The 56,546-nt window shown below is 68.9% G+C and carries 52 protein-coding genes (2 of these 52 running past the window's edge); 10 read left to right on the top strand and 42 right to left on the bottom strand.

Annotation, left to right across the window (positions count from 1 at the left end; translation table 11 throughout):
• From tssK to VGU03_RS05515, 16 genes are all read right to left on the bottom strand, one after another.
• A protein-coding gene (gene tssK / locus VGU03_RS05590) for a type VI secretion system baseplate subunit TssK (protein WP_327479228.1) crosses the window boundary here: on the bottom strand, positions 1-1,313 show its 5' portion. 25 nt of this gene lie to the left of the window's left edge; the window shows 1,313 of its 1,338 coding nt (coding positions 1-1,313); its start codon is at positions 1,311-1,313; its stop codon lies off the left edge, out of view.
• A 289-nt stretch (positions 1,314-1,602) separates the two neighbouring features.
• Complete coding sequence (tagH, locus tag VGU03_RS05585) at positions 1,603-2,910, bottom strand: type VI secretion system-associated FHA domain protein TagH (RefSeq protein WP_414655933.1); 1,308 nt, start codon at positions 2,908-2,910, stop codon at positions 1,603-1,605.
• A 14-nt stretch (positions 2,911-2,924) separates the two neighbouring features.
• Positions 2,925-3,461 (bottom strand): DUF6931 family protein, encoded by a 537-nt coding sequence (locus VGU03_RS05580; protein ID WP_327479224.1) that lies wholly within the window; start codon positions 3,459-3,461, stop codon positions 2,925-2,927.
• 10 nt (positions 3,462-3,471) lie between these two features.
• A complete protein-coding gene (locus tag VGU03_RS05575) occupies positions 3,472-5,496 on the bottom strand; it encodes a type VI secretion system Vgr family protein (RefSeq protein ID WP_327479222.1) in 2,025 nt (674 codons plus the stop codon).
• Positions 5,497-5,659: 163 nt separating this feature from the next.
• On the bottom strand, positions 5,660-7,048 hold the full coding sequence (locus VGU03_RS05570; RefSeq protein WP_414655932.1) for a tetratricopeptide repeat protein: 1,389 nt from the start codon (positions 7,046-7,048) through the stop codon (positions 5,660-5,662).
• 5 nt (positions 7,049-7,053) lie between these two features.
• Complete coding sequence (locus VGU03_RS05565) at positions 7,054-7,341, bottom strand: PAAR domain-containing protein (protein WP_327479220.1); 288 nt, start codon at positions 7,339-7,341, stop codon at positions 7,054-7,056.
• Between the two features lie 341 nt (positions 7,342-7,682).
• Positions 7,683-8,732: a hypothetical protein gene (locus VGU03_RS05560; protein ID WP_327479218.1), complete on the bottom strand. Its 1,050-nt coding sequence runs from the start codon at positions 8,730-8,732 to the stop codon at positions 7,683-7,685.
• Between the two features lie 182 nt (positions 8,733-8,914).
• Positions 8,915-11,650 carry a type VI secretion system ATPase TssH gene (tssH, locus tag VGU03_RS05555; RefSeq protein ID WP_327479216.1) on the bottom strand — a complete coding sequence of 912 codons (2,736 nt, stop codon included), beginning with the start codon at positions 11,648-11,650 and terminating at the stop codon, positions 8,915-8,917.
• A gap of 70 nt (positions 11,651-11,720) precedes the next feature.
• Entirely contained in the window at positions 11,721-12,743 is a 1,023-nt protein-coding gene (gene tssG, locus VGU03_RS05550; protein WP_327479214.1) for a type VI secretion system baseplate subunit TssG, read from the bottom strand.
• Entirely contained in the window at positions 12,707-14,590 is a 1,884-nt protein-coding gene (gene tssF / locus VGU03_RS05545) for a type VI secretion system baseplate subunit TssF (RefSeq protein WP_327479212.1), read from the bottom strand. Before tssF ends, tssG begins: the two co-directional genes overlap by 37 nt.
• A gap of 3 nt (positions 14,591-14,593) precedes the next feature.
• Entirely contained in the window at positions 14,594-15,097 is a 504-nt protein-coding gene (gene tssE, locus VGU03_RS05540) for a type VI secretion system baseplate subunit TssE (protein ID WP_327479210.1), read from the bottom strand.
• Between the two features lie 9 nt (positions 15,098-15,106).
• The gene (locus tag VGU03_RS05535) at positions 15,107-15,904 is read right to left on the bottom strand and encodes a type VI secretion system accessory protein TagJ (protein ID WP_327479208.1); all 798 of its coding nucleotides are present in this window, start codon (positions 15,902-15,904) and stop codon (positions 15,107-15,109) included.
• A 62-nt stretch (positions 15,905-15,966) separates the two neighbouring features.
• Entirely contained in the window at positions 15,967-16,470 is a 504-nt protein-coding gene (locus VGU03_RS05530) for an Hcp family type VI secretion system effector (RefSeq protein ID WP_091333117.1), read from the bottom strand.
• Positions 16,471-16,633: 163 nt separating this feature from the next.
• A complete protein-coding gene (gene tssC, locus VGU03_RS05525; RefSeq protein ID WP_327479205.1) occupies positions 16,634-18,127 on the bottom strand; it encodes a type VI secretion system contractile sheath large subunit in 1,494 nt (497 codons plus the stop codon).
• A gap of 6 nt (positions 18,128-18,133) precedes the next feature.
• A complete protein-coding gene (tssB, locus tag VGU03_RS05520) occupies positions 18,134-18,640 on the bottom strand; it encodes a type VI secretion system contractile sheath small subunit (RefSeq protein WP_327479203.1) in 507 nt (168 codons plus the stop codon).
• 304 nt (positions 18,641-18,944) lie between these two features.
• Positions 18,945-19,505: an ECF-type sigma factor gene (locus tag VGU03_RS05515; protein WP_327479202.1), complete on the bottom strand. Its 561-nt coding sequence runs from the start codon at positions 19,503-19,505 to the stop codon at positions 18,945-18,947.
• A gap of 130 nt (positions 19,506-19,635) precedes the next feature.
• Here VGU03_RS05515 and VGU03_RS05510 point away from each other — a divergent pair, with 130 nt between their 5' ends.
• The 4 genes from VGU03_RS05510 to VGU03_RS05495 all read left to right on the top strand — a co-directional run bounded on the left by VGU03_RS05510 (position 19,636) and on the right by VGU03_RS05495 (position 23,233).
• Entirely contained in the window at positions 19,636-20,670 is a 1,035-nt protein-coding gene (locus tag VGU03_RS05510) for an amidohydrolase family protein (RefSeq protein WP_327479201.1), read from the top strand.
• Positions 20,667-21,179, top strand: coding sequence for a hypothetical protein (locus VGU03_RS05505; RefSeq protein WP_327479200.1), 513 nt, complete (start codon positions 20,667-20,669; stop codon positions 21,177-21,179). The genes VGU03_RS05510 and VGU03_RS05505 overlap by 4 nt, the downstream gene beginning before the upstream one ends.
• 11 nt (positions 21,180-21,190) lie before the next feature.
• On the top strand, positions 21,191-22,465 hold the full coding sequence (kynU, locus tag VGU03_RS05500; protein WP_327479199.1) for a kynureninase: 1,275 nt from the start codon (positions 21,191-21,193) through the stop codon (positions 22,463-22,465).
• 267 nt (positions 22,466-22,732) lie between these two features.
• On the top strand, positions 22,733-23,233 hold the full coding sequence (locus VGU03_RS05495; RefSeq protein WP_327479198.1) for a pyridoxamine 5'-phosphate oxidase family protein: 501 nt from the start codon (positions 22,733-22,735) through the stop codon (positions 23,231-23,233).
• Between the two features lie 6 nt (positions 23,234-23,239).
• Here VGU03_RS05495 and VGU03_RS05490 read toward each other — a convergent pair whose 3' ends face one another.
• The 9 genes from VGU03_RS05490 to VGU03_RS05450 form a co-directional block, all read right to left on the bottom strand.
• Positions 23,240-25,759, bottom strand: a complete 2,520-nt coding sequence (locus VGU03_RS05490) for a PAS domain S-box protein (RefSeq protein WP_327479197.1) — start codon at positions 25,757-25,759, stop codon at positions 23,240-23,242.
• A 156-nt stretch (positions 25,760-25,915) separates the two neighbouring features.
• Positions 25,916-27,211: an argininosuccinate lyase gene (gene argH / locus VGU03_RS05485; RefSeq protein WP_327479196.1), complete on the bottom strand. Its 1,296-nt coding sequence runs from the start codon at positions 27,209-27,211 to the stop codon at positions 25,916-25,918.
• Positions 27,208-28,179, bottom strand: a complete 972-nt coding sequence (gene argC / locus VGU03_RS05480; protein WP_327479194.1) for an N-acetyl-gamma-glutamyl-phosphate reductase — start codon at positions 28,177-28,179, stop codon at positions 27,208-27,210. The genes argH and argC overlap by 4 nt, the downstream gene beginning before the upstream one ends.
• A gap of 110 nt (positions 28,180-28,289) precedes the next feature.
• On the bottom strand, positions 28,290-29,591 hold the full coding sequence (locus VGU03_RS05475; protein WP_414655941.1) for an acetylglutamate kinase: 1,302 nt from the start codon (positions 29,589-29,591) through the stop codon (positions 28,290-28,292).
• Positions 29,592-29,628: 37 nt separating this feature from the next.
• On the bottom strand, positions 29,629-30,729 hold the full coding sequence (locus VGU03_RS05470) for an acetylornithine deacetylase (RefSeq protein WP_327479190.1): 1,101 nt from the start codon (positions 30,727-30,729) through the stop codon (positions 29,629-29,631).
• Positions 30,726-31,166 carry a GNAT family N-acetyltransferase gene (locus tag VGU03_RS05465; RefSeq protein WP_327479188.1) on the bottom strand — a complete coding sequence of 147 codons (441 nt, stop codon included), beginning with the start codon at positions 31,164-31,166 and terminating at the stop codon, positions 30,726-30,728. Before VGU03_RS05465 ends, VGU03_RS05470 begins: the two co-directional genes overlap by 4 nt.
• Before the next feature lie 4 nt (positions 31,167-31,170).
• On the bottom strand, positions 31,171-32,403 hold the full coding sequence (locus tag VGU03_RS05460) for an argininosuccinate synthase (RefSeq protein ID WP_327479187.1): 1,233 nt from the start codon (positions 32,401-32,403) through the stop codon (positions 31,171-31,173).
• A gap of 51 nt (positions 32,404-32,454) precedes the next feature.
• The gene (locus VGU03_RS05455; protein WP_327479186.1) at positions 32,455-33,489 is read right to left on the bottom strand and encodes an N-acetylornithine carbamoyltransferase; all 1,035 of its coding nucleotides are present in this window, start codon (positions 33,487-33,489) and stop codon (positions 32,455-32,457) included.
• A gap of 373 nt (positions 33,490-33,862) precedes the next feature.
• Positions 33,863-34,399, bottom strand: a complete 537-nt coding sequence (locus VGU03_RS05450) for a glycine zipper 2TM domain-containing protein (protein WP_327479185.1) — start codon at positions 34,397-34,399, stop codon at positions 33,863-33,865.
• 227 nt (positions 34,400-34,626) lie between these two features.
• Here VGU03_RS05450 and cysS point away from each other — a divergent pair, with 227 nt between their 5' ends.
• On the top strand, positions 34,627-35,994 hold the full coding sequence (cysS, locus tag VGU03_RS05445; protein WP_327479183.1) for a cysteine--tRNA ligase: 1,368 nt from the start codon (positions 34,627-34,629) through the stop codon (positions 35,992-35,994).
• A 55-nt stretch (positions 35,995-36,049) separates the two neighbouring features.
• Positions 36,050-36,478 (top strand): SufE family protein, encoded by a 429-nt coding sequence (locus VGU03_RS05440; protein WP_327479182.1) that lies wholly within the window; start codon positions 36,050-36,052, stop codon positions 36,476-36,478.
• 105 nt (positions 36,479-36,583) lie between these two features.
• Here VGU03_RS05440 and dksA read toward each other — a convergent pair whose 3' ends face one another.
• Entirely contained in the window at positions 36,584-37,771 is a 1,188-nt protein-coding gene (gene dksA, locus VGU03_RS05435) for an RNA polymerase-binding protein DksA (RefSeq protein WP_327479181.1), read from the bottom strand.
• A 43-nt stretch (positions 37,772-37,814) separates the two neighbouring features.
• Here dksA and yidD point away from each other — a divergent pair, with 43 nt between their 5' ends.
• Positions 37,815-38,147: a membrane protein insertion efficiency factor YidD gene (gene yidD / locus VGU03_RS05430; protein WP_414655931.1), complete on the top strand. Its 333-nt coding sequence runs from the start codon at positions 37,815-37,817 to the stop codon at positions 38,145-38,147.
• A 178-nt stretch (positions 38,148-38,325) separates the two neighbouring features.
• Here yidD and folE2 read toward each other — a convergent pair whose 3' ends face one another.
• The 7 genes from folE2 to efp all read right to left on the bottom strand — a co-directional run bounded on the left by folE2 (position 38,326) and on the right by efp (position 43,939).
• A complete protein-coding gene (gene folE2 / locus VGU03_RS05425) occupies positions 38,326-39,273 on the bottom strand; it encodes a GTP cyclohydrolase FolE2 (protein WP_327479180.1) in 948 nt (315 codons plus the stop codon).
• 123 nt (positions 39,274-39,396) lie between these two features.
• Positions 39,397-40,245, bottom strand: a complete 849-nt coding sequence (locus VGU03_RS05420) for a squalene/phytoene synthase family protein (protein WP_327479179.1) — start codon at positions 40,243-40,245, stop codon at positions 39,397-39,399.
• A complete protein-coding gene (gph, locus tag VGU03_RS05415) occupies positions 40,242-40,922 on the bottom strand; it encodes a phosphoglycolate phosphatase (RefSeq protein ID WP_327479178.1) in 681 nt (226 codons plus the stop codon). Before gph ends, VGU03_RS05420 begins: the two co-directional genes overlap by 4 nt.
• Positions 40,919-41,632: a bifunctional 2-polyprenyl-6-hydroxyphenol methylase/3-demethylubiquinol 3-O-methyltransferase UbiG gene (gene ubiG, locus VGU03_RS05410; protein ID WP_327479177.1), complete on the bottom strand. Its 714-nt coding sequence runs from the start codon at positions 41,630-41,632 to the stop codon at positions 40,919-40,921. The genes gph and ubiG overlap by 4 nt, the downstream gene beginning before the upstream one ends.
• A 55-nt stretch (positions 41,633-41,687) precedes the next feature.
• Positions 41,688-41,942: a YciI family protein gene (locus tag VGU03_RS05405; protein ID WP_327479176.1), complete on the bottom strand. Its 255-nt coding sequence runs from the start codon at positions 41,940-41,942 to the stop codon at positions 41,688-41,690.
• Between the two features lie 9 nt (positions 41,943-41,951).
• The gene (locus VGU03_RS05400; protein WP_327479175.1) at positions 41,952-43,283 is read right to left on the bottom strand and encodes a TRZ/ATZ family hydrolase; all 1,332 of its coding nucleotides are present in this window, start codon (positions 43,281-43,283) and stop codon (positions 41,952-41,954) included.
• An 86-nt stretch (positions 43,284-43,369) separates the two neighbouring features.
• Positions 43,370-43,939, bottom strand: a complete 570-nt coding sequence (gene efp / locus VGU03_RS05395; protein WP_327479174.1) for an elongation factor P — start codon at positions 43,937-43,939, stop codon at positions 43,370-43,372.
• An 86-nt stretch (positions 43,940-44,025) separates the two neighbouring features.
• On the opposite strand from efp, the gene epmB reads away from it, so the two are divergent.
• A complete protein-coding gene (epmB, locus tag VGU03_RS05390; protein WP_327479173.1) occupies positions 44,026-45,036 on the top strand; it encodes an EF-P beta-lysylation protein EpmB in 1,011 nt (336 codons plus the stop codon).
• Between the two features lie 180 nt (positions 45,037-45,216).
• A complete protein-coding gene (locus tag VGU03_RS05385) occupies positions 45,217-47,256 on the top strand; it encodes an EAL domain-containing response regulator (protein WP_327479172.1) in 2,040 nt (679 codons plus the stop codon).
• Between the two features lie 184 nt (positions 47,257-47,440).
• Here the strand turns inward: VGU03_RS05385 and rplS are convergent, their stop codons facing one another.
• The 5 genes from rplS to ffh all read right to left on the bottom strand — a co-directional run bounded on the left by rplS (position 47,441) and on the right by ffh (position 51,107).
• A complete protein-coding gene (rplS, locus tag VGU03_RS05380) occupies positions 47,441-47,833 on the bottom strand; it encodes a 50S ribosomal protein L19 (RefSeq protein WP_327477027.1) in 393 nt (130 codons plus the stop codon).
• Between the two features lie 78 nt (positions 47,834-47,911).
• Positions 47,912-48,670, bottom strand: coding sequence for a tRNA (guanosine(37)-N1)-methyltransferase TrmD (trmD, locus tag VGU03_RS05375; RefSeq protein WP_327479171.1), 759 nt, complete (start codon positions 48,668-48,670; stop codon positions 47,912-47,914).
• Between the two features lie 14 nt (positions 48,671-48,684).
• Entirely contained in the window at positions 48,685-49,200 is a 516-nt protein-coding gene (gene rimM / locus VGU03_RS05370; RefSeq protein WP_327479170.1) for a ribosome maturation factor RimM, read from the bottom strand.
• A gap of 2 nt (positions 49,201-49,202) precedes the next feature.
• Positions 49,203-49,460 carry a 30S ribosomal protein S16 gene (gene rpsP / locus VGU03_RS05365; protein WP_091333189.1) on the bottom strand — a complete coding sequence of 86 codons (258 nt, stop codon included), beginning with the start codon at positions 49,458-49,460 and terminating at the stop codon, positions 49,203-49,205.
• A gap of 264 nt (positions 49,461-49,724) precedes the next feature.
• Positions 49,725-51,107 carry a signal recognition particle protein gene (ffh, locus tag VGU03_RS05360; protein WP_327479169.1) on the bottom strand — a complete coding sequence of 461 codons (1,383 nt, stop codon included), beginning with the start codon at positions 51,105-51,107 and terminating at the stop codon, positions 49,725-49,727.
• Positions 51,108-51,261: 154 nt separating this feature from the next.
• On the opposite strand from ffh, the gene VGU03_RS05355 reads away from it, so the two are divergent.
• Entirely contained in the window at positions 51,262-52,077 is an 816-nt protein-coding gene (locus tag VGU03_RS05355) for a cytochrome C assembly family protein (RefSeq protein ID WP_327479511.1), read from the top strand.
• A gap of 19 nt (positions 52,078-52,096) precedes the next feature.
• Here the strand turns inward: VGU03_RS05355 and radA are convergent, their stop codons facing one another.
• From radA to VGU03_RS05335, 4 genes are all read right to left on the bottom strand, one after another.
• Entirely contained in the window at positions 52,097-53,488 is a 1,392-nt protein-coding gene (gene radA / locus VGU03_RS05350) for a DNA repair protein RadA (protein WP_327479168.1), read from the bottom strand.
• Positions 53,489-53,566: 78 nt separating this feature from the next.
• Complete coding sequence (gene alr, locus VGU03_RS05345) at positions 53,567-54,655, bottom strand: alanine racemase (RefSeq protein WP_327479167.1); 1,089 nt, start codon at positions 54,653-54,655, stop codon at positions 53,567-53,569.
• A 160-nt stretch (positions 54,656-54,815) separates the two neighbouring features.
• Entirely contained in the window at positions 54,816-56,213 is a 1,398-nt protein-coding gene (locus VGU03_RS05340) for a replicative DNA helicase (protein ID WP_327479166.1), read from the bottom strand.
• Positions 56,214-56,391: 178 nt separating this feature from the next.
• Positions 56,392-56,546, bottom strand: partial view of an aldo/keto reductase gene (locus tag VGU03_RS05335; RefSeq protein ID WP_327479165.1) — the 3' portion only. 712 nt of this gene lie beyond the right edge of the window; the window shows 155 of its 867 coding nt (coding positions 713-867); its start codon lies off the right edge, out of view; it ends in the stop codon at positions 56,392-56,394.

The raw sequence follows: 56,546 nt of genomic DNA, 5'->3' as shown, positions 1-56,546 counted from the left end.
AGGTCGAGGCCGGCGAACTCGCTGCCGAAATGGAAGGCGATGCCGCCGGAGGTCTTCAGCTCGCGCCACATCGGCGAGTGCTTGTCGAACTCGAAGTAGAGATAGCCCGCGTTGTAGGGAATCTGCCGCGGCGCCACGGGCATCGGCGCGACCGCGATGCCCGGCAACTGCAGGTTGACCAGGTCGCGGATCTTCTCGGTGGGACCGATCTTGGCGTGCGCGGGCAGCTGCCGGCGCAGGTCCTCCGATTTCATGTCGGCCTTGGCCGAGAGCACGAAGGCGGCGGTGTCGAGCAGGCTCAGGTCCGGCACCACCGCCACCCATACGCCGTACTTGCGGGCCTGCAGCGGAATCGGCATGGCGGTCTGCTCCATCACCGCGCTCAGGGCGTTGCGCAGCGACACGATCACCGGCTCGAAGCTCTCGCGCAGCGCCTCGTGGCGGTAGGGCGGGAACAGCGGTGGGCGCTTGCCCGGCGCGGTGAAGGTGGCCAGCTCGCCGGCCAGCGCCACCAGCGTGCGGTAGAAGGCCTCGGGATGCTCCAGCGGGGCTTCCGCCAGATGTGCCACCAACGGCTGGCAGCGGTTGACCACCTGCAGCAGCAGGAAATCGGCGATCTCCGCCGCGCCGCCGCGGTCGGTCAGCGCCACGCGGCTGGCCAGCGCCTCGCCGCGCTGGTGCAGGAGGCCCAGCAGCTCGGTGAGGAAGGTCACCAGCCGCGGCACCGCCTGGCAGGAGAGCGCCGTGGGCATGAACGAGTCGTCCAGCATCACGCGGCGGTCCGCGCGGCACTCGACGATGCGCGCCAGCGGGATCTGCGCCAGGCCTTCCATCGGCTGCGACTGCGGCAGCAGGCGGCAGCTCATGCCGCCGACTTCCAGCGGAGTGAGCCCCTCGACACCGCCGGAACTGTCGCGCACCTCGGTCTCGCGCACGCGGTAGCGGAACAGCCGCTCGGCGGGCGCCTCCGGCCGGCCGCTGTCCGGCTGCGTGGGCGAGCGCAGCGGCAGGGTCAGGTAGACGGTCTGGTCGCGCCAGTTGGCGTCGACCTCCAGCGCCGGCGGCAGCGGGTCGTCGCCAGGCATGGCGAAGGGCGTGCCGTCCGGGAAGATGCCGCGCGCGCGGCGGATGCCGAGCTTGCCGATGGCGAGCAGGTCCGGCTCCAGTTCCAGCTCCTGGAAGCCCCAGGCATAGGGCCGCAGCGCACCGGCGCGCAGCTCCACGAAGCGCTCGAAGTAGCGCTCCTGCTGCTGCAGGTGCTGCGGGCGCAGGAACAGGCCTTCGCTCCAGACCACTTTGTTGTTTTGCGTCATGACCGACCTGTCTGCTGGTTGTCTGCTGCGTGGCCACGGGGCATCGGCTCTGGGCATGGGCGCCTTCCGGTCGGCCACCCTCCGGGCGTCATTCCCGCGGAAGCGGGAAATCCATCGGCTCTTTGCCTGCCACCACGGCGGATCCAGGCAAGACGAGAATGGATTTCCGCTTTCGCGGGAATGACGCGGCGGCCGCTCCGCGACCGTTCCTGGCTGACCCAAGCCCTGCCCGCCTTCCCGGCGCCTTCCCTCTAGTGCGTGTTTTTCACGTGAAAAGCGTCATCGGCCCTCACCGCTGCCGCGCCCGCGCCGATTTCAGCCGCGCCAGCTGCTCCTCGTAGGCGCGCGCGAACTCGTCGCCGAACAGGCGCCGGAAGCACTCGTCGGGATCCTTGGCCAGGCCGTCGAAGTTCTCGCGGTAGCGCTCCCAGTAGCGGCTCTTGCCGCCGAAGGCGGAACGCTTGCCGCCGTCGACCTCCTGTTCGAGCCGGTCGGGGTTGAAGTGCGCCAGCACCGCTTCGAAGCCAGCGCGCACGCCGGCCAGCATCGCCATCTGGTGGCAGCGGATGTCGTCGAAGGCGTCCTGGAAGGCGTCCGTGCCGGAGAGGAAGGCGCCGTTGGCGGGCGCAAGCAGTTTCTGCAGCGCCTCCTCGGCGTTGGGGGCGAATTTCAGCGGGTTGTTCTCCGAACGCTGGATCAGCGTCACCGGCAGGCGGAAGGTGTTCTTGATCTCCGCGCGCGCGCGCAGCACGTCCATCACGCCGTCCACGACGATGTGGAAGATGGCGTCCAGCCCGGGCGGCAGGCCGGCGCCTGGCGCCATCGGGGCCATCGGCGCGGCAGGCGGCGCAGCGGATACCACGGGCGCCGGCGCGGGTGCTGGCGCGGGGACGGGTGCCGGTGCCGCCTTGGGCGCGAAATCGCCCATCGTCAGGTCCCAGTTCTCCGGCAGCGCCTCGCGCGCGCCGGCGATGCCGGGCGGGTGGAAATGGTCGGCCATGCCGCTGGAATGGTTCCAGCTCGCTACCGGTGCCGGCGCAGGCGCAGCCGGCGCGCCCAGGGGCTCGTCCAGGAAGGCCAGCGGATCGAGCGCGCCTGCCGGCGCGCCGGCGACGGGGATCAGTGGCTCGTCCCGCCCGCCGCGTGTGGACGGCTGCGGTCCCGCAAACGGATCGAGGCCGAGGATGGCGTCGAGGAAATCGCCGCCCGGCAGCGGTGCCACCGCGGCCATCGCCGGCGCCGGCGTCATCGCTGGCTGCACCACGGTGGCGTTGTCGGCCTGCAGCCGCACCGCCACCTCGAAGGTGTCGATCTGCAGGCGGTCGCCGTCCTTCAGCGAGGCGGGGTCGCCCTTCATCAGTGGACGGCCGTTGAGCAGCATGCCGTTGGTGCTGCGGTCCTCGATGAAATACATGCCGTTGAGGCAGCGCACCATGGCATGCACGCGCGACACGCCGGCGGCCGCAAGCACCCAGTCGCAGTCGTCCGCGCGGCCGATGCTGCCGTCGCGGCCGTCGAAGGCTTTCTGGCTGCGCGCGCCGAACTGCGCGGCATGCGGGCCGAGCACGGCGAGCACCAGGGTCTGTGGATTGGGCACGCTCATCGTCTCCGTCAGTTCGCCGGGCCGCCGCCCAGCAGGCCCATGGCGCGGGCCATGAATTCGCCGCGGCGCTGCTCGAAGCGTTCCGCTTCCATGCCGGCCATCAGGTTGATCGCCGCCACCACCGCGCAGGCCGTGAGGTGCTCGGCGGGCGGTACGGGGGTTTCCTGGCTGGCCGGCGCGAGGCTGCCGCCGGACCAGCCCGCCGCGGCCGCCAGCCACGCGCCGATGGTGCGGTAGCCGCCGGCGTTGGCGAACTCGAAAGCCGCGCGCCGGTGGGTTTCGTCCGGCTCGCGCACCCACTGCTCGGCGAGCGCCGCGCCGGCCTTGTCCTCCAGCGACAGCGCCATGTCGCGCGCGCACTGGCAGGCCCAGGCCACTGCGTAGCGCTTGGGCAACAAGCGCGCGAGCAGCTTGAGCGCGTCCTGGGTCTCGCCCTCGGCGAGCAGCGCCTGCACCGCCTGCAACGGGTTCATGCGCGGATCCAGCCGCGCCCGCGCGGGTTCGGCCAGTTCCATCTGTTCGGCTGCCTGTACGACGTGGGACATGGGCGGCTCCTTATCCGATCATCACGATGCCGCCGGACACCTGGTTCATGCCGTCGCCCTTGAGCGTCAGCATCGGTGCCTTGACGGTGGCCATGGCACTGCCGGCCACTTCGACCATCGCATCCGAATGCACCTTGAGGCTGGCGCCCGCGCCGACGTCCATGGTGGCGCCGGCCTTGATGCCGACCTCGACCTGGCCCTCAACCTTGACCCCCATGCTGCCGGTGATCTTGATGTTGACGCCCTTGATCTCGATGTCGCCCGAACTCTTGAGCACGATGCTCGATGCGCCGGCGACCAGCTCGATCTCGCTGCCGGCGGAGAGCTTGAACTTCTGGCCGATGCTGGTGGCGCCGTTGCCGGTGACGTCCAGCTTGTCGTCGTTCTGCACCGTGATCTTGCGGTCGTGCTTGACCGTTTCGGTCTGGTCGTTCTCGACGGTGAGCGTCTGGTCGTGCTTCACCGTCACCGTTTCGTCGTGGTCGATGGTGACCACGTGGTCGTTCTCGACCTCCTCGTGCATGTCCTTCTGGGCATGGATGAAGAAGTCTTCCTCGCCCTTTTTGTCCTCGAAGCGCAGCTCGTTGAAGTCGGCGCTTTCGCCGAGCAGGCTGCGGCTCTTGATGCCGCTCTGGGTCTTGGTCGCCTGCAGGCCGTAGGGCGGCGTGTTGTCGGCGTTGTAGACGCTGCCGATGATCAGCGGCCGGTCCGGGTCGCCTTCGAGGAAGCTCACCACCACCTCCTGCCCCACGCGCGGCAGGCTCACCGCGCCCCAGCCCTTGCCGGCCCAGGCCGAGGCCACGCGCACCGGGCAGGAGCTCTTGGCGTCGGGCTTGTCCGGCTTGTTCCAGTGGAAGGTGACCTGCACGCGGCCGTGCTCGTCGATCGCGATGTCTTCGTCGGTGTCGCTGCCGGTGACCACCGCGGTCTGCAGGCCCACGATCGACGGCTTGGCGGCGCTCGGCAGGGTGCGGAACGGCCGGCTGCTCTCGATCGCCTGGAAGCGGCAGGCAAAGCCCGGCCCTGGCGCGCCGCCGCCGGAGGCGTAGCCACCGCCTTGCAGCTCCATGGTCGCGCCGATCACCAGGTATTCCTGATTGAGCTCGTCGCGCGGAAACCCGGTCAGGCTGAACAGCCCGCCGAGCTGGATGCCGCAGGCGCTGGTGGCGCCGCTGGAGTGCGAGCGCGACGCGCTGAGCGCCTCGGCGCGGACCTGCGCGTAATGCTGGCCGAGCTGCGCGTCGAAGTGTTCGCCCGGGAAGTCGAACAGCTCCGGCCCCTGTCCGCCGTGCCCTTCGCCGCCGCCCTTGGCCAGCAGCGAGGTCTTCGGCTTGAGCGGGTCGTAGTCGACCAGTTGCACCTTGGTCGCGTCGCGGCCGCGCGCCGGGATCCACTCGGAGATGGCCGCCTGCGGGCGCAACACGCTGTCGCGGGTCGTCGCATACGGCACCTTGTCGAAGTGGCTGGCCTTGGCGTGCGCGCCGACGCCATCGGCCAGCACCATCGTGTGCGTGCTGGCGTCGTGCGTGAAGTAGTAATAGATGCCCTCCTGCTCCATCAGCCGGCTGATGAAGTTCAGGCAGCTCTCGCGGTACTGCACGCAGTACTCGCGCTTGGCGTAGCTGGTGCTCAGGCTGAGCTTGACGTCGGTGTAGCCGGCATCGGCGAGCACCGCCTTGACGATCTCCGGCACGCTCTGGTTGGTGTAGATGCGGCAGTCGATCTTGTCGACCAGCAGCCAGGGCTTGGGTACCAGGCGCACGTCGTAGTGCGCATAGCGCAGGCCGTCGACGGTCTCGGCGCCGGTCTGCGCGGCCTCGCAGACGATGCCGGTGAAGTGGCGCTCGAAGCCGTCGCCGGTGGCCAGCTTCACGGTCATCGACGTGCCGAGCAGGCCGCCCAGGTCGATCCCTTCGTCGCGGCTGGCGAACTGCACCTGATAGGAGAACATGCGCCCGAGCTGCTCGTCGGCCGCCATGCTGGTGAACAGCAGCCCGTCGCATTGCGCCGAGGTCAGGGTGATCAGCTGGCTCATCGGGCATGACTCCGGGGTGCATGTGTCGTGCCCGCCCATGGCGGCACGCTTGAGATCGTGGCCTGCGATCGGGCACGGGAACCCCGGGCAGCGGTGCGGGGACGGCCTCGGCAGGTGCGGGGCGCGCCATCCGGGCGCGCGAGATGCCGTGGTGCGCGCGCGCTCATGCGGCTTCCCCTTCGCTGCTCGTCGCGCCCCGGCCCGGGCGCCGTGCCAGCACCACCCAGCCGGCCACCGCCTGGCCGGCTTCGCGGCGAAGCGCGTCGGCGACGATGCGCACGTCGCCGAAGCCGGCCGCGGCCAGCACGCGTTCGACGTAGCGGCGCGTGTGGCGGTAGCGGCCGCTGGGCGTGAGTTCGACGCGGTCGGCGTCCTCGTCCATCGCCTCCAGCGTGAAGCCCAGCCAGCCGCCCGGCCGCAGCGCGGCGCTGGCGGCGACGAGCGCCTCCTGCAGTTCGCCGAAATAGACCAGCGTGTCGGCCGAGACCACCAGGTCCCAGGCGCCGCGATGGCTTTGCAGATAACCGGTGAGCTCGGCCACATCCAGCGCGTCGTAGCCGCCGCGGACGCGGGCTTTCTCGACCATGCCGCCGGACAGGTCCACGCCCGCCAGCCGGCGCGCGTACGGGCGCAGCAGCGGTGCGCAGAGGCCGGTACCGCAACCGGCGTCGAGCACGTCGAGCGCGCCCGCCGGGACACCGAGCACGCCGCCGAGCGCGTCCACCAGCACCTGCGGCGCACGGTAGTCCAGGTTCTTCAGGAGCTGCTCGTCGAAGCTGTCGGCAAAGCCGTCGAACAGCTCCCGCACGTAGGCGTCGGCGGCGCGCGGCGGCGCGTCGGCCCCGCCGCAGGCGGCCAGCATGTGCCGCGGCACCGGGTTGTCCGGCTCGCGCTCGAGCCAGTCGCGGTAGACCCGCCGCGCCTCGTCGTGCCGCTTGAGGGCGTACAGCGTCACGCCCAGCGCCTCCAGCGCGCGCAGGTTGCGCCCGTCCCGTTCGAAGGCGCGGCCGAAGCATTCGGCTGCCTGCTCCAGGTGTTCCATGTTCTGCGCGTGGTTGCGCAGGAACAGGCCCATCAGGTAGTGGCCGCGCGCCTCGTCCGGCGCCTTCTGCAGCAGGCCCCCATAGGCCTCGAAGGCTTCGTCCAGGCGCGACTGCACCTCCAGCACCACGGCCAGGTTGCCCAGCGCGTTGTGGTGGTCGGGGGCGCATTCGAGCGCGCGGCGGTAGCAGGCTTCCGCCTCCGCCGGCCGGCCGCACTCCTTGTGGATGTTGCCCAGGTTGTTGTGCGCGTCCGGATGGCGCGGGGTGATCTTCAGGGCGGTGCGGACGAATTCCACCGCCTCGTCGCTGCGGCCACGCTGGTGGCACAGCACGCCCAGATAGTGCAGCGCGTCGGGTTGGGCGGCATGCAGGTCCAGCACTTCGCGATACAGCTGCTCGGCGGTGTCCAGGTCGTCCGCCCGATGCGCGCGCATCGCCTGCTGCAGCACGCTGCGGTGGTCCCGCACGGCACGGCGCAGCGTCAGGTTGTCCGACAGGGATCCACTCATCGCCATCAGCCGATCAGCACCGTGAAGCACCCCAGCACGATGGTGCCGCCGTGTGCGCAGCTGTCGCCCAGGCGCGCGGCCGGCTGGCCGCCGATCAGCACCTTGGGCGAGCCCATCACGATGCTGTCGGGCGGCCCCACGCAGGTCGCCATGTCGCCCAGGCGCGCCGCCGGCAGGCCGCCGATCAGCACCTTGGGCGCGCCGGGCGCGGCGACCGGGCCGCCGACGTGGGGCACCACGCCGGTGACCATCGGGCAGACGTGCATGTCGGTGAGGCGGGCGGCGGGCTGCATGCGGATTCCTCGGCTGAACGTGTAGCGGCCCGACCAGGCGGCGACGACGCGCCGCGCCGTCCTGCCCATGGCGCCATGGGCGGGACGGATCCACCGGGAACGGCATCCGGCCTCGACTTCGGCCGCCTCGCACAGCAGGCGACATCCCCTGGTGGCGGCACGCCGGCCGGGCCGGCCAGCGTTGCCTATAGGTGAATCCGTAAAACCCCGGCAAATCCTGTCACGCGACCTTCACGGCCATTCGGCGCCCGGCCGGCCCCTGCCTCGCTGCCAGGCCGGGGCATGGGCGCGCGCGCCGCGGGCCGCGGCTTGGGAGGACGGCCCGGGGCACGGGGTGGCGCTCAACCGGTGACCAGCAGGTCCTCGCGCAAACGGCCGATCATGTCGGTGGTCGCCAGGTTGAGGTTCCAGATCGTCGCGCAACGGTTGGGATCGGCGAAATCGATCATGACGATGTTCGGCATGAAGGACTTCGAGACCCGGTTGATCGCCTGGGGAGGGAAGCCGGCCGCACGCCACTGCTGATGGAGCACGCCGGCACGGGCGACGATGTGGTCCTTCACCCCCGCCTTCCAGGCATCGGTCAGCGCCTGCTGCGACGAGGACCACATGCCCTTGTCGCGCTTCTCGATGCTGTAGAAAAGCTTGTGCAGGCCTTCCTTCCAGTTGGAGGTCAGCGTCCAGTACATCATGCCCAGCAGCTCGGGGCTGCTTATCGGCCCCTGCGAAAGGATCTTCTGCTGCTTCTTGAGGTTCTTCTTCTTGTCGCCGGTGTTCGAGTAGCTGCCGAAGTACTGCAGGCCCCATATGTGCTCGCTGTATTGGGCGTGCCCGGTGCCTTCCTTGTTGAACAGCGCCTTGACCGGCAGGATCCCGGGCGTGCTCTTCAACTGCGCCGGGAATTTGTCGAAATCGCCGCGATCGAAGACGGTGATCACCTTGCCCTGCAACGAGGCGATCGTCGCCACGTTGAGGTTGACGTTGGACGCGAACCGCTGCGGCCCGAGCTTCAGGATGCACTGGTTGGCCACGTCCACCATGTCGCCGCATTTGGAGAAGCGCAGGATGAGGAACTCCTCCGGGTTCTTCATCACGAACTCGCGCGCCTGGTCGAGCATCTGCGAGAGCCGGTCGCCGCCGACGTCGCCGCCCGTCTTGGGGGTCTGGTAGGCGCCCAGCTTCTTGTCTTCCTTCTTGTTGAACCCGGGCGCGTGATAGGCCTTCTGCTCCAGGCCGTTGGCGGTCTTGACCTTGATGATGCGCAGGTCGAAATAGCGCACGCCCGCCTTGGCCTGCTCGCCGATGCTCAGGTTCTGCGTCTTGACCACGCTGCCCAGATCGTTGCCGTAGATTCCCGCATCGTGCGTGCCGGGAAAGATGACGTCACACAACCGTTTGTTCGCAAAAGCGCCAAAACCAGCCATACCCTAGCCTCCTGAAGAAAGAACCGGGCAGCCTTCAGCACAGCCTGCCCCCACTATCGACGCCAGCCCCTGCGCTGCCGGCACCCGCCGGCAGGCGAGTCCGTGCGACATCGCCGCTCCCGCGTCCCGATTCATCCGGATCACTGCGATCACGCAAAGTCGTAGGCGAAATTTCCGTCGGCCGCGCTCACCCGCGCCCCCGTCACCGGCGTGCCCTCGATCATCCGGTTGAGGAACTCGCGGCTGATGTCCGGCAGCATGGTGTTGGTCAGGATCGCGTCGATCATGCGGCCGCCCGATTCGCTTTCGGTGCAGCGGCTGACCACCAGCCTGACCACGTCCTCGTCGTACTCGAACGGGATCTTGTAGCGGGCCTCGATGCGCTTCTTGATGCGGTCGAGCTGCAGCTTGACGATCTCGCCGAGCATCTTTTCGCTCAGCGGGTAATACGGAATGGTCACCAGGCGGCCGAGCAGCGCCGGCGGGAACACCTTCAGCAGCGGCTCGCGCAAGGCCTTGGCGATGCCTTCGGGCTCCGGCATCAGCTCCGGGTCCTGGCACAGGCCGGCGATCAGGTCGGTGCCGGCATTGGTGGTGAGCAGGATCAGGGTGTTCTTGAAGTCGATCGAGCGGCCTTCGCCATCTTCCATGACGCCCTTGTCGAACACCTGGAAGAAGATCTCGTGCACGTCCGGATGGGCCTTCTCCACCTCGTCCAGCAGCACCACCGAATAGGGCTTGCGCCGCACCGCCTCGGTCAGCACGCCGCCCTCGCCGTAGCCGACGTAGCCCGGGGGCGCGCCCTTGAGCGTGGAGACGGTGTGCGCCTCCTGGAACTCGCTCATGTTGATGGTGATCAGGTTCTGCTCGCCGCCGTAGAGCGCCTCGGCCAGCGCCAGCGCGGTCTCGGTCTTGCCCACGCCGGAGGTACCGGCCAGCATGAACACGCCGATCGGCTTGTTCGGGTTGTCCAGGCCGGCGCGGCTGGTCTGGATGCGCTTGGCGATCATCTCCATCGCATGGTCCTGGCCGATCACGCGCTTGCCCATCAGGCCGGCCAGATTCATCACGGTCTCGAGCTCGCTCTTGACCATGCGGCCGACCGGGATGCCGGTCCAGTCGGAGACCACCGAGCCGACCGCCACGTAGTCGACCGTGGGCAGGATCAGCGGGCTTTCGCCCTGCAGTTCGGACAGCTGCGCCTGCAGGCCTTTGAGCTCTTCCAGCGCGGCGGCACGTTCGGCCTCGGTCAGCGCCGCGCTGGCCACGGCCACCTCGCCCGCCTCGGCGTTGGCGGCCTGCTCCAGCGCGCTGCCGGTGCCTTCGACCGGCGCGGCGTCGCCACGCAGGCGGGCGCGCAGGCCCAGGATCTTTTCGACCAGGCCCTTTTCCACCTGCCAGTTGACCTCCAGCGTTTCCAGCCGGGCCCTGGCGATGGCGAGCTTCTCGCCGGCCGACGCCTCGCGCTCGGCCACCTCCACGCCCACTGTCTTCTCGCGGGCGATGATCGCCAGCTCGGTTTCCAGCGCCTGGATGCGCTTGCGGGTGTCGTCCACTTCCGGCGGCACGGCGTGCTGGCTGATCGCCACGCGGGCGCAGGCGGTATCGAGCAGGCTCACCGCCTTGTCCGGCAGCTGGCGCGCGGGAATGTAGCGGTGCGAGAGCTTGACCGCCGCCTCCAGCGCCTCGTCCAGGATCTGCACGCGGTGGTGCTTCTCCATCACGCTGGCGACGCCGCGCATCATCAGGATGCCCTTCTCTTCGCTGGGCTCGTCGACCTGCACGGTCTGGAAGCGGCGGGTCAGCGCGGGATCCTTCTCGATGTGCTTCTTGTACTCGGCCCAGGTGGTGGCGCCGACCGTGCGCAGGTTGCCGCGCGCCAGCGCCGGCTTGAGCAGGTTGGCTGCGTCGCCCGTGCCGGCCGCGCCGCCGGCGCCCACCAGCGTGTGCGCCTCGTCGATGAACAGGATGATCGGCTTCGGTGAAGACTGCACTTCCTCGATCACCTGGCGCAGGCGGTTCTCGAACTCGCCCTTCATGCTGGCGCCGGCCTGCAGCAGGCCGACGTCGAGGGTGCGCAGCTCCACATCCTTCAGCTGCGGCGGCACGTCGCCCTGGGCGATGCGCAGCGCGAAGCCTTCGACCACCGCGGTCTTGCCCACGCCCGCCTCGCCGACCAGCATCGGGTTGTTCTGCCGGCGGCGCATCAGGATGTCGACGACCTGGCGGATTTCCTCGTCGCGGCCGACGATCGGATCGATCTTGCCGCTGCGTGCCTGCGCGGTGAGGTCGACGGTGAACTGCTTGAGCGCCTCCTGCTTGCCCATCTGCGCCGGGCCCATCGCGCCGCTGGCCTCGCCCGGCACGGCGCCGCCCATCTGGAAGCCGTCGCTGGCGCCCTGGCCGTCCTCGGGCGAACCGGACACCACCTCGGCGAACTTCTCCATCAGCGTCTCGGGCTTGATCTTGTCGAACTCGGGCGAAATGCCGACCAGCGCGTTGCGCAGGTGGCGCGTGCGGACCACGCCCACCATCAGGTAGCCGGTGCGCACCTGCGCCTCGCCGAACATCAGCGTGGCGAACACCCAGCCGCGCTCGACCGCTTCCTCCACGTTGGAAGACAGGTCGGTGATCGTGGTCGAGCCGCGCGGCAGCTTGTCCAGCGCGTCGGTGACGTCGCGCGCGAGGTTGGACGGGTTGATGTTGAACTGCTTGACGATGCGGTGCAGGTCGGAGTCCTGCAACTGCAGGATCTGGTGGATCCAGTGCACCAGCTCGACGTAGGGATTGCCACGCAGCTTGCAGAACACGGTGGCGCTTTCGATGCCCCGGTAGGCGAGCTTGTTGAGTTTCCCGAACAGGGCGCTGCGACTGATCTCGGCCATGACTTGTCTTCCCTTCGCTTTGGTGCGGCGGCCGCACGGCAGCCGGTTTGGTATGCGTGATGGCGGGCCTTTAGCCCACCGGTTTCAGTACGACCTCGTCGGCGTCGCTGCGCTGGGCGCGCTGGCCCAGCCAGCTGGTCAGGCCCAGGCGCACGCCGCGGCCCAGGCGGGTGGCGGGCACCTGGTCGTGCGCGAGCACCAGCTGCACGTCCCAGCACTTTTCGTCGCCGATGTAGTTGCGCACCGTGGCGACGAGTTGCTCCAGCGCGGTGCCGCCCGGCAGGAAATGCTCGAGCTGGTTGCGTCCGAGCGGCCCCAGGCGCAGGCGGAAGCGTTGCTGGGTACCCCACACGGATTCGCCCATGACCGCCGTGCGCCCGAGGGCCGCGACGTCGGCGGAGCGGCCCAGCCGCAGGTGCGCCTCGCGCGGCAGGCGCATCCATTCGGCGACGAATTCGATCACGCGCACGGGCACCGCGAAGAAGTGCTGCAGCAGGCTGCGCAGCCCTTCGGCGTTGCGCGTCTGCGCGACCATGCGGCCGGCGAAGTAGCGCTTGTAGTCGTCCGGCAGCGCATCCCTGCCCTCCAGGCCGGGCGTGGCCATGCCGACCAGCGCGCCGGTGTACAGGCGGAAACGGTCCTGCGCGCGGCGGTCGGCCTGCACCGTGGGCTGGGCGTTGGCCCAGGCGCGGTAGAACAGGCTCGCCATGCGGTGGTGGAAGATGTCGGCGAACGCGATCAGGGTGGGATCGCGCGCGTTGCGCTCGCGGTCGAGCGCGTATTCGGTCAGGTGCAGCGGCAGCGGCGCGTTCGGTCCGAACAAGCCGAAGAACCAGGCGTGCATGCGGGCCGGACGCCCGTCCGCGGCCGGCTCGAAGCGATCGATCGCGCTCGCGGCGAAGGCCAGAGACGGGGTCTGGCACAGGCGCACGAAGTCTTCCGACGGCTTGGCCGACTCGCCCAGCCGCGGTCGGGCCGGATGCGCGCACTCCAGCTGCCGGATCGCCTCGAAGAAATCGAAGTCCCCCGGGCGCTCGCGCAGCGCGCGTTCCAGCGCTACAGCGTCTGGCGCGTGCCCAGCCGTGCCGGCCATCGGGCCACCTCGTTGCGTTCCAGGGTGCGCAGCACGGTCTCGGTGAAGGAGTTCACCGAGACGTAGCGCGCGAAGAAATGCTGCATCACCGAGCCGAGCAGAAAGGCGCCGGTGCCTTCGAACGCGCCCTCGTCGCAGGTCAGGGTAATTTCAAGCCCGCGGCCGAAGCTGATCGGGCCAGGCACCGGGATGCGCCGCACGATCGGCTGCGAGGACACGTTCTTGACACCTTCGATCTGCCGGCGTGCGCCGGAATCGAACTCGTCGCAGTAGAGCGTGAGCATCTCGCGCAGCGCGGCAGCGCCCTCGGCGTTGCCCTCGCCCAGCAGCGAGACGTAGTTCAATTGCAGGTGGCTGACCAGCCGCCAGGCGGTCTCGCCGCCGGCGACCGGCGCGCGTGGCTTGGTCGGCCCCGCCACGCAGCGCACCGACTCCACCGGCGCGCCCACGTCCAGGGTGAAGTCGGTGTTGGCCTTGCCCACCGGCATCTGCAGCGGCAGATCGCGGTTGGTGCACATCAGCTGCATGCCGACCTGGCGCAGGCGGCTCGAGTACGGCGCCTCGTTGGCGTCCACCAGCGCGACGAACAGCTCGCTGCCGACGTAGCTCGAGCGGGCGCCTTGCAGCTTCTGTCGCGCGGACAGCTGGCGCGGTTCGCGCCGCACCGTGTAGAAGGCGCCGTGACCGCCCTGCCAGGTGCGCTCGTCGCAGCCGTAGAAGGGCTGGAACTGCTGTTCGGGTTCCTGGCTGTCGCCGAAGCCTTCGACCTGACCGATCGAGTGGATCTCGAAATCCATCGGCCGCGTGCGGTCGGCCAGCACGTGGTATTCGGTCTTGCCCTGCTGCAGGTGGATGCGGTCGGCGCGGCGCGGGAACAGGTTGATCGCCGGCGTGCAGAACAGGCGGAAGTTGCCCGCGTCCACTGCGTTGTGCAGGCGGCTGACGCTGCGGTCGAACAACACCACGATCTCGAACTCGCTGCCCTGTGCGCGCGACAGCGCCTGGCGCAGGCCGGTGAACACCGTGAACAGGAAGCGCTCGGGACAGGCGAAGTATTCCTGCAGCAGCCGGTAGCCGCTGAAGGACCGGCCGCTGTACGGAATCATCGACTCGTCGTCGGCGAAGCCCTTGGTCTGGATGCTGGAGGCATCCAGCCAGGTGCTGGTGATGCCGCTGGCGCCCTTGGCCCGCACCGCCACGCCGACGGCGTTGCCCAGCAGCTGCTCGTAGAGCCGCTTGGGCAGTTCGTCCGCGCCGGCGAGGAACACCGGCAGCTCGTCCATCGCCAGCTCACTGGCCTGCGCACCGGCGGTGACGGCGAACTTCAGGCGCAGGCCTGCGCGCACGGTGCGGTCGGTGGGAATGGCCACGCCCGCCGCGGCGATCGCCGCCGGCGTGTCGAAGTATTTCGCCTCGGCCAGCTTGAGCGGCCACAGGGTGACGTCGTGCGCCGTGCGGTACTCGCAGGCAGTGCGCTCGTCGCGGCCGGTCAGGCTGCGCAGCGCGGTGTGGCGGGGCACCGTGTGCCCGGCGACCAGCCCCGCCTCCTTCAGATCCGCCGCCATCTCCACCACGGCCATCGAGGGCACCGGTGCGAGGTAGTGCGGGTAGACCATTTCCATCAGGTGCTGGGTGAACACCGGCTGCTGCGCATCCAGCTTCAGCTGCACGCGCGCGGCCAGGAAAGCGAAGCCTTCCAGCAACCGCTCGACGTAGGGGTCGGCGCATTCGAAGCCTTCCAGGCCGAGCCGCCCGGCGATCTTCGGGTACTCGCGCGCGAACTCGCCGCCCATCTCGCGGACGTGCTGCAGTTCGCGGTTGTAGTAGCGGAGCAGGCGCGGGTCCATGCGTCAGCCCAGGCTTTCGGAGACGTTGAAGCGACCGGTTTCCAGGTCGACTTCGGTCTTGAGATAGAGGTTCAACGGGATCGGCTGCGCCCACATTTCCGATTCGATGTTGAACACCAGCGACTGCTGGTCCATGCGCTTGCCGTCGGTGTTGACCGCCACGCGCAGGGTGCTGCCGGTCAGGCGTGGCTCGAACGCGAGCAGCGCCTCGCGCAACTGACGCTGCAGCACGGCCGCGTCCACGCCGGCGAGCGCCATGCCGGTGAGGTCCGGGATGCCGAAATTGAGTACCGAGCGCGCGACCTCGGGATAGTCCTCCAGCTCGACGCCGCTGCCCAGGTTGACGCAGTTGAGCAGCCAGGAAATGTCGCGCGCGACGCAGTCGCGCAGGCGCGTGGCCGAGATCACCCGCTTCTCGCGGCTCTCTTCCTGTTTGCCCGGCTCTTCATCGGTCAGGCGGTCCAGCAGCGAGGGCTGCAGCCGTTCCTGGGTGGTCAGTTCGGCCATGGCGCTCGGTCAGGCCAGGTCGTGCTGGAAAACAAGCGTGCGGATATCCAGCAGCGGATATTCGCCGGCGTCGGTGGCCAGCATGCGCTGGCCCGAACCCACGCACGGCCCACCATCGATATCGCGCCAGTCGGTGCGCCGGCCGAGCACGACCTCGGCATCGGCCGAGTGCTCCGAACCGGGATAGCGGCACGGCACGAAGCCGACCGACTGGCCGCCGTTGACCCAGGTGACCTGCACCGGGGCCCAGATCTTGTCGCGCAGGTCGGTCGGCGCTTCGAAGGCGAGTTGCTTAAGGCGCGCGAACGGCACCCAGGCGTAACCGCCGTTGACCACCATCTCCAGGCAGGGGCCGAAGCGCGGATCGGCATCGGCGATCCACTCGAACGGCTCGCCGTTGATCTGGCCGGCGATCGCCGGCGCCTGCTCGAAGGCCTGTTCGCGCAGCGGCACGGCCTGTGCGTGCTGCCCGTGGGCGTCGAGCCTGAGCGCCTGCAGCAGCAACGCCACCCACTGTTCGGGCTCGCCGACCACCGAGGGCATCCGTTCGCCGGCGAGCACGTGGATGCGCGCCAGCTCGCCGCGGATGGCCTGCGCATAGGCGCCGGCCATCAGGGCATTGTTCACATCCAGCTCGCCGCTGACCTTCAGCTGCGTCTGGGCCCGCTCCCACTGGCCCAGCAGGGCCAGCAATTGGAACAGGAAGACCCGGCAGCGCGCGTCCGCCGGGTTGCTTCGCACCTGCGAGGTCAGCCCCTGCAGCGCCTCGTCCAACCGTCCTTCCTTGAGCATGTTCTCGGGTGTCATGGCTTGGGCTCTGACGGTCTTCAGTCGGGTTGGAACGAGGGCTGCGGGCAGACGGGCAGGCCTTAGGCCTTGGCCACGCCCTGGATGTCGTAGGTGAACTCCTTGGCGCCGCCCTGCTTGGCACCCTTGTCGTCCTGCGGCTGGAACGAGTACTTGAACTTGCCGAAGTGCAGGGTCACGTTCTCGGTCAGGCGATCCTCGCCGCCGCTGCCGCCGGTGGAGACGGAAGTGATCAGCACGCCCTCGGACAGCTCGATGGTGAGGAAGTCGGTCTGCTCGCCGGTGGCGTTGGTCACGTAGATCCATGCCTGGTCGATGCGCCCGCCGGTGCAGCAGGCGTCCAGCAGCGCGTTGGAGCAGCCGTCCACGTACTTGGTGATCGAGATGTCCTGCACGTGGGCCTTGCCGCCGCTGGCCGCGCCCGCGCCGGTATGCAGATCGCCGGAATTGCTGACGCCCCACGACCAGGCAAGGATCGGCACCTCGCCCTTGTGCTTCTTGTGGTTGGACGCGCCCTCGATCTTGACCTTGCCGGCGCCGAACTTGATGTGCATGTCGAATGCCATGAAACCTTCTCCCTACGTCTCGTGTTGGATGTTCGATGTCGCCGGCCGGGCTTGAAGTCCCGCCACCGGTCGCACTCTTGCTGGGGTATCGAGGCAATGGCCGCCTCGGCCCACGGACCGAAGCCGGCGGCCCGAAGCGGGCGCCGCCGGCCGGCCGCGTTGGTCAGGCCTTGGCCGCGGACGGCAGGCGCGAAACCAGCCGCAGCGACACGGTCAGGCCCTCGAGCTGGTAGTGCGGCTTGAGGAAGAACTTGGAGGTGTAGTAGCCCGGCGCCCCCTCGACTTCCTCCACCACCACTTCGGCGGCCGACAGCGGCTTGCGCGCCTTGGTCTCCTCGCTGGAGTTGGCCGGGTCGCCGTCGACGTACTGCATGACCCAGTTGGTGAGCCAGTTCTGCATCTGCTCGCGGTCGCTGAAGGAACCGATCTTGTCGCGCACGATGCATTTCAGGTAATGCGCGAAGCGGCAGCAGGCGAACATGTACGGCAGGCGGCAACCCAGCGCGGCGTTGGCGGTCGCGTCCGGATCGTCGTACTCCTCCGGCTTGGCGAGCGACTGCGCGCTGATGAAGGCGGCCATGTCGGAGTTCTTGCGATGCACCAGCGGCATCAGGCCCATCTTGTCCAGCTCCGCCGAGCGGCGGTCGGTGATGGCGATCTCGGTCGGGCACTTCATGTCCACGCCGCCGTCGTCGGTCGGGAAGGCGTGCACCGGCAGGCCCTCGACCGCGCCGCCGGACTCGATGCCGCGGATGCGCGAGCACCAGCCGTAGGCCTTGAACGAGCGGTTGATGTTCACCGCCATCGCGTAGGCCGCGTTCTGCCAGGTGTACTTGTTCGAGTCGGCGCCGGAGGTGTCTTCCTCGAAGTCGAACTCCTCCACCGGGTTGGTCGCCGCGCCGTACGGCAGGCGGGCCAGCGTGCGCGGCATCGCCAGCGCCAGGTACTTGGCGTCGTCGGACTCGCGCAGCGAGCGCCAGGCGGCGTAGTCGGGCGTGGAGAAGATCTTGGCCAGGTCGCGCGGGTTCGAGAGCTCGTTCCAGCTCTCCATGCCCATCAGCGAGGAGTTCGCCGCGGCGATGAACGGCGCGTGCGCGGCGGCGGCCACCTGGGCGATCCCGCCCAGCAGCTCGACGTCCGGCGGGCTGTGGTCGAAGTAGTAGTCGCCGACCAGGCAGCCGTAGGGCTCGCCGCCCAGCTGGCCATATTCTTCTTCGTACATCTTCTTGAAGATCGGGCTCTGGTCCCAGGCGGTGCCCTTGTAGCGCTTGAGCGTCTTGCCCAGCTCCTTCTTGGAGATGTTCATGACGCGGATCTTCAGGAGCTGGTCGGTCTCGGTGTTGTTGACCAGGTGGTGCAGGCCGCGCCAGGCGCTTTCCAGCTTCTGGAAATCCGCGTGGTGCATGATCTGGTTGATCTGCTCGCTGAGCTTGCGGTCGATCTCGGCGATGTAGGCGTTGATCGTCTGGGCGACGTCTTCGGAGACGATGTCCGACTTGCCCAGCACCTGCTCGGCGAGCGTGCGGACGGCCGATTCGACCTCTTCCTTGGCGCGCTCGCTCTTGGGCTTGAACTCGCGGCTCAGCAGCGCGGCGAAATCACCGGCTTCGATCGTTTCGGTGGCCTGCCCGCGTTCGGCAACGGTTTCGGTGGACATGTGTGCTTACTCCGCGTCGGAAGGCTTGGCGGCCGAAACCAGCGACTGCAGCAGGGCCGGATCGTTGATCGCCTGGGCGATCAGCTTCTCCGCGCCGGCCTTGCCGTCCATGTAGGTGTTGAGGTTGGCCAGCTGCGTGCGCGCTTCCAGCAGCTTCGCCACCGGCGCGACCTTGCGGGCCACCGCGGCGGGCGAGAAGTCGTCCATGCTCTCGAAGGTGATGTCCACGCTCAGGTTGCCCTCGCCGGTGAGCGTGTTGGGCACCGCGAAGGACACGCGCGGCTTCATCGACTGCAGGCGGCTGTCGAAGTTGTCGACGTCGATCTCCAGCGCCTTGCGTTCCTCGATCGACGGAAGCTCGGCGTTGTTGGCGCCGGACAGGTCCGACATCACGCCCATCACGAACGGCACCTGCACCTTCTTCTGTGCGCCGTAGACCTCGACGTCGTACTCGATCTGCACCCGCGGCGCGCGGTTGCGCGCGATGAACTTCTGACTGCTTTGCTTGGCCATGCGGCTGTCTCCTGGGACTTGAGGTCTTCCGGTTGGAACGCGACGCCTCGTGGGCGCACGCCGCGATGAACCGCGGCGTAGGCGCGCACACGTCCTGAGCAGCGCATCGGACGACGCGAGAGCCGCGCAACGTGAGGTTGCGCGGGCGGCTGTCGGCGTCGGACTGGCGTGGCAAAGGGCGGGCTGAACGCCTTCCCACTGTTCTAGTGCGCGGAGCCCTTCACGGATCGGCCACGTCGGTGAAGCCGACGTTCAGGATGCATTCACGAATCCAAGACACCGCGTGCGCGGCCGGATGCCCACCTCAGCCCTGCAGTTCCCGCTGCAGCCAGGCCCGGGCCAGCCGCCACTCGCGTTGCACGGTGGTGGCCGAAATGCCCAGGGCGACGGCGATCTGCTCGGCGCTCAGGCCGACGAAGAAGCGCATGGAAACGATGCTGGCCTGGCGCGGATCGATCTGCTCCAGCGCATCGAGCGCATCGAGCAGGGCGACGTAATCGATCTCGGGCATCAGCGAACCGGAGATCTCCGACAGCTCGATGCGGTCGCAGTCCTGCGGACGCTTGGCCGCCTGGCGCCGGCGTGCCGCGTCCACCAGCACCTCGCGCATCGCCCGCGCAGCCACGCCCAGCAGATGGCCACGGCTTTCCCACTGCGGCGCGCCGCTGCCACCGAACACCTTGATATAGGCCTCGTTGACCAGCGCGGTGGCGCTCAGCGTGCGCTCGCTGGTATTGCGGCGCAGCTGCGCGCCGGCCAGCCGGTGCAGCGCCGCGTACATCTGGCGCAACGCCTCCTCCAGCGCGGCGGCATCGCCCGCCTGCGCCGAATGCAGCAGCCGCGTCACGTCGACACTGTCGTTCACGAAGCTGGTAGTCCCTTCAGCCAACGGCCATCCCCGAAAAAGTATAGGTCATAGCCCGCGGGCCTGACGGAAACCGGCCGCTGATTCCGCATTACCTGGCCGTCCTGGGTGCCCTGTTAAACTCGTCCGCATGCTCAAGATCGACACCCACGCGCACGTCCTGCCCCGCGATTGGCCCAATCTCGCGGCCAAATACGGCAACGACCGCTTCCCGGTGATGACGCACACCGACGGCCGGCACCGCATCTATAAGGACGGCAAGTTCTTCCGCGAAGTGTGGGACTCGGCCTTCGATCCGCGCACCCGCATCGACGACTACGCCCGCTTCGGGGTCGGCGTGCAGGTCGTCTCCACCGTGCCCGTGCTGTTTTCCTATTGGGCGCCCGGCTACCAGGCATTGGAGCTGCACCGGCACCTCAACGACCACATGGCGCAGATGTGCCACGACCACCCGCGCCATTACGCGGGCATCGGCACCGTGCCGTTGCAGTCGCCCGAACTGGCCATCCGCGAGCTGGAACGCTGCATCGACGAGCTGGGCCTGCAAGGGGTGCAGATCGGCTCGCACTGCAACGAGTGGAACCTGGACGCGCCGGAGCTGTTCCCTTTCTTCGAGGCGGCGGCGGACCTGGGCGCGGCGGTCCTGGTGCATCCATGGGACATGATGGGCGCCGACACCATGCCCAAGTACTGGATGCCGTGGCTGGTCGGCATGCCGGCCGAGCAATCGCGCGCGGGCTGCTGCCTGGCCTTCGGCGGCGTGCTGGAACGGCTGCCGAAGCTGCGCGTCATGCTGGCCCACGGCGGCGGCAGTTTCCCCTGGTCGATCGGCCGCATCGAGCACGGCTTCCGCATGCGGCCGGATCTGGTCGCCACCGACAACCCGCGCAACCCGCGCGAGTACCTGCGCCGGCTGTATTTCGACTCCTGCGTACACGACGAGCGGGCGCTGCGATATCTCCTGGATGTGACCGGCGTCGATCGCGTCATGCTGGGCACCGACTATCCTTTCCCGCTGGGCGAGCAGGAGCCCGGCAGCGGCATCGAGGCACTGGGCCTTCCCGAGGACGACCGCGCGCGGCTGTTCCACGGCACCGCGCTGGAATGGCTGGGCCTGCCCCTGCAGCGTTTCATCCAACCGGCACCCATTACGGAGCGTCCATGAGCCTCACCCGCAGCCTCCTCATAGCCGCCGCCCTGCTGCTGGCCGGCACCGCGTACGCCACCGAAGTCAGCATGGCCGGAGGCAGCGTGGGGTTCAGCACCCCCGATGGCTGGGTCAGCATCATGGAGACCCAGGGCGATCCGGAAGTGCGCGTGTTCCAGGTTCCCGATCCCTCGCCCACCGCCGCCAGCAGCCTGGCCCGCGTCACCGTCACGGTGAAGCAGATAAGCGATCTGGCCGCCTTCGAGCAGTACGTGGCCAATGCCCGTGAGCGGGCCAAGTCGCTGACCGGCTACCAGGCCGCCGGCAACCCCTACGGCCCCAACAGCTACGCCTACACCGCGAGCGAGAACGGCGCGCCGTACCGCTACAGCGAGCGCTACTGGTTCGCCAACAACCATGCGATCCAGCTGCGCTGCGCTCGGCCGGCAAGCAGCCAAGCCGGCGCCGCCTGGGCCGCGAGCTTCGACAAGGGTTGCGATACCGTCGCCGCCAGCCTGGCCCGCTGAAGGCCCGGCCCGTGACCACCTACCAGGCCACCGCGGCATGGGCCGCCGCCGCGGACGACGCCGATCCGCTGCGCGCGTTCCGCGACGAATTCCTGATTCCCCCGCACGAAGGCCGCGACGCGCACTATTTCTGCGGCAACTCGCTGGGCCTGCAGCCCCGCGCGGTGCGCGCGGCGGTCGGTGCGGAGCTGGATTACTGGGGCGAGCTGGCGGTCGAAGGCCACTTCAAGGGCCGCCTGCCGTGGATGGACTACCACGAGTTCGTGCGCGACGACCTGGCCACCGTGGTCGGCGCGCTGCCCTCCGAAGTGGTGGCCATGAATACGCTGGGCGTGAACCTGCACCTGATGATGGTCAGCTTCTACCGTCCCACGCCCGGGCGCCATGCGATTCTGATCGAGGCCGGCGCGTTTCCCACCGACCGCTACGCGGTCGAGTCGCAGATCCGCTTCCATGGCTACGACCCGGCCACGGCGTTGATCGAGCTGGAGGCGGACGAGCCCAACGGCACGATTTCCGCCGCCGCGTTCGAGCGCGCGCTGGCCGAACACGGCGCGCGCACCGCCCTGGTGATGCTGCCGGGCGTGCAGTACCGCACCGGCCAGGCGTTCGACTTGAAGTCGATCACCCGCCTGGCGCACGCGCGGGGCTGCCAGGTCGGTTTCGACCTGGCGCACGCGGTCGGCAACCTGCCGCTCGCACTGCACGACAGCGAAGCGGACTTCGCCATCTGGTGCAGCTACAAGTACCTGAACTCAGGTCCCGGCGCGGTGGGCGGCGCGTTCGTGCATGAGCGCCATGCGCGCGCGGCGCTGCCGCGGTTCGCCGGCTGGTGGGGCCACGACAAGACCACCCGTTTCCAGATGGGGCCGCAGTTCGCGCCCACGCCCGGCGCGGACGGCTGGCAGCTGTCCAACCCGCCGATCCTGGCGCTGGCGCCGCTGCGGGTTTCGCTGGAAGTGTTCCGCCGCGCCGGCATGGCTCGGCTGCGCGCCAAGTCGCTGCAGCTGACCGGCTACCTGGAGTGGCTGGTGCATACGCAACTGGCCGACGTGCTGGAGATCGCCACCCCGGCCGATCCCGCGCGCCGCGGCGCGCAGCTGTCGATCCGCGTGCTCGGCGGCCGCGCCCGCGGGCGCGCGCTGTTCGAACACCTGATGGCCCATGGCGTCATCGGCGACTGGCGCGAGCCGGACGTCATCCGCATCTCGCCCGCGCCGCTCTACAACCGCCATGCCGATTGCCTGGCCTTCGCCGAAGCGGTGCGGCGCTGGGCCAAGCCCTGAGCGTCCGTCTTCGCTCGCTCTGACGCGCGCGGCGAGCGATTACAGTTCGCGGCCTTCGCGCTGGATGCGTTGATGGGAAGCCTTGAACACGGCGTTGGCGTCGTGATGCCAGCATGCCGGCAAGGCCCTGATCGAACTAGTCGACATTCATGCAAGCCTCCGCCCTGCAGGAGAACGGTCGGCGCGCGCGAGGGTTCCCGAGGATTTCATGCGGTCTTGAAGGCCCGCACGCCATCTTCGAAAGCCCTGGCACTGGAGAACGCAACCATGAGGAACGACGCTCCGCACGACGATGCCGACCTGCGCAAGCTCGGCGAACTGATCGATGGGATCGAAGTGGCGATGCTCACCACGCAGGCCGCGGACGGCTCGTTGGTCAGCCGTCCACTGCAGACACTGAAGCTGACCGCCGAGGGCGACCTGGTGTTCTTCACCGCGGCCGACAGCGCGAAGGTGGGCCAGCTCACCGAAGACCTGGACGTGAACCTCGCCTACGCCAACCAGGACGACAAGCGCTATGTTTCCGTGCGCGGACGGGCGCGCATCGACCGCGACCAGGCGTTGATCGAGGAGCTGTGGTCGCCCGCACAGAACGTGTTCTTCTCAGGCAAGGACGACCCCAACCTGACCGTGCTGCGCGTACGCGTGCGTGACGCGATGTACTGGGAATCGGCGGACAGCTTTGTCGAGCGCGCGCTGGATTTCGCGCGGGGCATGTGGAGCGAGCAACCGCGCGACCTGGGCCACAAGGGGCACCTGCACGGCTGACGCCGCTCAGCCGCCTTCCAGCACCTGCCGCAACTTGCGGCCGAGCTCGTCGAGCGTGTACGGCTTGCCCAGCAGCGGCGCATCCGCGTCCAAGGTGCCGTTGTGCTGCACGGCCGTGGGCGAGTAGCCGGTGGTGAACAGCACCTTCAGGCCCGGGCGGCGACGACGCGCTTCCGCCGCGAGCCGGCGTCCGTCGATGTCCGGCATCACCACGTCGGTGAGCAGCAGCGCGACATCCGGGTGTGCGTCCAGCAGATCCAGCGCGCTCCCCGCGCCATCGGCCTCCAGCACGCGATAGCCCAGCTCGAGCAGGGCCTCCGCATTGATCCGCCGTACCGCCGGTTCATCGTCCACCAGCAGGACGAGTTCCTGCCGTCCCGCCGGCAACGGCGCCGCCGAAGCGCCGGTGTCCTGCCCACTCGCCCGGCCGGTCATCCGCGGCAGGTAGACCTTGACGCTGGTGCCTTGTTGGGGCTCCGAATAGATCGCCACGTGGCCACCGGACTGTTTCACGAAACCATAGACCTGGCTCAGGCCAAGGCCGGTGCCCTGCCCGGTCTGCTTGGTAGTGAAGAACGGATCGAACGCACGCCTGGCTACATCCGGCGGCATCCCCACGCCGGCATCGGTCACCGTGATGGACACATAGTCGCCCGGCTCCACGTCCGCCTGGCCTGCCGCGTAGCGCTTGTCGAGGGTGACGTTCGCCGTCTCGATGGTCAGCCGGCCGCCACCGGGCATCGCATCGCGAGCGTTGACCGCGAGATTGAGGATCGCGTTCTCCAGCTGATTGGCGTCGGCCAGCGTCGGCCACAGCCCGTCCGCAAGCAGGACATCCAGGCGGATGTCGGCCCCTATCGCGTGGCGCAGCAGCTCGTACATGCCTGCAACCAGCGCATTGGCGTCCACCGGCTTGGGACTGAGCGGCTGCTGGCGGGCGAAGGCCAGCAGCCGCTGGGTCAGCGTGGCGGCGCGATCGGCGGCCTCCATGGCGTTCCCGGCGTGTCGCCGTTCGGGACTGCCTTCGGGCAGCCGGCGCCTGAGCATGTCCAGTGAGCCGATCACCACCGCCAGCATGTTGTTGAAGTCGTGCGCGATGCCGCCGGTCAGGTGGCCGACCGCTTCCATCTTCTGGCTCTGTCGCAGCGCGGCCTCGGCCTGCGCCAGCGCGCGCGCCTGTTCCTTCTGTTCGCTGACGTCGCGACCGCTCGCATAGATCGTGTCTTCGTCCTGGCTGGCGACCCAGGAGATGCAACGGTAGCTGCCGTCCTTGTGCCGCATGCGGTTCTCGAACGCAGGCCCCCTGGCCAGGTTGGCGAGGAACGGGCGTTCGCCCGCGGGGCGATCGTCCGGGTGGATGAACTCGTAGACGTGGTGCCCAACCACCTCCGCCGTCTGCCAGCCGAGCATCCCGGACCAGGCGTCGCTGACCTGCAGGAAGCGGCCGCGTTCATCGACCACCGCCTGCAGGTCGCGCGAGTGCTTCCAGGCGCGGTCGCGCTCGCGCGTACGTGTCTCGACGCGTTGCTCCAGCGTCTCGTTGAGCTCGCGCAGGCGCTCCTCGGCGGCCCGGCGCTCCTCGATCTCGCGCTGCGCCACTGCGTACAGGTTGGCATTGTCGATCGCGATCGCCGCGTGCGCTGCGATGCCCGCCATCAACTGTTCGTGCCGCGGCAAGAACCGTCCGGGCTCGGGATGGCCGAAGAAGAGCCCGCCCAGGACGCGACCCGAGCGCGAAACCACCGGCACGGCAAGATAGCTGCGCACGGGCGGATGATCCGGCGGCAAGCCATGGTAGGGCGGGCTCTTGCCATAGCGCGGGTCGCGCAGGACATCGTCGCTGCGCACCGGGCTCTCGCCGGCGAGCGTGGGACGGAACAATAGGCTCGTCCGTGGCATCGGGTAGCGGTCGAACACGCGTCGGTCGACGCCGGAAAGGGTGTAGAGCAGCATGCTCTCGCCCGCTTCGTTGGTGGCGTTGTAGAAGAACGCGCCCATGCTGGCGCCGATGAGCGCAACGCCGGCATCGGTGACCGTCTGCACGATGCGCTCCAGCTCCAGTTCGCTGGCCACCGCCGCACCGACGCGGTTGAGCGTCTCCAGCGCCTGGGTTTCCTCGCGCAGCGCACGTTCGGCCTGCACACGCGCGGTTTCGTCGTGCATCGCGAGCACGGCGCCGAGCGGCTTGCCGTCGTTGTCGTGAATCGGGCGGGCGGAGCCCTGGGCGATGATCTCGGAGCCGTCGGCGCGGCGGATCCGCCAGCGCGCATCGGTGACGACCTCGCCGTCGCGCACCGCGCGCGCCAATGGCAGCTGATGCGACGGATAAGGTCGTCCATCCTCGGTCAGCAACTGATAGGCGCCGGCGTAGTCCTCCGGGCTTACGCCGAGCTGTCGCACGCCGTGCAGGCGCGCCGCGGCGTCGTTCACGTAGGTGATGCGCCCGACCGTATCGGTCAGGATCACCCCTTCGGCCAGCTGTCCCAGGATCGCCGCCTGCTCGGCGGCAAGCAGGGTCCTCGGCATGCCGCCAGGCGAACCCTCAGCCCCGATCACGGCAACCACCATCGCCGATCAGGCGCGTCACGGGTCTTGCGATGCTCTGCTGGCGTGGTCGAAGGCATGGCCGAGAATATCGGCCGGTCGCCGTGAACCGGCCCTCAAGTGACCTGAACGGCCGGTTCACCCTGGCAGGGCGCGCAAGCGCGCGGCCAGCTCCTCCAGCCGCAGGTCGGCGCCGCCGCCAGGCGAGACGCGCTCGGCCAGGCTGCGTTCCGGCGTGCGGCCCTCCCCTGCCGTGGCCACCGCCGCGGCGGCCGCGCGATAGGCATCGCGAAACGGCAGCCCTTGCGCGGCCTGCTCGATCGCCACGTCGGTGGCGTACATCGCCGGCTCGATCGCCGCGCGCATCGCCGCCTCGTTCCAGCGCAGCCGCCGCAGCAGCTCGGGCACCAGCTCCAGCGCGGCCAGGCCGTGGGCCATGCCGTGGAAGATCGAACCCTTGGAGAACTGCAGGTCGCGCTGGTAGCCCGAAGGCAGCGACAGCAGCTGCTCGATCTCGCAGCGCGCCGCCGCCACGGTGGCGTAGCTGGCGCGCAGCAGTTCGACCACGTCGGGGTTGCGCTTGTTGGGCATGATCGAGCTGCCGGTGGTGTACTCGGGCGGCAGCGTGACGAAGCCGAATTCGGCCGTGGTGAACAGCGACAGGTCCCAGGCCAGCCGGCGCAGGTCCAGCAACGCGCTGGCCAGCGCCTCCAGCGCGGCCAGCTCGAACTTGCCGCGCGAGAGCTGCGCGTAGATCGGCGAGACCTGCATGCGGTCGAAACCTAGGGCTTCAGTGGTGTGCGCGCGGTCCAGCGGCAGGTTCACGCCATAGCCGGCCGCCGTGCCGAGTGGATTGGCGTCGATCCACGCCTGCGTCTGGTCCGCACGCACCGCGTTGTCGATGAACGCCTCGGCGAAGCCGGCGAACCACATCGCGGTGGAAGACACCACGGCGCGCTGCAGGTGCGTGTAGCCGGGCAGCGGCAGCGCCGGCTGCTGCGCGCGGTCAAGGCATGCGCCGGCGATCGCCCGGCAGTGTGCGCCGAGCGCAGCCAGGCGCTCCTTCAGCCACAGCCGCGTGGCGACCAGGATCTGGTCGTTGCGGCTGCGCCCGGTGTGCACGCGCCGGCCGGCATCGCCCAGCCGCTCGGTGAGCCGCGCCTCGATCGCGGAGTGGCCGTCCTCGTAGCGCTCGTCCAGCACGAAGGCGCCGCTGCGGAAATCCTCCGCCAGCGTGTCCAGCTCGCGCGCCAGCGCGGCGGCCTCGCCGGCGCCGACCACGCCGATGCGCATCAGGCCCTCGACGTGCGCCTTGCTGGCGGTGATGTCGTGCAGGAAGAACTCGCGGTCCAGCAGCACGTCGCTGCCGGCGAGGAAGCGCATGATGCGCGGGTCGATCTGCACGCCTTCCTTCTGCCAGAGCGGCTGGGTCATGGGAGCTCTCTCGTCGCCGGGTCCACCGGGATGCCCAGGAGCTCCGGCAGCCCCAGTGCACGGTTGATGTTCTGCATCGCCTGCGTCGCCGCGCCCTTGAGCAGGTTGTCCAGCGTGGCGACCACCACTACGCGCCGCCCGTCAGCCGCCATCGCGAAGCCGCCGATTTCCGCATGGTGCCTGCCGGCGATGCGGCTGACCCACGGCGCCTCGTCGACCAAGCGCACCAGGGGTTCGGCCTCGTAGGCATGGCCGAAGCGTGCCGTCACCTCGTCGCGCTTGAGCGGCCGGGCCAGGTAGAGGTTGCAGGTCACGGTCAGGCCGCGGAAGTGCGGCGCCACGTGGGGCATGAACTCCACCGGCACGCCCAGGTGGGCCGACGTCTCGCGCTCATGCATGTGGCCGGTGAGCGCGTACGGCATCAGGTTGTCGCGCAGCTTTTCCGGGTCGTTCTTGTCCGACGGCGTGGTGCCCGCGCCCGAGTAGCCGGACACGCCGAAGCACACCGGCGGCGCCGCCAGCAGGTCCTTCAGCGGCGCCACCGCAAGCTGGATCGCGGTGGCGTAGCAACCCGGGTTGCTGATCCGCCGCTGCCCGCGCCAGCGGCCGCGGGTCAGCTCCGGCAGGCCGTAGTACCAGCGCTCGTCGAAGCGGTAATCGGCGGACAGGTCGACGATCAGCGGATCGGCGCCGGCCTTGTCGAAGGCTTCCACGCAGGCGCCCGCCTTGCCGTTGGGCAGCGCCAGTATCACCACGTCGGCGCCCAGCGCCGGCAGATCCTCGTGCGCGGGGGCGCTGTAGCGCAGCTCGCCGGTGTACTCGGGCACGTGCGTGTCGACGCGCTGGCCGTCCAGCTCGCGCGAGGAGACATAAGCCAGCTCCAGCCCCGGGTGCCGCGCGATCAAACGGATCAGCTCCGCGCCGGTGTGGCCGCGCGCGCCGACGATGCCTACGGTTTTCTTGTCCACTGCTTCGAGCACCTCGTGTTGGCGTCATTCCCGCGAAGGCGGGAATCCGGTTTGACTTTATGGTCCGGAGCGACGACGGATTCCGCTTTCGCCGGAATGACGCCGGGCTGTCACCCGGCTTTCTGCTTTGTTCCGGCCTGCGCCGGCGCATCCACCAGCGTCGGCGTGCGCTGCGCGCAGTGCGCTACGCAGCGCTCGATCGTCGCGAAATCGTCCAGGCCGTACCAGTAGACCTTCCAGCGCGGCTGTTTCAGGCAGCCGTCGCATTCGGCGTCGTAGAACGGATTGATGTTGTTGCCGTGGCGCGAGCGCCAGAACAGCTGCGGATTGGCCTCGCGCATCACCAGCCACACGGCGCGCCCGAGGCCTTCGCCCTGCGCCTCGTCCAGCACGGCGAACTTGTCCAGGTAGGCCGTGCCCTCCTCCCGCGTGAGGATCATCGCGGCGCGGTAGTTTTCGCTGACGTAGACGCGGTACGGCTGCGTGCGCTCGAAATAGTCCGGCACCAGCGCGCGGCCGAAGCTCGATTCGATCAGGCCGCGCAGCCGCGCCTGGTCCACGCCCGCCCAGGAATCGAAGGCGAGCACCTTCTCGCCGCGGCGCACCAGCGTGCCCGAGCCCTTGTGGGTGAACAGCTCCTTGGCCAGCTCCGCCGGCCGCGTGATCGACACCGACGAGGTGAGCGGCAGATCGGCCAGCAGGTCGGCGATCTGCTCGATCTTCAGGCGCATGCCGCCGTCGATCCACGGTTGCGCCATCAGGTGCTCGTACTCGGTGGACAGGTTGATCGAGTCGATCACCTGCCCCTGCGCGTCGAGCAACCCGCCGGTGCCGGTGAGGAACACGATCTTGTACGGCTGCAGCACGCGCACCAGCTCGTTGGCCGCCACGTCCGCGTTGATGTTGAGGAGCTGCCCTTCGGCCGTCTCGCCCAGGCTGGCGATCACCGGGATGGCATTGGCGCGCAACGCCGCCTCGATCGGCGCCAGCTCGATGCCGGTGACCTTACCGACCATGCCGAGCGCGTCGCGGTCGAGGTAATCGGCCGCAAAGACGCCCGCGGCCACCGATACCGCGCGCGTATCCATCGCGTGCAACGCATCGACCAGCCGCAGGTTCTGCTGCTGGAACACCCGGCGCACCACGCCCAGCGCCTGCGGCGTGGTCACCCGCAGGCCGCCCACGGTCTGCTTGGCGATGCCGGCGGCAGCCAGTTCCTCGTCCAGCTGCGGGCCGGCGCCGTGCAGCACGATGGGCGTGAGGCCCACCTGCTGCAGGAAGGTCAGCGACGAGGCCAGCGCCGGCAGGTCGTCACGCAACACCGCGCCGCCGACCTTGACCACCGCGAAGCGCTTGGCGTCGACCTGCGAGAAGCGCTTGAGGTACTGCTGGATTTCCTTTGCGCTGCCCATGCTTTCGAGCAGGCGCACGATGGTCTTGCGGGTGTGCTTATGCGTTTCCACTGCTGACGATCCGATCAAGGGTTTGTGCGTAGTGCTCGAGCTGATCCAGCGCGACCCACTCGTCGGCGCTGTGCGCCTGCGCGATGTCGCCCGGGCCGTAGACGAGGGCGGTGAGGCCGGCCGCGGAGAACAGCGCGGCCTCGGTCCAGAAGTCGACCGCGTTGCCTACGGGAATGCCGAGCTCGTCGGCCAGGTCCCTGGCTGCCAGGCGGCGGGATTCGGCCATCGCCGTATCGCCTGCCGGCAGAGAGGCGCCGCGGAAGGTTTCCTCGAAATGCACCGGCGGCACCGCGCCCAGTCCGGCCAGGCTGGCCAGCAAGCCGTCCGGATCCATCGTGGGCAACGGGCGGAAGCCGAAGCGCAGCTCCGCCGTCGGAGCGATCACGTTGGCCTTGATGCCGCCCTCGATCCGGCCGATGTTGAAGCGCAGTCCGGTGAGCCCGCCGAAACGCTCGTGCGCCTGCTCGGCGACGAAGTCGAGCGCCGCGCCGCCCCATCGCACCGCCTGGTGCAGCGCGCTGTCGCCCGGCTTCTGCTCGCCCGAGGCGTGCCCCGCCTGGCCGGCGAAGCGCATCAGCACCGACTGGATGCCACGGTGCGCCAGCACCGCTTCGCCGCGCGTCGGTTCGGCGACGATCACGGCCTCATAGGCCGGCGCGCCGCGCAGGAAGCCCGCGATGCAGCGCGCGTCGTTGGCCTCCTCGTCGGTGGAGAAGAGCAAGGCCAGCGGGCCGTCCGAGGCGTTGGCCACCGCGAGCAGCGCGGCCGCGGCGCCCTTGATGTCACAGGCGCCCAGGCCGATCGCACGGTCGTCCCCGATGCGCAGGACATGCGGATCGGCGCTCCATGTGGGTGAATCGGGCACCGTGTCCAGGTGCACGTTGAACAGCAGCCGTGGCTGGCCGCGCACCGCATGCAGGGTCACCGCGCCTGCGCCGTAGTCGGTCACCGACACGGCGAAACCGGGGAGCTGCGCCCGCAGGTAGTCGAAGATCCCTCCCGTGCCGATCGCGCGCGGCGGGTTGCGCGTGTCGAAGGCGACCAGCGCCCGGAGGTGTTCCAATGTGGCTTGCAGCAACGGGTTCATGGCTTGCCTGGCACCTTGGCGTAGACGTCCGGATCGAGCTTTTCCATCAGGGTCTGCGGCCGCGCGGGCGGCGTGAAGCCGAAGGCCGCGTAGAGCCCGTGCGCGTCGCTGGTGGCCAGGCTGAAGCGGCGCAGGCCCTGCAACTGCGGATGCGCCATGACGGCGGCCACCAGCGTCTTGGCGTGGCCCTGCCCGCGATGCTCCGGCAGCACGAACACGTCGGCGAGATAGCCGAAGGTGGCGCCGTCGGTGACCACCCGCGCAAACGCCACCTGCTGCCCGCCGAGGTAGCCGCCGAAGCACAGCGAACCGTCGATCGCCCGCTCCACGGTCGCGCGCGGGATGCCGCGGCTCCAGTAGGCCTCGGCCGAAAGAAAGCGATGGATCAGCCCGATGTCGAGCCGCTCCTTGTCCGTGCTGATCTGCAGGTCGCCCATGCGCTCAGCCCCGGCCTGAGGACCGGTTGATCTCGGCCCACAGCGTCGAGCTCATGCCGAACAGCTTGATGAAGCCTTCGGCCTCCTCCACGCCCCAGTCGGCCGACTGCGCATAGGTGGCGCCCTTGGCGTTGAGGATGTTGGCCGATTCCACCGCCACCGCTTCGACGGTGCCGCCGTGGGTCTGCAACGTCACCACGCCGTTGACGGTGGCCTGGCTCGAGGCGAGGAAGGCTTCCAGGTCGGTCTTCAGCGGATCGTGGAAGAAGCCCTCGTAGACCAGCTCCACCCACTTGCGCGCCACCTCCGGCTTGAAGCGGTTCTGCTGCTTGGACAGCACCGCCTCTTCCAGCGCGCGGTGCGCGGAGATCAGCGCGGTGAGGCCCGGCGCCTCGAACACGATGCGGCCCTTCAGGCCGATGGTGGTGTCGCCGGTGTACAGGCCGCGGCCCACGCCGTAGGGCGCGAACAGCGCATTGAGCTTCGCCAGCAACTGGTGGCCGGGCAGGCGCTGGCCGTCCAGGCTCACCGCCTCGCCGTTCTCGAAGCCGAGCTTGACCGCCAGCGGCGCGGAGGGCCACTCGGCGCGCGGCTTGCACCAGCCGCGCGCGCCCTCGCCCGGCGCCTGCCACTTGTCGATCTCGCCGCCGGACATGGTCACGCCCAGCAGGTTTTCGTTGATGGTGTAGGCCTGCTGCTTGGCGCGCACGCCGAAGCCGCGTTCCTCCAGGTACTTCTGCTCGTAGGCGCGGGTCTGCGTGTGCTGCTTCTGGATCTCGCGGATCGGCGCCACGATGCGGTAGTCGCCCAGCGCCTTCACCGCCAGGTCGAAGCGCACCTGGTCGTTGCCCATGCCGGTGCAGCCGTGCGCGATGGCGTGGGTGCCCAGTTCCGCGCAGCGCTTCAGCGCCGCCTCCACGATCAGGTAGCGGTCGGACACCAGCAGCGGATACTGGCCCTGGTAACCCTCGCCCGCCCACACGAACGGCTTGACGAAGCCGTTCCAGATCGCCGGGCCGCCGTCGACGGTGCGATGGCTGGCCACGCCCAGCTCCTGCGCGCGGTGTTCGATGAAGGCACGCTCCTCGTCGTCCACGCCGCCGGTGTCGGCGAACACGGTGTGTACGTTCCAGCCCTGCTCCTTTAGGTAGGGCACGCAGAAGCTGGTGTCGAGGCCGCCGGAAAAGGCGAGGACGATGTCTTTGTGGGGAGCGGGGGAAGCGGATGGCTGCGACATGGGATGTTCCAGGAAGAATAATCGGGTCGAAGAGATGGGTTCTCGCGAGGATCAGGTCGTTCCCTGTTCCCCGGTCCCCGTCCCCTGCACCAAGAGCGAAGCCATCACGGCCTTCTGCACGTGCAGGCGGTTTTCGGCTTCGTCGACGGCGATGCAGTAGGGCGCGTCCATCACCGCGTCGGTGGCCTTGACGTTGCGGCGCAACGGCAGGCAGTGGCTGAACAGGCCGTGGTCGGTGAGCGCCATCTTGGCCTCGTCGACGATGAAGTGCCTGTGCGCGTCGCGGATCGGCTTTTCCTGCTCCCAGCGGCCGAAGTACGGCAGCGCGCCCCAGCTCTTGGCGTAGACCACGTGGGCGCCGCGGTAGGCCTCCTCGATGTCGTGGCTGACCTTGAGCGAGCCGCCGTTCTCCTTCGCGTTCCGGTGGCCCGCCTGCATGTAGCGCTCATCCAGCACGTACTCGGGCGTGGGGCACAACAAGGTCACGTCCATGCCCAGCTTGGTGGCGATCAGCAGCGCGGAGTTGGCCACCGCCGTGTTGAGCGGCTTGGGGTGGTAGGTCCAGGTCAGCACGTACTTCTTGTTGTCGAGGTTCCCGAGGTGCTCCTTCAGCGCCAGCGCGTGCGCCAGCTCCTGGCAGGGATGGGTGATCGTCTCCATGTTGATCACCGGCACGGTGGCGTAGCGGGCGAAGGCCTTGATGACGCGGTCCTCGCGATCCACCGACCAGTCCTGGAACTTGGGAAAGGCGCGCACGGCGATCAGGTCGACGTAGCGGCTGAGCACGCGGGCCACCTCGGCGATGTGTTCCTCCGCCTCGCCCTCCATCACCGTGCCGACGTCGAACTCGATCGGCCAGGCGTCCTTGCCTGGCGAGAGCACGATGGCATGGCCGCCCAACTGGAAGGCGCCCAGTTCGAAGCTGGTGCGCGTGCGCATCGACGGGTTGAAGAACATAAGCGCGATGGACCGGCCTGCCAGCTGCTGGCCGCGCGGCGAACGCTTGAACGCGGCCGCCTGCTCCAGCAGCGCATCGATCTCGGCGCGGCTGTAGTCCTGGGTGGTTAGGAAGTGTCGAAGGGCCATGAGGTTGCTCTTGGTGAAGAGTGCGGCCATGGATGGCCGCTTTGGCTTGCGCAGAGGAACCTGCGCACGAATGAAACCCAACAAAAAACCCGGCGCGATGGCCGGGTTTGTTCGTCGTTGCGCCAATGCGCGTGCAGCGACAGCCTACCCGGCCGAATGTCGGACCAGCGGTCGGCGCGCACGCGACGTCATGCCAGCGGCCATGCGGGCGCTGGTGAGTACGGTGGCGGTGTAGACGGCTTCGGACATGGTGGTTCCGGAGTGGGAGCGGGCATCATGCCGGCAATGCTGCGGCGATGCAACAATTATTTCCGGACGTCCATACGAACGGCCGTCCAAAACGAAAACCGCCGCTCGGGGCGGCGGTTTTCGTTCACTCGGCCGGGGCCACGCTGACGCGTACCCGCAGGCGTTCGCCCGGATCGTAGTTCAGGCGGGAAACATAGACTTCGCCGTGGTAGCGATACTCGACGTCGTAGCCCATCAGCCGGCGCTGCTCGCTGACCGAACTGACTTCGCGGCAACGGGTGACGGTGTCGTCGTACTCGCGCTCGCCCCGGCTGGCGACACCGTGGCCCACCGCGCCACCGGCCACGGCGCCGGCGACCGTGGCCGCCTTGCGGCCGTCGCCCTTGCCCACCGTGCTGCCGAGCACGCCGCCGATCACCGCGCCCAGCACGGTGCCCGCGGTGGTATTGCCGCCGCCCTCGCGGCGAACCACCGGCTGGTCGTAGCACTCCTGCCGTGGCACTTCGGAGCGGGCCACGCCGTAGACGGGGTCGACGCGCAGCACGTCCGCCCAGCCGTAGTGGGTATTGGCGTCGTCGCCATCGGCGTAGCGACGGTCCTGCGCATGCAGGGTGCCCGCCATGAGAGCCAGCGCCAACACGGGGAGCAACATCTTGTTCATGGGACTTCCAGCGTGGTCCGAAAAGCGCTTCTGCGCGGTTGTCATTGCAACAAATTCACGCTGAATCAACGCTTAGAGGATTCGGGAAAGGCGAGTCGGCGGCGCGCACGCCTCCCCCCGACCCGGCTGGCGGCTGCCCGGCGCACAGCGGTGTGGAGACGGGAGCAATGGTCGCGGCCTTGCTAAGATGCGCGGCTTGGCCCGCGCCGCCGACCTGCCCGAAGCCGATGCCCATCTCGCTCTACAACAGCCTCACTCGCCGCACCGAGACCTTCGTACCGCTCGACCCGGAGCAGGTCACGATGTACCTGTGCGGACCGACCGTCTACAACTACGTGCATATCGGCAACGCGCGCGGGCCGGTGGTCTTCGACGTGTTGGTGGGGTTGTTGCGCCGCCATTACCCGCGCGTGGTCTACGCGCGCAACATCACCGACGTGGACGACAAGATCAACGCCGCGGCGCTCGAGCAGGGCGTGGAAATCGGCGCGATCACCGGGCGTTTCACCGCCGCCTACCGCGAGGACATGGCCGCGCTGGGCATCGCCCCACCGGACATCGAGCCCCACGCGACCGCGCACATCAGGCAGATCGTCGCCATGATCGAGGCACTGGTGGCGAGCGGCCACGCCTACGCCGCCGAAGGCCATGTGCTCTTCGATGTCGAGACCTATCCCGCCTACGGCCAGCTTTCCGGCCGCGACACCGACGAACTGATCGCCGGCGCGCGCGTGGAAGTGGCGCCGTACAAGAAGCACCCCACCGATTTCGTGCTGTGGAAACCCTCCACGCCCGAGCTGCCCGGCTGGGACAGCCCATGGGGACGCGGCCGCCCCGGCTGGCACATCGAATGCTCGGCGATGAGCGCGGCGCACCTGGGCAGGACGATCGACATCCATGCCGGCGGCGTCGATCTCACCTTCCCGCACCACGAGAACGAGATCGCCCAGTCCACCTGCGCCCACGGCGGCGAGGTGTTCGCCCGCTGGTGGCTGCACAACGGCATGCTCACTTTCGACGGCCGCAAGATGTCCAAGTCGCTGGGCAACGTGCTGCTGGTGCACGAGCTGCTGAAGCGGCATCCGCCCGAGGCGCTGCGCCTGCTGCTGCTGCGCGGCCACTACCGGCAGCCGCTGGACTGGTCGGAGGCGGCGCTGGCGCAGGCGGTGAGCACGCTCGACGGCTGGTACCGCGTGCTGCGCGACCTGGCGCACGTGCGCGTCGAGGGCAAGCTGCCGATCCCGCCTCGGGTGGAATCGGCCTTGTGCGACGACCTCAACACGCCACAGGCGCTGGCCGAGCTGGCGCTGCTCGCCGACGCCGCCCGCCAGTCCGGCGACGCCGCGGCGAAGGCCGCGCTGCTCGGCGGCGGCGCCCTGCTCGGCCTGCTGCAGCAGGATCCGGAGGCCTGGTTCAGGCGTGGCGACGAGGCGATCGACGAAGCCCGCGTCGACGCCCTGCTCGAAGAGCGTCGCGCCGCCCGCGCCTCCCGTGACTTCGCCCGAGCCGATGCGATCCGCAACGAACTTTCGTCGATGGGCGTGGTGATCGAGGATGGCGCCCAGGGCACCCGCTGGAGCATCCAGAAGAACTGAACCCGCGTGGGGCCGGCTTCAGCCTGTCCCACGCAGCCTGCGCGATAATGTGGGCATGAACACCACCGCCCACAGCGCTGTGCAGGCGCAGCAGGAGATCGCCGAGGAATTCGCCTTCTTCAGCGATTGGTCCGAGCGTTACCAGTACCTGATCGACCTGGGCAGGCAATTGCCGCCCTTCCCGGACGAATGCAGGACGGAGAATTGGCGCGTGCACGGCTGCCAGTCGATGGTCTGGCTGGTGCCCAGCGGCGACGCGGACAAAATGCATTTCAAGGCGACCAGCGATTCGGCCATCGTCTCGGGCCTGATCGCGCTGGTGCTGCGCGTGTATTCGGACCGGCCAGCCGCCGAAATCGTCGCCACCGAACCGCAGTTCGTGCAATCGATCGGCCTGGCCAAGCATCTGTCGCCGACGCGCTCCAACGGCCTGGCCGCGATGCTGGCGAAATTGAAGGGATACGCCGCCCAGGCGATGAGCTGAGCGCGCGCCGGCGTTTTCACCGCACTCGCCACGATCTCCGGCGGAACGCCCACAAAACAAAGCCCCGCTCGACGGCGGGGCTTCGCTGGTCAGGGTACCGTGCCTTCAGTCGCCCATCTGCTTCTGCAGATGCTCGCGGCGCTCCTGCGCATCGAGCGAGAGCGTGGCGATCGGGCGCGCGTCCAGACGCTCCAGGCCGATTTCCTCGTCGGTCTCCTCGCAGTAGCCGTAGCGGCCCTCCTCGATCCTGCGCAGCGCCTTGTCGATCTTGGAGATCAGCTTGCGGTAGCGGTCGCGCGTGCGCAGTTCCAGCGAGTTCTCGGTTTCGCGCGTGGCACGCTCCGCCTCGTCGCCGACATCGCGCACCTCGTCGCGCAGGTTTTCCATGGTCTGGCGCGATTCCTCCACCAACTGGTCGCGCCAGTCGCGCAGCTTGTTGCGGAAGTACGCCAGGTGCCTGGGGTTCATGTACTCCTCGTCGTTCGAGGGGCGGTAACCCGGCGGCAGATCGATGTTGATCGTGGAGGGCAGCGCGTAACGACCGTCTTCGCGGGTCACGCCATTGTCTAGGCTTGTAGCATTGTTCATTGAGGACTGCGGGGTCTTCTGCTTCTTGAGTGGGGTATGGCGGGCGGTGGCACTGGCCACGCGCGGGGTCACCATGGCGACGGCACTCGCCACTTTGCCCTTCATGGGCGCAACGGCGGGTGACGGAGATGTTGGCTTGGCCGCGACCGACGTGGCGGCCTTGGCGGGAACCGGCGCACTGGCGGGCTTGGCCGCGGACTTCGCGGGCGGCTTGGGCGTAGCCTTGGCGACGACCTGGTACGGCACCTTCGGCGCAGCCTTCGCCGCCGCCTTGCCCGCCACCTTCTTGGTCGCGACCGCTTGCTTCGGTTGCGGCTGTGCAGGCTTCTTCGCGGGAGCGGGCTTGGTGGCGAGGGGCTTCTTCGCAACGACCTTCTTCGCAACGACCTTCTTGGCGGGAGCCTTCTTTGCCGCGGGCTTGCTCGCCGGCTTTGCCACTTTCTTCGGCGCGGCTTTCTTCGGAGCCGCTTTCGGCGCGGCCTTCTTCGCGACCGGCTTCTTGGCGACGGCCTTCTTCGCTGCCGGCCGGGACGCAACCGGCTTCTTCGCCGCGACCTTTTTCGCGGGCGCGGCCTTCTTGACGGCGGTGCTCTTGCCGGCGCGCAGGCTGGCTGCCGCGGCGCCGGATTTGGCCGGCTTCGCCTTGGCCGCAGTTTTTCCTTTCTGCGCCTTTGCGGCGGTCGAACTACGGGTCGTTTTCGCCATTTCCCTTCACCGTTTTGGCCGTGGCGGCCGGGTGTTATAGCCCATGCGCCTTACACCGGCAACAGGCATCTGGAATACTGCCGGGCCACTACATGCCGCATTCCGTTGGGGCAGCGTGAACGAAGTGACCCGATTCCTGCTCCTGCTGCTTCGCCTGTACAAGCGCACCGTGAGTCCCCTGCTGGGGCAGCGTTGCCGCTTCCACCCCAGCTGTTCCGATTATGCACGGATTGCCTTGCTGCGCTTCGGTCCGCTGCGCGGCAGCGCACTGGCGGTCTGGCGCATCCTGCGTTGCCAGCCGCTGTGCGCCGGCGGAGAGGACCCGGTACCCGAGCGGTTCCATTTCGCCCGCTGCCGCTCTCATGGAGAACACTGACTGCACGTTGCCGCGACGGCGAGCACCGGGCCGCGGCCACGATGAGCCAGCCCGACAGCACGCGCACGGAGAGCCACCACCCGCGACCCAACATTCGAAGTGACACTTTGCGTGATGCGCGGCCGCATGCGTTGCCGGCGCCCCAGGCTTGTGCCCAGGGGCGGCATCCCTGGCCCGTTCAGCCGTTCTGCCCGTAGCCGCCGGGCACGCCCTTGCTGGCGTAGGCCACCGCGTCGTGCGGATGCAGGCTTTCCTGGTGCTCCAGGCGCAGGTGGAAATCGGCGATGCGCGGATCGGCATCCAGCGCCTTCTGGATGCGCCGTGCCGCGTCTTCGCAAAACATCAGGTTGCCGCCGTTGGCCAGGGCGAAGGCCTGCTCGTCCTCGCGCTTGACCGCCGTCTGCACCGGCGTACCCAGCGCCTGCTCGACGCGGTCCAGCGTCGATATCAGGTCGAAGCCCACGCCATCGGCCAGGCGCACCAGCAACCGCGCCACGCTGCGCTGTGCGTGCGGCGTGGCCACGATGCCCTGCTCGCTGCCCAGCCAGGCGAGCACCGCGGCATGGTCCAGCGGGCGCGAGGCGTCGAAGTCGCGTGCGAATTGCTGCTGGATCAGCTGCCGCGAAAGCGCCGCGGACGCCGGACAGGTGGACGAATAGACCACCTCGGTCCCCAGTTCCAGTTGGAAGCCGTCGGTACCCAGGCTGGCCTCGATCGATACCGGGTAGGTCCGCCAGCCGCTGTTGCCGCTGCGCAACGCCGGTCGGCGCACCATGTGGTCGAAGCGGATGCTGATGCGGGCGCGGTCGGAAAGATCCTTGTGCGACTCCAGGAAGGCGCGCAGCAGCGCCTCGATCATCGCCGCATCCAGCGGCTTGGCGCCCAGGTGCTGGTCCACCAGCAGGTACAGGCGCGACATGTGGATGCCGCGCCGGTCCGGCCGGGTGAGATTGACGAAGGCGCCGACCTGCGCGCTGGCGCGCGCGACCGCACCGTCGCCGGCATCGAAGTGCACCGGCACCTCGATGCCGTCCATGCCCACCCAGTCCAGCGCGCCGGCCAGATGCGGCTGTGCCTGCGTGGCGACGTCGGGCAGCAGGCGGGCGGTGTTCTCGTGGCTATGCATGGAGGTTCCTTGCGGCAGGCGGTGGCGCCGTGCGGCCTCCTATTTTGGGGCAGCGGACGCCGAGGCAACAGGCACGTTGGGGAAACGCTGTGTTTGCGCCCGCCAGCCTGCGCCCGGTTCGAATCAGTTGCCGGCCGCGCGCTGCCAGCGCCGCGCCGCCTGCCAGGCGGCGTAGGTCCCTGCCATGCCGGACGGCCGCGCGCGCTGCAAGGCCTGGAGCGGCTCGGCCGCACCCGCGGCATGCCGCGCCAGGCGTTCGCCCTCGCGCGATTCGAGCGCGCGGAACACGCTGAGCGGCCCCGGCAGCCTGGCTGCCTCGCGCCATGCCGCGACAAGGGCGCGCAGTTGCTCGCGCAGGGCGGCATCGCGCGCCGCTCCCGGCTTGCGCAGCTCGTTGCGGCTCAGCCCGTGGCGGGCGAGATTGGCCATCGGCAGCGGCAGGCGGTCGCGTTCGGCATCCTCGTCCAGCCGGCGCAGCGCGTGCGCCAGGTGGGCGAGCGTGGCGACCCGCGCCGCCCGCTGCGGCGAGGCCGCCTCGCCGAACCACCAGGCGGTTTCCAACGCGGCCAGCGCGCCGTGCAGCGGCGAGGCGGCGTCAAGCTGGCCGGCGAAGTCGGAGGCGGTGCCCTCCTCCAGTTGCTCCATCGCGGCCAGCACCGGAGCCACCCAGCGCTCGGAGCCGATGCGGCCGGCACGGTCGTCGTCGAACAACACCTGCGTCAACGGATGGCGTCCGCCGCTTTGCGCCGCCCCCGCCAGCTCCTCGGCCCACCAGTTGAGCTTGGCGGCCGCCACGTGGGGCTCCCGGATGCCGTAGGCCGCGCCGAGCAGCTCCTGCTCGAGCGCAGCCAGCGCAATGTGCCCCGGGTGACGCGCGGGGTCGACGAAGGCGAGCGCGACGCGCTGGGCCGGCTGGGCGGCAAGCCATTTGTCGACGTAGCTCTGCAGCGCGCCGCTGCTGCCTTCCATCATGCGACCGCCTGCCCGTGGTGCAGCCAGCGGGCGAACTGCAGTGGCGTGTCGAGCACGGCATCGGCGCTCCATTCGCGCGGGTCGCCGCCGTCGAGGTAGCCCCAGGCGACGGCCACGGTGTAGAGCCCGGCCGCCGCTCCGGCCAGGACGTCCCGGCGGTCGTCGCCGACGAACAGGCTGTGCGCCGGCTCGATGCCGGCACGCTCGCACGCCAGCCGCACGGGCGCCGGATCGGGCTTCTTCACCGGCAGGGTGTCGCCGCTTACCACCGCCGCGGCACGGCCATCCCAGCCGATCCGCCGCAGCAGTTCGTCGGTGAGGAAGCCGGGCTTGTTGGTGACGATGCCCCAGCGCGTGCCGCGGGCTTCGAGCTGGGCCAGCAGTTCGAGCACTCCTTCGAAAGGCCGGGTAGCCTCGCCCATCACCGCTTCGTAGAGCGCGAGGTAGCGTTCCACGCGGGCCTCGACCGCCGGCTCGCCCAGGTGCCCGAAGGCGCAACGCAATACCGCGCGGGAGCCGCGCGAGACCACCTCGCGCACCGGCGCGTACGGCGGAACGGGCACGCCCTCCTCCCGGCACTGGCGCACCAGTGCGGCGTAGAGGTCCGGCGCGCTGTCCAGCAGGGTGCCGTCGAGGTCGAACAACACGCCGTCGATGCGGGAGGGCAGCTTCTTCATGCCGGCTTGCGCGCGCACAGCAGGTAGTTGACGGCCGTGATGCGGCCCAGCGCAGCCTTGCGGGTGAGCGGGTTGTAGGCCAGCCCGGAGACGTCTTCCAGTTCCAGCCCGGCCTGGCGCAGCAGGCGGCCGAGCTCGGAGGGCTTGAGGAACTGCGCGTAGTGGTGCGTGCCGCGCGGCAACAGCCGCATCAGGTATTCCGCCCCCAGGATCGCCGCGCCGAACGCCGCCGGCGTGCGGTTGAGGGTGGACATGAACAGGCGCGCGCCCGGCTTGAGCAAGGCCGCCAGGTCGTTCACCAGCGCCGCCGGATCGGGCACGTGCTCGATCAGCTCCATGCAGCAGACGGCATCGAAGCTGGCCGGTTCGCCGGCGGCGAGCGCCGCGGAGGACTGCACGCGGTAATCGACCGTAAGCCCTGATTCGTACAGATGCAGCTTCGCCACCTCGATCACCTTCTCGCCCAGATCGATGCCGGTGACCTGCGCGCCCTCGCGCGCCAGCGCCTCGCTGAGCAGGCCGCCGCCGCAGCCGACGTCGGCCACCCTGGCGCCGCGCAGGTCCACGCGCCCGGCGACGTAGGCTGCGCGCACGGGATTGAGATCGTGCAGCGGTCGTGATTCGCCGTCCGGATCCCACCAGCGGGCCGCCAGCTTGTCGAAGCGGGCGATCTCGTCGGGGCTGACGTTGGTGGTGGTGGTTTCGCTCATCGGATAGGTCCTTCGACTTCGCCTCGCTTTCGCTTGCGACGAACGCGCGTCGAGGCTAGCGCGCCTGCCATTCGTACACCGTCACGTCCCAGCCGCCGCTGACGTGAGCCGGATCGCGCAAGGCGATCGCCCGAGCCTGGGCGAGGTCGGCCGCATGCAGCAGGTAGGCACCGCCGGACTGGTCGCCGAACGGACCGGAACGCTCGACCTGGCCCTGCGCGCGCAACGCGTCGAGGAAGCGCTGGTGCGCCGGCACCACCGCGGCATCGAACTGCGGGCGGCGCATCACCATCACCAGGTAGAGGTTCATGGCGGCCCCTCAGGAGAACGCGGCAATGCGCTCGCGCCAGGCGTGCGCCTTGGCGAGGATCGCGGCGACGTCCATGTCGACCAGTTCGCGCGCCGCCAGCTTGCGACGGCCGGCGATCCACACGTCGGTCACCTGGTGGCGCCCGGCCGCATAAGCCAGCTGCGAGGCAACGTGGAACAGCGGCTGCGTTTCGATGTCGCCCAGCCGCACGGCGGCGAGGTCTGCCTGCTTGCCCGGCTCGATCGAACCGATGCGGCCGTCCAGGCCGATCGCCTTGGCGCCGTTGAGGGTGGCGGCGCGCAGCGCGTAGGCCGCATCGAAGGCGGCGGCGTCGCAGGCCACCGCCTTGGCCAGCAGCGCGGCGGTGCGCAGCTCGCCGATCATGTCCAGGTCGTTGTTGGATGCGCAGCCGTCGGTGCCGATCGCCAGGTTGACGCCCGCCCGGCGCAGCCTCTCCGCCGGGCAGAAGCCGGAGGCGAGCTTGAGGTTGGACTCGGGGCAATGCACCACCGACACGCCGGCCTCGGCGCAGCTGTCGATCTCGCCCTCGGTGAGCTGGGTCATGTGCACGGCGATCAACCGATCGTTGACCAGGCCCAGCTTCTGCAGACGCTGGAACGGGCGCAGGCCGGACTTCTTCTTTTCTTCCTCGACCTCGTGCGCCGTTTCGTGCAGGTGCAGGTGCACGGGGATGTCCAACTGGTCGGCCAGGACGCGGATGCGCTCGAAACTCTCGTCCGACACAGTGTAAGGCGCGTGCGGCGCGAATGCGGTTGCGACCAGGCGATCGCCGCGGAAGCTGTCGTGCACTTCGCCGGCGCGCTCGAAGTACTCGTCCTGGCTCTTGGCCCAGGCGGTCGGGAATTCGATCACCGGCAGGCCGACCACGGCGCGGAAGCCCAGCCGCCGATAGGTCGCGCCGATCACGTCCGGGAAGAAGTAGTTCTCGTTGGCGCAGGTGGTGCCGCCGCGCAGCATCTCGGCGACCGCGAGCTCGACGCCGTCGCGCACGAACTCCGGCCCCATTACCTTCGCTTCGGCCGGCCAGATGTGCTGCTGCAGCCAGGTCATCAGCGGCAGGTCGTCGGCCAGCCCCCGCAGCAGCGTCATCGGGTTGTGCGTGTGGCTGTTGACCAGGCCGGGAATCAACGCGTGCTCGGCCAGCTCCACCCGCTCGCGCGGCGCATAGGCGGCGCGCGCCTGGGCGATCGGCAGGATCGCCTCGATGCGGCCGTCGTCGACCGCCACCGCATGCTGCTCGAGCACCACGCCATGCGGTTCGACCGGAACCACCCAGCGGGCTTCGATCAGAAGGTCGATGTCGGTGGCGCCTGGACTCATTGCAGCCTCGATCTGGCGGAGCGATGGAACGAAAACGGCACGGCGCGCTGGGCTGCCGTGCCGTCCAGAGGAACCCGCCGCGCGTCTTACTTGCCGACGCGGCTGACGTATTCGCCCGTGCGGGTGTCGACCTTGATCACCTCGTCGGTGCCGACGAACAGCGGGACGCGCACCACGGCGCCGGTTTCCAGCGTGGCCGGCTTGCCGCCGCCGCCGGAGGTGTCGCCGCGGACGCCCGGGTCGGTCTCGGTGATCCTCAGCTCGACGAAGTTCGGCGGCTGAACCACGATGATCTCGCCGTTGAACAGCGTGACCACGCACTCTTCCTCGCCCTTGAGCCACTTGGCCGCCTCGCCCACGCCGGCCTTGCTGGCCTGGTGCTGCTCGAAGGTCTCCTGCTGCATGAAGTGCCAGAACTCGCCGTCGGAGTAGAGGAACTGCATGTCGGTATCGGTGACGTCGGCGACCTCGAAGGAATCGGACGACTTCATCGTCTGCTCGGTGGTGCGGCCGGTCTTGAGGTTGCGGATGAAGATGCGGGTGAACGCCTGGCCCTTGCCGGGCTTGATGAAGTCGGCGTCGGTGATGATCCACGGATCGTTGTTGTGGAGGATCTTCATCCCCTTCTTGACGTCGTTGAGACCGGCGGTGGCCATGCGCTTTCTGCTCCCAAGGAGTAAACCGCCCAGCGGGCGGCTAAAATGGTCGTTTGCGCGGGCCTATGCCCGCCTCAAGGCCCGCCATGATAACCGCAAGCCCCGCCGAGCGCCTATCGTCCCCCGAGCCGGACTGGCGCGAATCCTGGCGCAACGCCGTCACCGACGCGCACGAACTGCTGCGCCTGGTGGAGCTGGAACACCTCGCCCTCCGGCTGCCTGCCGGCGATGCCGGCTTCGCCCTGCGCGTGCCGCGGGGCTTCGTGGCGCGCATGCGCCCGGGCGACCCGCGCGACCCGCTGCTGCTGCAGGTGCTGCCGCAGCTGGCCGAGCTGGAACATGCGCCCGGCTTCGTCGCCGACGCCGTCGGCGACCTGGCCGCACGCGAGGCGCAGGGCGTGCTGCACAAGTACCACGGTCGTGCGCTGCTGATCGCCAGCGGCAGTTGCGCGGTCAACTGCCGCTATTGCTTCCGCCGGCACTTCCCCTATGGCGAGGAGATCGCCGCCGCCGGCCAGTGGCGGCAGGCGCTGGATCACCTGCGCGCGGACCGGTCGATCAGCGAGCTGATCCTCTCCGGCGGCGACCCGCTGGCGCTTGCCACGTCCAAGCTGGAAGAGCTGTCGCGTGGCCTGGCCGAGCTTCCCCACGTCACGCGCCTGCGCATCCACACCCGCCTTCCGGTGGTTCTGCCCGAGCGCATCGACGGCCCCTTCCTCGCATGGCTGGGCGGGCTGCGTCTGCAGACGGTGGTCGTGCTCCATGCCAACCACTCCCGCGAGTTCGATGCCGGCGTCGATGCCGCCTGCGCCTCGCTGCGCCAGGCCGGGGCCACCTTGCTCAACCAGTCGGTGCTGCTGCGCGGGATCAATGACGATGCCGATACGCTCGGCGCATTGTCCGAGCGGCTGTTCGCCGCCGGCGTGCTGCCCTACTACCTGCACCAGCTCGACCGCGTGCAGGGCGCGGCCCATTTCGAGGTGGACGACGCACGCGCGCTTGCGCTGGTCGAAGAGATACGCAAACGCCTGCCGGGCTACCTCGTTCCCCGTCTCGTGCGCGAGGTGGCGGGAGACGCCTCCAAGCGCCCGCTTTGACGTCCTTGCGCCCTCCGGCCGGTGGCCATCGCGCCTTTTGATGCTTTCGCTGGCGATCTGGCGGGGAATCCGTTACAAACCGCGGACGAGGGGTGAACGGCCGAGCGCCGGCTTGCCCTTCCGGTCGCGGCGAGGGGCGCCAGCGATTGGGCCGATCCCAAGGGCAGCCGCCAGGGCGCAATGAAAAAAGACTCCGTCATCAAGATCCTCTTCGTCGAGAAATCCGTCGAGGACGCCGAACAGATCATCAGCCTCCTGCGCAACGCCGGCATCGCGGTCCGCCCGGCGCGGGCGACCCAGGCCGACCAGATGCAGGCGGCGCTGGACGATCTGGAACCCGACATCGTGCTGTTCGACCCGGCCGCCGGCCTGGAACTGCGCGAGGTGGTGCACATGCTCGACGCGCATGGCCGCGACGTGGCGCTGGTGGCGCTGGTCAACCAGCTGGACACCCAGAGCGTCGCCGAGCTGTTCGCCGGCGGCGTCCGCGGCACGGCCCTGCGCACCCAGCCCAAGCAGCTGATCGCGGTGCTGCAGCGCGAATTCGAGGCGCTGCACACGCGCCGCCAGGTGCGCCTGCTCGAAGCGGCGCTGCGCGAATCGGAACGCCGCTGCGATGCACTGCTGGACTCTTCCGCCGACCCCATCGCCTACGTGCACGAAGGCATGCACGTGCGCGCCAACCGCGCCTACCTGGAAACCTTCGGCTACGAGGACTTCGACGACCTGCTCGGCCTGCCGGTGCTCGACCTGATCGGCACCGCCGATGCGGAGACCTTCAAGAACCTGCTGCGCAGCCATTCGCGCAAGGAAAAGGCCGCCAGCCAACTCGAACTGCAGGCGCGCCGCGCCGACGCCAGCACCTTCAAGGCCACGGTGGAGTTCGCGCACGCCACCTTCGAGGGCGAACCCTGCCTGCAGATCGTGTTCCGCCGCCAGCAGGTCGATCCGGCGCTGATGGAGCAGTTGCAGCGCGACGCCGTCACCGGCCTGTACAACCGCGCCCGCACCCTCGAGTACATCGACGAGGCAGTGGCCGCCGCAGCCAAGGGCAAGAAGGGCCAGACCCTGCTGCTGATCGAGCCGGACAACTGGCAGAACATCGTCGCCGGCATCGGCCTGGGCCAGGCCGACCAACTGCTGGCCGCCTTCGCCGGCCGGGTGAGCGGGCTGCTCGCCGAGGGCGACATGGCGGGCCTGCTGGCCGAGCACACCATCGGCGTGGTGCTCGATTCGCGCAGCGACGAGGCCATCAAGCAGTGGATCGACGCCTTGCTGCAGGCCATCGCCAGCGAGATTTTCGATGCCGGCACCCGTTCGATCACGGTGGCCGCCAGCATCGGCGGCAGCCTGCTGAGCGAGAAGAACGCCAACTCCGAGCTGCTGCTCAACCAGGCCAGCCAGGCGCTGCGCAACGCACAGAGCCAGGGCGGCGGCCGCATGGAGCTGCACGACCCGGCCGCGCGCGAGAAAGCCGAGGAGGAGCGCGAACGCTACTGGCTACAGCTGCTCCAGCAAGCGCTGGCCAACGACGGCTTCGTGCTCTATCACCAGCACACCATCAGCCTGCAGGACGCCGAGGGGGAGTACTCCGAGGTGCTGCTGCGCATGAACGGCCCACAGGGCGAGGTGCTGCCGGGCTTTTTCATGCCGATCGCCGAAAAGCACCAGCTGACCCCGGCCATCGACCGCTGGGTGATCAACCGCGCCATCGACGTGCTCAAGGCGCGCGACGGACAGGGCGTGCAGACCACCTTCTTCGTCAAGCTGACCGCCGAGTCCATGCAGGACGCCAGCTTCCTGCTCTGGCTGGAAGACCGCCTCAAGCGGGCGGCGCTGCGCCAGGGCCAGCTGGTGCTGGAGATGACCGAGAGCAAGGTGGTCACGCTGCTGCGCCCCGCGCAGGATTTCATCGGCCGCTGGAAGAAGATGGGCGGCCGGTTCGCGCTGGAGCAGTTCGGCTCGGGCCTCAATTCCTTCCAGCTGCTCGCCCACATCGATGCGGACTACCTCAAGATCGACCGCACCTACATGGCGCAGCTGCCGCAGCATCCGGAAAACCAGAAGAAGATCGGCGAGATCTGCGTGCAGGCCCACGAAATGAAGCGCCTGACGGTGGCCGAGTGGGTCGAGGACGCCACCAGCACCTCGCTGCTGTTCGCCTGCGGCGTCGACTTCGTGCAGGGCAACTTCCTGCAGGAGCCGCAGCGGCTGCTGTAATCGCGGGGCCGCCGCAGTCGGGCGCCAGCGCCGCCGCAGGCGGCGGCCGCCCGCTCACGGCACGGGTGCCCCGCACGGGCCGATCGGCAATGGCGAGCGTTCGTTCCAGCCCGACGCCGCGCATGCAACGAAAAAGCCCCGCAGATCGCACTGCGGGGCTTTCCTGCGCCGGAGGCGCGCCAGCTTATTCGGCGGACGAAGCCTTCGAGGCGGCCTTGGCGGCCGAGACGGCGGCGATGTCTTCCTTGATGCGGGCGGCCTTGCCTTCCAGGCCGCGCAGGAAGTACAGCTTGGCGCCGCGCACCTTGCCCTTGCGCTTGACCTGCACCGAATCGATCGCCGGGCTGTGCGCCTGGAACACGCGCTCCACGCCGGTGCCGTGCGAGATCTTGCGCACGGTGAAGGCCGAATGCAGGCCGCGGCTGCGCTTGGCGATGACGATGCCCTCGAACGCCTGCACGCGCTCGCGGTTGCCTTCCTTCACCTTGACGTTGACCACCACGGTGTCGCCGGGGCCGAATTCCGGCAGCTGGCGGGTGATCTGCTCGGCTTCGAACTGTTCGATGATCTTGTTCATGGCAACCTCAGTAGTTTTTGCTGCCATCCCTGGCAGCGAGAGTCGAAAAGCGGCCATCCATGGCCGCACTCTTCATTGTTACCCGTCGCGACCGTTCCGGCTGGTGTGTTCGCGGCGGAATTCTTCCAGCAATGCGCGGGACTCCTTGTCCAGCGCGCATTGCGCCAAAAGGTCGGGCCGTCGCAGCCAGGTCCGTCCCAGCGACTGCTTCAGGCGCCAGCGGCGGATCGCCGCGTGGTCGCCGGAGAGCAGCACCTCCGGCACGTCACCCAGTGCGTCGTGCACCGGTTTCGCGTAGTGCGGACAATCGAGCAGCCCGTTCGAGAACGAATCCTGCTCGGCGGACTGTGCGTCGTTCAACGCGCCTTCCTGCAACCGGCCCACCGCGTCGATGATCACCGCGGCGCCCAGCTCGCCCCCGGACAGCACATAATCGCCGATGGAGAGCTCCTCGTCGACCTCGCGCGCCAGCAGGCGTTCGTCCACCCCCTCGTAACGTCCGCAGAGCAAGGCGATGCGCGGCATCTTGGCCAGCGCTTCCACCCTGCCCTGCGTCAGCCGCGATCCCTGCGGACTCAAGTAAATCACGTGCGCCGGTTCCGGCGCCGCCTCGCGCATGGCCTTCATGGCCGCCCGCAAAGGCTCGATCAGCATCACCATCCCGGGTCCGCCGCCGCAGGTGCGGCCGTCCACGGTACGGTAGTTGTCGGTGGCGTAGTCGCGCGGGTTCCAGGTTTCCACCTGCAACAGCTGCCGCTGCTGCGCGCGTCCCACCACACCGACCTGGGCGCACTGGCGCATGAAGTCGGGAAACAGCGTGACGACGTCGATGCGCATCGGATCCTCGATTCCTAGAACTCCGGATCCCAGTCCACCACCATGCGCCCGCCGGACAAGTCCACCGAACGCACGTAAGTCCCCTGGACGAAGGGCACCAGCCGCTCGCGCGTGCCATCCCTCACCACCACCACGTCGTTGGCGCCGGTGGCGAACAGGTGGCTCACCCGTCCCAGCGGCGTCCCTTCGGTGGTGACGACCTCAAGCCCTTCGAGGTCGACCCAGTAATACTCGCCCTTGGCCGGAGGCGGCAGCAGCTCGCGGGCGACATGGATGTCCTGCCCCACCAGCGCCGCCGCGGCGTCCCGGTCGTCTACGCCCGGCAAGTGGCAGACGAGCCCTTTGCCTTGCGGACGCCCCTGGATTCCGGTGATCTCCACCACTTCGCCCGGCGCCTTTTCGAGCTGCCAGGGCTGGTACTTGAAGATCTGCGTGCGGGGCTCGGTCCAGGATTCGATCTTGAGCCAGCCCTGCACGCCGTACAGCCCGACGATGCGCCCGACCAGGACGCGCCGACCGGCTGCGGCCATCTTTAAGCGGCTGCCTGCTGCTTGCCGGCTTCCTTGAGCAGGGCGGCGACCTTGTCGGTCAGCTGGGCGCCCTTGCCCACCCACTCGTTCACGCGCTCGACGTTGAGCTCGAGGCGCTTGTCCTTGCCGGAGGCGACCGGATTGTAGAAGCCCACGTTCTCGATGCTGCGACCGTCGCGCTTGTTGCGCTGGTCGGTCACGACGACGTGGTAGAACGGACGGCCCTTGGCGCCGCCGCGCGAAAGACGAATCTTGACCATAAGTAAAAGCTCCAGAGGTGCCGGCGAGACCGGCAGCACGCACGGGATCCGCGCGCGGTAAACGCGGCATTTTAGTGGAATTTCGGGAAAAGGGAAGACCTGGGCGGGGAACGGGGAACGGGGAACGGGGGCATCGCAACTTGGCGGCTTTCCGCAAGCACGTATTACGAAGCGAGGATGGGATCAGTTTCCGGGTCGACACGTTCCCCGTTCCCCGTTCCCCGTTCCCCGTTCCCCAGTCCCCAGTCCCTGCCCCACCCCACCTCACCTCATCGGCGGAAATCCGCCTCCCATCCCGCCCATGCCCTTCATGGCCCCGCGCATCTGCCGCAGCAGGCCCTTGGTGCCGCCCTTGGAGAGCTTGGACATCATCTTCTCCATCTGCATGTACTGCTTGAGCAGGCGGTTGACGTCGGCCGGCTGGGTGCCCGAGCCGCGCGCCACGCGGGCGCGGCGCGAACCGTTGAGCAGGTCGGGATGGCGGCGCTCCTTCGGCGTCATCGAGCCGATGATCGCCACCATGCGCTTGATCTCGTTGTCGTTGACCTTGGACTTGACGTTGTCGGGCAGGCTGGAGACGCCGGGCAGCTTGTCCATCAGGCCGGCGATGCCGCCCATGTTGTTCATCTGCTCAAGCTGGTCGCGCATGTCGTTCAAGTCGAAGCGCTTGCCCTTCATCACCTTCTGGGCGAGCTGCTGCGCCTTCTCCTGGTCGACCTTGCGCTCGACCTCCTCCACCAGCGAGAGCACGTCGCCCATGCCCAGGATGCGCTGGGCCACGCGATCGGGATGGAAAGGCTCCAGCGCATCGGTCTTCTCGCCGGCGCCAAGAAACTTGATCGGCCGCCCGGTGACGTAGCGCACCGACAACGCGGCGCCGCCGCGGGCGTCGCCGTCGGTCTTGGTCAGCACCACGCCGGTGAGCGGCAGCGCCTCGCTGAAGGCCTTGGCGGTGGTGGCGGCATCCTGGCCGGTCATCGAGTCGACCACGAACAGCGTCTCGACCGGCGTGATCGCGGCGTGCAGCGCCTTGATCTCGACCATCATCGCCTCGTCGATGTGCAGGCGGCCGGCGGTGTCGACCAGCAGCACGTCGACCACTTCGCGGCGGGCGGCGGCGATCGCCGCCTTGGCGATGTCGACCGGGTTCTGGCCCGCCTCGGACGGGAAGAACTTCACGCCGACCTGTTCGGCCAGCGTGCGCAGCTGCTCGATGGCGGCCGGACGGTAGACGTCGCAGCTGACCACCATCACCTTCTTTTTCTTGCGCTCGGTGAGGAAGCGGGCGAGCTTGGCCACCGTGGTGGTCTTGCCCGCGCCCTGCAGGCCGGCCATCAGCACCACCGCGGGCGGCTGCTGGGCGAGGTTGAGCTCGGCGTTGGCCGTGCCCATCACCTTGGTCAGCTCCTCGCTCACCACCTTCACCAGCGCCTGGCCCGGCGAAAGACTCTTCAATACTTCCTGGCCGACCGCGCGCACCTTGACCCGCTCGATCAGCGCCTGCACCACAGGCAGCGCGACGTCGGCCTCCAGCAGCGCGATGCGCACCTCGCGCAGGGACTCGCGGATGTTTTCCTCGGTCAGCCGCCCGCGCCCGCGCAGGCGGTTGACGGTGGCGGAGAGGCGTTGGCTGAGCGATTCGAACATGGCTGGCTGGGGCGATGCGGAAAGCGCCTAGTATACGGGAGGCGACCACGGCCCTCGTGCGCCCCGTACCGGGCCGCCCGAACGATCATCTCGCGATCCAGGCGGATTCCCGGCCAATGCACCCTGCGCAGGCCGTGTGCCACACTTGCACGCCATGCTGCCCGCGCTCTCGATCTTCTCCATCGTCTGCTACCTGCTCGCCTGCGGCCTGCTGGCGCGGCCGCTGTTCGGGCCGGCGACGAGTGCACCGGCCGCATGGCAGCGCCCGGCGCTGGGGGTGGCGACGCTCGCGGTGCTGGCGCATGCCGGCGTGCTGCTGGGGATGCACCGCGGCGCGCTGGACCTGCATTTCTTCGCGGCGCTGTCGCTGGTGGCCTGCGTGGTGTCCGCGCTCACCCTGCTGGTGAACCTCAGCCGCCCCGTCGCGGCGCTCGGCGTGGCGGTGTTTCCGTTGTCGGCGCTGCTGCTGGCCGTGGACAGTTTCCTGGCGCCACCGACGATGCCGGTGGCGATGGACTGGCAGATCAAGCTGCACGTGACGGTGGCACTGGTGGCCTTCAGCCTGCTCTCGATCGCCGCCGTGCTCGCGATCGGACTGGCGGTGCAGGACCGCGGCCTGCGCCACCGCCAGTTCGGTCCCTGGCTGCGCGCCCTGCCGCCGCTGACGCTGACCGAGATGCTGCTGTTCCGGTTGATCGCCGCCGGCTTCGCACTGCTGACGCTGACGCTGGTCACCGGCGCACTGTTCGTGGGCAACCTGTTCGGCCAGCACCTGGTGCACAAGACCGTGCTGTCGATCGTGGCGTGGCTGGTGTTCGGCGTACTGCTCTATGGCCGCTGGAAGCACGGCTGGCGCGGGCGCCGCGCGGTCAACCTCACGCTGATCGGCATGGCGGTGCTGGTGCTGGCGTTCTTCGGCTCGAAGTTCGTGCTCGAGCTGATCCTGCATCGGCCGGTGCCGCAGCTGTAGCAAGCGCCGGCTTGCCTGGTCAGGCGTCGCGGCAGGCGTCGATGGCCTGCGCCAGGCGCTCCACGCCGATCACTTCCATCTCGCCCAGCTTGCCCTTCTTCGGCGCGTTGGCCTTGGGCACGATGGCGCGGCGAAACCCGTGGGTGGCCGCTTCCTTCAGGCGCTCCTCGCCGTTGGGCACGGGGCGGATCTCGCCGGAGAGGCCGACCTCGCCAAAGGCGATGGTCTTGTCCGGCAGCGGACGGTCGCGCAGCGAGGACAGCACCGCCAGCAGCACCGGCAGGTCCGCCGCGGTCTCCTGCACGCGGATGCCGCCGACCACGTTGACGAACACGTCCTGGTCGTAGGCCGCCACGCCGCCATGCCGGTGCAGCACCGCCAGCAGCATGGCCAGGCGGTTCTGCTCCAGGCCGAGCGCGACGCGGCGCGGATTGCCCAGCGACGACTGGTCGACCAAAGCCTGCACCTCGACCAGCAGCGGGCGGGTGCCCTCGCGGGTGACCATCACGGCGCTGCCGGAAGTCGGGCCCGAGTGCGCGGAAAGGAAGATCGCCGAGGGGTTGGGCACCTCGCGCAGCCCCTTGTCCGACATCGCGAACACGCCCAGCTCGTTGACCGCGCCGAAGCGGTTCTTGAACGCCCGCAGCACGCGAAAGCGGCTGCCCGACTCGCCCTCGAAGTACAGCACCGCGTCCACCATGTGTTCGAGCACGCGCGGGCCGGCGATGCCGCCCTCCTTGGTCACGTGCCCGACCAGGAACACGCTGGTCCCGGTCTCCTTGGCGAAGCGCGTGAGCTTGGCGGCCGACTCGCGCACCTGGCTCACCGAGCCGGGCGCTGCGGTGAGCAGCTCGGTCCAGATGGTCTGGATCGAGTCGATCACCAGCACGTGCGGCCGCGTGGCGATCGCCTGCTCCAGGATGCGCTCGATGCAGGTCTCGGCCAGCGCCTGCAGCGGCTCCAGCGGCAGGCCCAGGCGCTGCGCGCGCGCGGCCACCTGCGAGAGCGACTCCTCGCCGGTGACGTAGACGCTGGCCAGGTGCGTCCCCAGCGTGCCGAGCATCTGCAGCAGCAGGGTGGACTTGCCGATGCCCGGATCGCCGCCGATCAGCACCACCGAACCTTGCACCAGGCCGCCGCCGAGCACGCGATCCAGTTCACCGATACCCGTATGCGTGCGCGCCTCGGTGGTCAGCGCCACCGCCGTGAGCGGCGTGACCCTGGCCGAACCGGCCGCATTGCCGGCGTAGCTGGAGCGCTGGGCACCCACCGACGCCTTCGCCGTGGACGCCGGCGTCAGCACCACTTCGCTCAGCGTGTTCCACACGCCGCACTCGACGCACTGGCCCTGCCATTTGGAGTGCTCCGCACCGCAATCGGTGCAGACATAGGCGGTCTTGGCTTTGGCCATGGAAGTGTCCCGGAGTGGAGCGGCGAGCTTAGCCCGGCTCCTTCGTACAGGGCGAGATGGCCGGGGCCGAAACGCCCGTCAGCTTTCGTCCTCGACGAACAGCACGCGGCGGGTCATGCCGCAGGTGAGGTCGTAGCCGATGGTGCCGGCGTGGCGCGCGACGGTTTCTGCCGGCAGGCCTTCGCCCCACAGGATGACGCGGTCGCCCACCTTGGCCCGCGGCGCATCGCGCAGATCCAGCGTGATCAGGTCCATCGAGACGCGGCCGATCAGCGGCACGCGGGTGTCGCCGACCAGCACCGGCGTGCCGCTGGCCGCGCTGCGTGGATAGCCGTCGCCATAGCCTACGGCGGCGACGCCTACGGCCATGTCCTGCGGGCAGGTCCAGGTGCCGTTGTAACCGATCGACTCGCCCTTGCCGACGACGTTGATGGCGATCAGCCGCGTGGCCAGTGTCATCGCAGGGCGGAAGCCGAAGTCGGCGCCGCTTTTGCCCTCCACCACCGACAGGCCGTACAGCAGGCCGCCGGTGCGCACCCAGTCGGCGCGCGCTTCGGGCCAGCCCAGCACGGCCGCGGAGTTGGACAGTGAGCGGGGGCCGTCCAGGCCGCGGGTGGCCGCGGCAAAGCGCTCGATCTGCGCGCGGGTCTGCGCGCCATCGAAGACTTCCGAATCGGAAAAGTGGCTGAGCAGGCCTATCTGCGGATCGAGCCCCGGCATCGCGGCTAGGCGCGCGTGCACCTGCGCCACACGCTCGGGGGCGAAGCCCAGGCGATGCATGCCGCTGTCGATCTTCAGCCACACGCGCAGGCGGCCGCGTCCCGGCTTGGCTTCGGCCAGCCAATGCAATTGCGACTCGTGGTGGATCGCCGCGTCCAGTTGCAGGCGCTGCATCTCCGCGATGTCGCCGGGCTGGTCCGGGCCGGACAGCACGACGATGCGCTGGCGATGCCCGGCCGCGCGCAGGCGCAGGCCGTCGCCCAGCGCCGCCACGGCGAAACATTCCGCTTGCGCATCCAGTGCGCGGGCGACGCGCTCCAGGCCATGGCCGTAGGCATCGGCCTTGACCACCGCCATAACGCGCGCAGGCGCGGCCATCGCCTGGATGCGCGCGAGGTTGTGGCGCAGGGCGCCCAGGTGGATGGTGGCGGTGGTGGTGCGGCTCATGGGTTGGAGCGGGGAACGGGGAACGGGGAACGGGGAACGTCGAGTGTGCGGTGACCCGGCGCGCTTGCGCATTGCCCAGCAGCGGCAGCGACACCAGGCCGCACCCCACCGGCGCGCGCGGACTGCACGTTCCCCGTTCCCCGTTCCCCGTTCCCCGCCTTCAATCGAACGACCCCACGAACGAATCCGGCGCGTAGTTCTCGAACTTGGTGTAGTGGCCGAGGAAGGTCAGCTTGACCGTGTCGGTGGGGCCGTTTCGCTGCTTGCCGATGATGATCTCGGCCAGGCCTTTGTCCGGCGATTCCTTGTTGTAGTACTCGTCGCGGTAGATGAACATGATCACGTCGGCGTCCTGCTCGATGGCGCCCGACTCGCGCAGGTCGGACATCATCGGGCGCTTGTCGGCGCGCTGTTCCAGCGAGCGGTTCAACTGCGACAGGGCGATCACCGGCACGTTCAGCTCCTTGGCGAGGCCCTTGAGTGAACGGGAGATTTCTGAAATCTCGGTGGCGCGGTTCTCCTTGTTTCCGGGCACCTGCATCAGCTGCAGGTAGTCGATCACGATCAGTCCCAGGCCGCCGTGCTCGCGGTGCAGGCGGCGCGCGCGCGAACGCAGCTCCACCGGCGAGAGGCCGGGCGTGTCGTCGATGAAGATCTTGGCCTCGGAGAGGATCGCGATCGCGTTGGTCACGCGCGGCCAGTCCTCTTCGGACAGGTCGCCGTTGCGCAGGTGCTGCTGGTGGATGCGGCCGATCGAGGAGATCAGGCGGAAGGCCAGCTGCGAGGCGGACATTTCCATCGAGAAGATCACCACCGCCTTCTTCGCGCGCAGCGCGGCGGCCTCGGCGAGGTTCACAGAGAAGGCGGTCTTGCCCATCGAGGGACGCGCCGCGACGATGATCAGGTCCGACGGCTGCAGGCCGGAGGTCAGCTCGTCCAGGTCGTTGAAGCCGGTGGAGATGCCGGTGAGCTGGCCGCGGTTCTCATAGCGCTCGGTAAGCAGGCGGAAGGCGTCCTTGACCGCCTCGCGCATGGATACCGAATCCTTCTTGCCGCGCGCACCGGACTCGGCGATCTTGAAGACCGCCTGCTCGGCGCTCTCCAGCACCTCCTGCACGCTCTTGCCCTCGGGACGGTAGCCGTCCTCGGTGATCGAGGTGCCGGCGTCGATCAGCTGCCGCAGCACGGATTTCTCGCGAACGATGTCGCCATAGGCGGCGATGTTGGCCGCACTCGGCGTGGCGTTGGCCAGCTCGATCAGGTAGCTCGCCCCGCCGACCATGTCGGCCAGGCCGTTGGCCTCGAACCAGTCGCCCAGGGTCACCGCGTCGCAGGGCATGCCCTTGTTGGCCAGTTCGTTGATCGCGCGCCAGATCAGCCGATGGTCCTTGCGGTAGAAGTCGCCTTCGCCCAGTTTGTCCGCCACCTTGTCCAGCGCGTCGGGGGCGAGCATCAGGCCGCCCAGCACCGCCTGCTCGGCATCGATCGAATGCGGCGGCACGCGCAGCGCCTCGACGGCGGATGGGTGGCCGCTCTTGCGCTCGGGGACAAAGGACATGGGCTGGGTTTCCTCGCAGGCATCCGCGCCGCCGGCAGTACCGCGGCGGACACGAAGGGGAGAGGATACGCGGCGGCTTCTCAGCCGACGAGACAATAAGTCTGTGGATAAGCTGTGGGAGGCGGTGGGTAAACCGGCCCGGCCGAACCATCGCGACGCAAGCGGGCGCCCTTCTCCGTTAGGCCTCAGTGGGCAGAGCCTCGAGCGCCCGGAAGTCCTCGTCCGACAACTCAAGCTGCGCGGCGGCCACGTTCTCGCGCAGGTGGGCCTCCTTCGAAGTGCCCGGAATCGGCAGCATCACCGGTGACCGCCTGAGCAGCCAGGCCAGCGCGA

The organism is Frateuria sp. (genome assembly GCF_035944355.1).
Lineage (GTDB): Bacteria > Pseudomonadota > Gammaproteobacteria > Xanthomonadales > Rhodanobacteraceae > Frateuria_A.
Note: the sequence above shows the minus strand (reverse complement) of the source record. Positions and strands in the feature narration are given on the sequence as shown.

Bases quoted from the DNA above. Each gene is read 5' to 3' on its own strand.
- VGU03_RS05385 (WP_327479172.1), top strand. From the start codon at position 45,217: ATGAAAAAAGACTCCGTCATCAAGATCCTCTTCGTCGAGAAATCCGTC.
- tssF (WP_327479212.1), bottom strand. From the start codon at position 14,590: ATGGACCCGCGCCTGCTCCGCTACTACAACCGCGAACTGCAGCACGTC.
- VGU03_RS05450 (WP_327479185.1), bottom strand. From the start codon at position 34,399: ATGAACAAGATGTTGCTCCCCGTGTTGGCGCTGGCTCTCATGGCGGGC.
- VGU03_RS05455 (WP_327479186.1), bottom strand. From the start codon at position 33,489: ATGGCCCTTCGACACTTCCTAACCACCCAGGACTACAGCCGCGCCGAG.
- tssB (WP_327479203.1), bottom strand. From the start codon at position 18,640: ATGGCCAAGCAAAGCAGTCAGAAGTTCATCGCGCGCAACCGCGCGCCG.
- VGU03_RS05565 (WP_327479220.1), bottom strand. From the start codon at position 7,341: ATGCAGCCCGCCGCCCGCCTCACCGACATGCACGTCTGCCCGATGGTC.
- VGU03_RS05475 (WP_414655941.1), bottom strand. From the start codon at position 29,591: ATGGGCAGCGCAAAGGAAATCCAGCAGTACCTCAAGCGCTTCTCGCAG.
- VGU03_RS05575 (WP_327479222.1), bottom strand. From the start codon at position 5,496: ATGAGCCAGCTGATCACCCTGACCTCGGCGCAATGCGACGGGCTGCTG.
- VGU03_RS05510 (WP_327479201.1), top strand. From the start codon at position 19,636: ATGCTCAAGATCGACACCCACGCGCACGTCCTGCCCCGCGATTGGCCC.
- ffh (WP_327479169.1), bottom strand. From the start codon at position 51,107: ATGTTCGAATCGCTCAGCCAACGCCTCTCCGCCACCGTCAACCGCCTG.
- VGU03_RS05580 (WP_327479224.1), bottom strand. From the start codon at position 3,461: ATGTCCCACGTCGTACAGGCAGCCGAACAGATGGAACTGGCCGAACCC.
- VGU03_RS05400 (WP_327479175.1), bottom strand. From the start codon at position 43,283: ATGAGTCCAGGCGCCACCGACATCGACCTTCTGATCGAAGCCCGCTGG.
- rpsP (WP_091333189.1), bottom strand. From the start codon at position 49,460: ATGGTCAAGATTCGTCTTTCGCGCGGCGGCGCCAAGGGCCGTCCGTTC.
- VGU03_RS05340 (WP_327479166.1), bottom strand. From the start codon at position 56,213: ATGTCCTTTGTCCCCGAGCGCAAGAGCGGCCACCCATCCGCCGTCGAG.
- VGU03_RS05495 (WP_327479198.1), top strand. From the start codon at position 22,733: ATGAGGAACGACGCTCCGCACGACGATGCCGACCTGCGCAAGCTCGGC.
- folE2 (WP_327479180.1), bottom strand. From the start codon at position 39,273: ATGCATAGCCACGAGAACACCGCCCGCCTGCTGCCCGACGTCGCCACG.
- VGU03_RS05505 (WP_327479200.1), top strand. From the start codon at position 20,667: ATGAGCCTCACCCGCAGCCTCCTCATAGCCGCCGCCCTGCTGCTGGCC.
- argH (WP_327479196.1), bottom strand. From the start codon at position 27,211: ATGACCCAGCCGCTCTGGCAGAAGGAAGGCGTGCAGATCGACCCGCGC.
- tssE (WP_327479210.1), bottom strand. From the start codon at position 15,097: ATGGCCGAACTGACCACCCAGGAACGGCTGCAGCCCTCGCTGCTGGAC.
- rplS (WP_327477027.1), bottom strand. From the start codon at position 47,833: ATGAACAAGATCATCGAACAGTTCGAAGCCGAGCAGATCACCCGCCAG.
- gph (WP_327479178.1), bottom strand. From the start codon at position 40,922: ATGAAGAAGCTGCCCTCCCGCATCGACGGCGTGTTGTTCGACCTCGAC.
- ubiG (WP_327479177.1), bottom strand. From the start codon at position 41,632: ATGAGCGAAACCACCACCACCAACGTCAGCCCCGACGAGATCGCCCGC.
- trmD (WP_327479171.1), bottom strand. From the start codon at position 48,670: ATGCGCATCGACGTCGTCACGCTGTTTCCCGACTTCATGCGCCAGTGC.
- VGU03_RS05420 (WP_327479179.1), bottom strand. From the start codon at position 40,245: ATGATGGAAGGCAGCAGCGGCGCGCTGCAGAGCTACGTCGACAAATGG.
- cysS (WP_327479183.1), top strand. From the start codon at position 34,627: ATGCCCATCTCGCTCTACAACAGCCTCACTCGCCGCACCGAGACCTTC.
- VGU03_RS05530 (WP_091333117.1), bottom strand. From the start codon at position 16,470: ATGGCATTCGACATGCACATCAAGTTCGGCGCCGGCAAGGTCAAGATC.
- tssG (WP_327479214.1), bottom strand. From the start codon at position 12,743: ATGGCCGGCACGGCTGGGCACGCGCCAGACGCTGTAGCGCTGGAACGC.
- VGU03_RS05460 (WP_327479187.1), bottom strand. From the start codon at position 32,403: ATGTCGCAGCCATCCGCTTCCCCCGCTCCCCACAAAGACATCGTCCTC.
- alr (WP_327479167.1), bottom strand. From the start codon at position 54,655: ATGAGCCGCACCACCACCGCCACCATCCACCTGGGCGCCCTGCGCCAC.
- radA (WP_327479168.1), bottom strand. From the start codon at position 53,488: ATGGCCAAAGCCAAGACCGCCTATGTCTGCACCGATTGCGGTGCGGAG.
- VGU03_RS05570 (WP_414655932.1), bottom strand. From the start codon at position 7,048: ATGAGTGGATCCCTGTCGGACAACCTGACGCTGCGCCGTGCCGTGCGG.
- epmB (WP_327479173.1), top strand. From the start codon at position 44,026: ATGATAACCGCAAGCCCCGCCGAGCGCCTATCGTCCCCCGAGCCGGAC.
- tssC (WP_327479205.1), bottom strand. From the start codon at position 18,127: ATGTCCACCGAAACCGTTGCCGAACGCGGGCAGGCCACCGAAACGATC.
- VGU03_RS05440 (WP_327479182.1), top strand. From the start codon at position 36,050: ATGAACACCACCGCCCACAGCGCTGTGCAGGCGCAGCAGGAGATCGCC.
- tssH (WP_327479216.1), bottom strand. From the start codon at position 11,650: ATGGCCGAGATCAGTCGCAGCGCCCTGTTCGGGAAACTCAACAAGCTC.
- VGU03_RS05465 (WP_327479188.1), bottom strand. From the start codon at position 31,166: ATGGGCGACCTGCAGATCAGCACGGACAAGGAGCGGCTCGACATCGGG.
- yidD (WP_414655931.1), top strand. From the start codon at position 37,815: ATGCGCCTTACACCGGCAACAGGCATCTGGAATACTGCCGGGCCACTA.
- VGU03_RS05355 (WP_327479511.1), top strand. From the start codon at position 51,262: ATGCTGCCCGCGCTCTCGATCTTCTCCATCGTCTGCTACCTGCTCGCC.
- efp (WP_327479174.1), bottom strand. From the start codon at position 43,939: ATGGCCACCGCCGGTCTCAACGACGTCAAGAAGGGGATGAAGATCCTC.
- VGU03_RS05490 (WP_327479197.1), bottom strand. From the start codon at position 25,759: ATGCCGAGGACCCTGCTTGCCGCCGAGCAGGCGGCGATCCTGGGACAG.
- VGU03_RS05470 (WP_327479190.1), bottom strand. From the start codon at position 30,729: ATGAACCCGTTGCTGCAAGCCACATTGGAACACCTCCGGGCGCTGGTC.
- dksA (WP_327479181.1), bottom strand. From the start codon at position 37,771: ATGGCGAAAACGACCCGTAGTTCGACCGCCGCAAAGGCGCAGAAAGGA.
- VGU03_RS05535 (WP_327479208.1), bottom strand. From the start codon at position 15,904: ATGACACCCGAGAACATGCTCAAGGAAGGACGGTTGGACGAGGCGCTG.
- VGU03_RS05405 (WP_327479176.1), bottom strand. From the start codon at position 41,942: ATGAACCTCTACCTGGTGATGGTGATGCGCCGCCCGCAGTTCGATGCC.
- rimM (WP_327479170.1), bottom strand. From the start codon at position 49,200: ATGGCCGCAGCCGGTCGGCGCGTCCTGGTCGGGCGCATCGTCGGGCTG.